The 54,628-nt window shown below is 62.0% G+C and carries 57 protein-coding genes and 1 tRNA gene (2 of these 58 running past the window's edge); 30 read left to right on the top strand and 28 right to left on the bottom strand.

Annotated elements, in window-relative coordinates:
- Window positions 1–776: the 5' portion of a murein transglycosylase A gene (locus FIV09_RS17855; protein WP_152452145.1), read on the bottom strand. The gene continues 286 nt to the left of window position 1, outside the view; 776 of the gene's 1,062 nt are visible here — the first part of the coding sequence; its start codon is at window positions 774–776; its stop codon lies beyond the left edge, outside the window.
- A complete protein-coding gene (locus FIV09_RS17850; protein ID WP_152452144.1) occupies window positions 773–1,432 on the bottom strand; it encodes a Tim44/TimA family putative adaptor protein in 660 nt (219 codons plus the stop codon). Before FIV09_RS17850 ends, FIV09_RS17855 begins: the two co-directional genes overlap by 4 nt.
- A gap of 106 nt (window positions 1,433–1,538) precedes the next feature.
- Between FIV09_RS17850 and FIV09_RS17845 the strand changes: the two genes are divergently transcribed.
- Together FIV09_RS17845 and secB are read left to right on the top strand one after the other, a co-directional pair.
- Complete coding sequence (locus tag FIV09_RS17845) at window positions 1,539–2,057, top strand: FxsA family protein (RefSeq protein ID WP_152452142.1); 519 nt, start codon at window positions 1,539–1,541, stop codon at window positions 2,055–2,057.
- 66 nt (window positions 2,058–2,123) lie between these two features.
- A complete protein-coding gene (secB, locus tag FIV09_RS17840) occupies window positions 2,124–2,639 on the top strand; it encodes a protein-export chaperone SecB (protein ID WP_152452140.1) in 516 nt (171 codons plus the stop codon).
- A 1-nt stretch (window position 2,640) separates the two neighbouring features.
- Here secB and dnaQ read toward each other — a convergent pair whose 3' ends face one another.
- Genes dnaQ through FIV09_RS17820 form a run of 4 tightly spaced genes read right to left on the bottom strand, consistent with a single transcriptional unit; the run spans window position 2,641 to window position 5,343 of the window.
- Window positions 2,641–3,330, bottom strand: coding sequence for a DNA polymerase III subunit epsilon (dnaQ, locus tag FIV09_RS17835; RefSeq protein ID WP_152452138.1), 690 nt, complete (start codon window positions 3,328–3,330; stop codon window positions 2,641–2,643).
- Window positions 3,331–3,332: 2 nt separating this feature from the next.
- Entirely contained in the window at window positions 3,333–3,917 is a 585-nt protein-coding gene (gene coaE / locus FIV09_RS17830) for a dephospho-CoA kinase (protein ID WP_152452136.1), read from the bottom strand.
- Window positions 3,914–4,747, bottom strand: a complete 834-nt coding sequence (locus FIV09_RS17825) for a shikimate dehydrogenase (protein WP_152452134.1) — start codon at window positions 4,745–4,747, stop codon at window positions 3,914–3,916. The genes coaE and FIV09_RS17825 overlap by 4 nt, the downstream gene beginning before the upstream one ends.
- Window positions 4,744–5,343 carry a nucleoside triphosphate pyrophosphatase gene (locus FIV09_RS17820; protein WP_152452132.1) on the bottom strand — a complete coding sequence of 200 codons (600 nt, stop codon included), beginning with the start codon at window positions 5,341–5,343 and terminating at the stop codon, window positions 4,744–4,746. The genes FIV09_RS17825 and FIV09_RS17820 overlap by 4 nt, the downstream gene beginning before the upstream one ends.
- 555 nt (window positions 5,344–5,898) lie before the next feature.
- On the opposite strand from FIV09_RS17820, the gene rho reads away from it, so the two are divergent.
- The 6 genes from rho to FIV09_RS17790 are packed head-to-tail and all read left to right on the top strand — an operon-like array spanning window position 5,899 to window position 12,683.
- Window positions 5,899–7,170 carry a transcription termination factor Rho gene (gene rho / locus FIV09_RS17815; protein WP_172975764.1) on the top strand — a complete coding sequence of 424 codons (1,272 nt, stop codon included), beginning with the start codon at window positions 5,899–5,901 and terminating at the stop codon, window positions 7,168–7,170.
- A 22-nt stretch (window positions 7,171–7,192) separates the two neighbouring features.
- Window positions 7,193–8,476 (top strand): tRNA uridine-5-carboxymethylaminomethyl(34) synthesis GTPase MnmE, encoded by a 1,284-nt coding sequence (mnmE, locus tag FIV09_RS17810; protein WP_152452130.1) that lies wholly within the window; start codon window positions 7,193–7,195, stop codon window positions 8,474–8,476.
- A 12-nt stretch (window positions 8,477–8,488) separates the two neighbouring features.
- Window positions 8,489–10,357, top strand: a complete 1,869-nt coding sequence (mnmG, locus tag FIV09_RS17805) for a tRNA uridine-5-carboxymethylaminomethyl(34) synthesis enzyme MnmG (RefSeq protein WP_152452128.1) — start codon at window positions 8,489–8,491, stop codon at window positions 10,355–10,357.
- A complete protein-coding gene (gene rsmG, locus FIV09_RS17800; RefSeq protein ID WP_152452126.1) occupies window positions 10,354–10,968 on the top strand; it encodes a 16S rRNA (guanine(527)-N(7))-methyltransferase RsmG in 615 nt (204 codons plus the stop codon). The genes mnmG and rsmG overlap by 4 nt, the downstream gene beginning before the upstream one ends.
- A complete protein-coding gene (locus FIV09_RS17795) occupies window positions 10,961–11,770 on the top strand; it encodes a ParA family protein (protein WP_152452124.1) in 810 nt (269 codons plus the stop codon). Before rsmG ends, FIV09_RS17795 begins: the two co-directional genes overlap by 8 nt.
- Window positions 11,771–11,783: 13 nt before the next feature.
- Window positions 11,784–12,683, top strand: a complete 900-nt coding sequence (locus tag FIV09_RS17790) for a ParB/RepB/Spo0J family partition protein (RefSeq protein ID WP_152452122.1) — start codon at window positions 11,784–11,786, stop codon at window positions 12,681–12,683.
- A gap of 3 nt (window positions 12,684–12,686) precedes the next feature.
- On the opposite strand, the gene hemW is transcribed toward FIV09_RS17790, so the two are convergent.
- Genes hemW through rph form a run of 3 tightly spaced genes read right to left on the bottom strand, consistent with a single transcriptional unit; the run spans window position 12,687 to window position 15,164 of the window.
- Window positions 12,687–13,850 carry a radical SAM family heme chaperone HemW gene (gene hemW / locus FIV09_RS17785; protein WP_152452120.1) on the bottom strand — a complete coding sequence of 388 codons (1,164 nt, stop codon included), beginning with the start codon at window positions 13,848–13,850 and terminating at the stop codon, window positions 12,687–12,689.
- Window positions 13,843–14,454 (bottom strand): RdgB/HAM1 family non-canonical purine NTP pyrophosphatase, encoded by a 612-nt coding sequence (gene rdgB / locus FIV09_RS17780; protein ID WP_152452118.1) that lies wholly within the window; start codon window positions 14,452–14,454, stop codon window positions 13,843–13,845. Before rdgB ends, hemW begins: the two co-directional genes overlap by 8 nt.
- On the bottom strand, window positions 14,451–15,164 hold the full coding sequence (gene rph / locus FIV09_RS17775; protein ID WP_152452116.1) for a ribonuclease PH: 714 nt from the start codon (window positions 15,162–15,164) through the stop codon (window positions 14,451–14,453). Before rph ends, rdgB begins: the two co-directional genes overlap by 4 nt.
- Window positions 15,165–15,277: 113 nt before the next feature.
- On the opposite strand from rph, the gene hrcA reads away from it, so the two are divergent.
- Both hrcA and FIV09_RS17765 read left to right on the top strand, forming a co-directional pair.
- The gene (hrcA, locus tag FIV09_RS17770) at window positions 15,278–16,342 is read left to right on the top strand and encodes a heat-inducible transcriptional repressor HrcA (RefSeq protein ID WP_152452114.1); all 1,065 of its coding nucleotides are present in this window, start codon (window positions 15,278–15,280) and stop codon (window positions 16,340–16,342) included.
- A gap of 9 nt (window positions 16,343–16,351) precedes the next feature.
- Window positions 16,352–16,924 (top strand): nucleotide exchange factor GrpE, encoded by a 573-nt coding sequence (locus FIV09_RS17765; RefSeq protein WP_152452112.1) that lies wholly within the window; start codon window positions 16,352–16,354, stop codon window positions 16,922–16,924.
- A gap of 3 nt (window positions 16,925–16,927) precedes the next feature.
- Here the strand turns inward: FIV09_RS17765 and mutS are convergent, their stop codons facing one another.
- Window positions 16,928–19,570: a DNA mismatch repair protein MutS gene (mutS, locus tag FIV09_RS17760; RefSeq protein WP_254702269.1), complete on the bottom strand. Its 2,643-nt coding sequence runs from the start codon at window positions 19,568–19,570 to the stop codon at window positions 16,928–16,930.
- A 162-nt stretch (window positions 19,571–19,732) separates the two neighbouring features.
- On the opposite strand from mutS, the gene FIV09_RS17755 reads away from it, so the two are divergent.
- Window positions 19,733–21,988: an NADP-dependent malic enzyme gene (locus FIV09_RS17755; RefSeq protein WP_152452110.1), complete on the top strand. Its 2,256-nt coding sequence runs from the start codon at window positions 19,733–19,735 to the stop codon at window positions 21,986–21,988.
- A gap of 55 nt (window positions 21,989–22,043) precedes the next feature.
- Window positions 22,044–22,925, top strand: coding sequence for a PfkB family carbohydrate kinase (locus FIV09_RS17750; RefSeq protein ID WP_152452108.1), 882 nt, complete (start codon window positions 22,044–22,046; stop codon window positions 22,923–22,925).
- Between the two features lie 12 nt (window positions 22,926–22,937).
- Here the strand turns inward: FIV09_RS17750 and msrA are convergent, their stop codons facing one another.
- Window positions 22,938–23,573 carry a peptide-methionine (S)-S-oxide reductase MsrA gene (gene msrA / locus FIV09_RS17745; protein WP_152452106.1) on the bottom strand — a complete coding sequence of 212 codons (636 nt, stop codon included), beginning with the start codon at window positions 23,571–23,573 and terminating at the stop codon, window positions 22,938–22,940.
- Between the two features lie 177 nt (window positions 23,574–23,750).
- On the opposite strand from msrA, the gene FIV09_RS17740 reads away from it, so the two are divergent.
- Window positions 23,751–24,755 carry an NAD-dependent epimerase/dehydratase family protein gene (locus FIV09_RS17740; RefSeq protein ID WP_152452104.1) on the top strand — a complete coding sequence of 335 codons (1,005 nt, stop codon included), beginning with the start codon at window positions 23,751–23,753 and terminating at the stop codon, window positions 24,753–24,755.
- A 23-nt stretch (window positions 24,756–24,778) separates the two neighbouring features.
- On the opposite strand, the gene FIV09_RS17735 is transcribed toward FIV09_RS17740, so the two are convergent.
- The 4 genes from FIV09_RS17735 to FIV09_RS17720 form a co-directional block, all read right to left on the bottom strand.
- Window positions 24,779–24,854, bottom strand: a tRNA-Thr gene (locus FIV09_RS17735).
- Window positions 24,855–24,906: 52 nt separating this feature from the next.
- On the bottom strand, window positions 24,907–26,427 hold the full coding sequence (locus FIV09_RS17730; RefSeq protein WP_152452102.1) for a heme biosynthesis protein HemY: 1,521 nt from the start codon (window positions 26,425–26,427) through the stop codon (window positions 24,907–24,909).
- Between the two features lie 10 nt (window positions 26,428–26,437).
- Entirely contained in the window at window positions 26,438–27,940 is a 1,503-nt protein-coding gene (locus tag FIV09_RS17725) for a hypothetical protein (RefSeq protein ID WP_152452100.1), read from the bottom strand.
- 125 nt (window positions 27,941–28,065) lie between these two features.
- A complete protein-coding gene (locus tag FIV09_RS17720) occupies window positions 28,066–28,800 on the bottom strand; it encodes a uroporphyrinogen-III synthase (RefSeq protein ID WP_152452098.1) in 735 nt (244 codons plus the stop codon).
- Window positions 28,801–28,875: 75 nt separating this feature from the next.
- Between FIV09_RS17720 and tsaD the strand changes: the two genes are divergently transcribed.
- Genes tsaD through FIV09_RS17705 form a run of 3 tightly spaced genes read left to right on the top strand, consistent with a single transcriptional unit; the run spans window position 28,876 to window position 30,669 of the window.
- The gene (tsaD, locus tag FIV09_RS17715) at window positions 28,876–29,958 is read left to right on the top strand and encodes a tRNA (adenosine(37)-N6)-threonylcarbamoyltransferase complex transferase subunit TsaD (RefSeq protein WP_152452096.1); all 1,083 of its coding nucleotides are present in this window, start codon (window positions 28,876–28,878) and stop codon (window positions 29,956–29,958) included.
- Between the two features lie 22 nt (window positions 29,959–29,980).
- Window positions 29,981–30,250, top strand: a complete 270-nt coding sequence (locus tag FIV09_RS17710) for a YciI family protein (protein WP_152452094.1) — start codon at window positions 29,981–29,983, stop codon at window positions 30,248–30,250.
- A complete protein-coding gene (locus FIV09_RS17705) occupies window positions 30,250–30,669 on the top strand; it encodes an EVE domain-containing protein (RefSeq protein WP_152452092.1) in 420 nt (139 codons plus the stop codon). The genes FIV09_RS17710 and FIV09_RS17705 overlap by 1 nt, the downstream gene beginning before the upstream one ends.
- Window positions 30,670–30,744: 75 nt before the next feature.
- Here the strand turns inward: FIV09_RS17705 and FIV09_RS17700 are convergent, their stop codons facing one another.
- The 3 genes from FIV09_RS17700 to ahcY form a co-directional block, all read right to left on the bottom strand.
- Window positions 30,745–31,086 (bottom strand): DUF2853 family protein, encoded by a 342-nt coding sequence (locus FIV09_RS17700; RefSeq protein WP_152452090.1) that lies wholly within the window; start codon window positions 31,084–31,086, stop codon window positions 30,745–30,747.
- Between the two features lie 158 nt (window positions 31,087–31,244).
- Window positions 31,245–32,024 carry a PRC-barrel domain-containing protein gene (locus FIV09_RS17695; protein WP_152452088.1) on the bottom strand — a complete coding sequence of 260 codons (780 nt, stop codon included), beginning with the start codon at window positions 32,022–32,024 and terminating at the stop codon, window positions 31,245–31,247.
- 143 nt (window positions 32,025–32,167) lie between these two features.
- Complete coding sequence (gene ahcY / locus FIV09_RS17690) at window positions 32,168–33,556, bottom strand: adenosylhomocysteinase (RefSeq protein WP_152452086.1); 1,389 nt, start codon at window positions 33,554–33,556, stop codon at window positions 32,168–32,170.
- A 175-nt stretch (window positions 33,557–33,731) separates the two neighbouring features.
- On the opposite strand from ahcY, the gene FIV09_RS17685 reads away from it, so the two are divergent.
- Both FIV09_RS17685 and FIV09_RS17680 read left to right on the top strand, forming a co-directional pair.
- Entirely contained in the window at window positions 33,732–34,328 is a 597-nt protein-coding gene (locus FIV09_RS17685; RefSeq protein ID WP_152452721.1) for an HD family hydrolase, read from the top strand.
- A complete protein-coding gene (locus FIV09_RS17680; RefSeq protein WP_152452084.1) occupies window positions 34,325–34,807 on the top strand; it encodes a GNAT family N-acetyltransferase in 483 nt (160 codons plus the stop codon). Before FIV09_RS17685 ends, FIV09_RS17680 begins: the two co-directional genes overlap by 4 nt.
- Here the strand turns inward: FIV09_RS17680 and FIV09_RS17675 are convergent.
- Window positions 34,804–36,021 carry an MFS transporter gene (locus tag FIV09_RS17675; RefSeq protein ID WP_152452082.1) on the bottom strand — a complete coding sequence of 406 codons (1,218 nt, stop codon included), beginning with the start codon at window positions 36,019–36,021 and terminating at the stop codon, window positions 34,804–34,806. The genes FIV09_RS17680 and FIV09_RS17675 overlap by 4 nt on opposite strands.
- Before the next feature lie 143 nt (window positions 36,022–36,164).
- Between FIV09_RS17675 and FIV09_RS17670 the strand changes: the two genes are divergently transcribed.
- From FIV09_RS17670 to FIV09_RS17660, 3 genes are all read left to right on the top strand, one after another.
- Window positions 36,165–36,647, top strand: coding sequence for an Lrp/AsnC family transcriptional regulator (locus FIV09_RS17670; protein ID WP_152452080.1), 483 nt, complete (start codon window positions 36,165–36,167; stop codon window positions 36,645–36,647).
- 179 nt (window positions 36,648–36,826) lie between these two features.
- The gene (locus FIV09_RS17665; protein WP_152452078.1) at window positions 36,827–38,314 is read left to right on the top strand and encodes an NAD-dependent succinate-semialdehyde dehydrogenase; all 1,488 of its coding nucleotides are present in this window, start codon (window positions 36,827–36,829) and stop codon (window positions 38,312–38,314) included.
- 51 nt (window positions 38,315–38,365) lie between these two features.
- Window positions 38,366–39,736, top strand: a complete 1,371-nt coding sequence (locus tag FIV09_RS17660) for an aspartate aminotransferase family protein (RefSeq protein WP_152452076.1) — start codon at window positions 38,366–38,368, stop codon at window positions 39,734–39,736.
- 75 nt (window positions 39,737–39,811) lie between these two features.
- Here FIV09_RS17660 and glpD read toward each other — a convergent pair whose 3' ends face one another.
- From glpD to fliF, 5 genes are all read right to left on the bottom strand, one after another.
- Complete coding sequence (glpD, locus tag FIV09_RS17655; protein WP_152452074.1) at window positions 39,812–41,416, bottom strand: glycerol-3-phosphate dehydrogenase; 1,605 nt, start codon at window positions 41,414–41,416, stop codon at window positions 39,812–39,814.
- Window positions 41,417–41,594: 178 nt separating this feature from the next.
- Window positions 41,595–42,323, bottom strand: coding sequence for a flagellar type III secretion system pore protein FliP (gene fliP, locus FIV09_RS17650; RefSeq protein ID WP_371417736.1), 729 nt, complete (start codon window positions 42,321–42,323; stop codon window positions 41,595–41,597).
- A 125-nt stretch (window positions 42,324–42,448) separates the two neighbouring features.
- The gene (locus tag FIV09_RS17645; RefSeq protein ID WP_152452072.1) at window positions 42,449–42,736 is read right to left on the bottom strand and encodes a FliM/FliN family flagellar motor switch protein; all 288 of its coding nucleotides are present in this window, start codon (window positions 42,734–42,736) and stop codon (window positions 42,449–42,451) included.
- Complete coding sequence (locus FIV09_RS17640; RefSeq protein WP_152452070.1) at window positions 42,729–43,334, bottom strand: ABC transporter ATP-binding protein; 606 nt, start codon at window positions 43,332–43,334, stop codon at window positions 42,729–42,731. Before FIV09_RS17640 ends, FIV09_RS17645 begins: the two co-directional genes overlap by 8 nt.
- Complete coding sequence (gene fliF, locus FIV09_RS17635; RefSeq protein ID WP_152452068.1) at window positions 43,334–44,986, bottom strand: flagellar basal-body MS-ring/collar protein FliF; 1,653 nt, start codon at window positions 44,984–44,986, stop codon at window positions 43,334–43,336. Before fliF ends, FIV09_RS17640 begins: the two co-directional genes overlap by 1 nt.
- A 118-nt stretch (window positions 44,987–45,104) precedes the next feature.
- Between fliF and fliL the strand changes: the two genes are divergently transcribed.
- Genes fliL through FIV09_RS17620 form a run of 3 tightly spaced genes read left to right on the top strand, consistent with a single transcriptional unit; the run spans window position 45,105 to window position 46,672 of the window.
- Complete coding sequence (fliL, locus tag FIV09_RS17630) at window positions 45,105–45,641, top strand: flagellar basal body-associated protein FliL (protein ID WP_152452066.1); 537 nt, start codon at window positions 45,105–45,107, stop codon at window positions 45,639–45,641.
- Between the two features lie 12 nt (window positions 45,642–45,653).
- Complete coding sequence (locus tag FIV09_RS17625; RefSeq protein WP_152452064.1) at window positions 45,654–46,031, top strand: hypothetical protein; 378 nt, start codon at window positions 45,654–45,656, stop codon at window positions 46,029–46,031.
- Entirely contained in the window at window positions 46,028–46,672 is a 645-nt protein-coding gene (locus FIV09_RS17620; protein ID WP_152452062.1) for a MotE family protein, read from the top strand. Before FIV09_RS17625 ends, FIV09_RS17620 begins: the two co-directional genes overlap by 4 nt.
- A 49-nt stretch (window positions 46,673–46,721) precedes the next feature.
- Here the strand turns inward: FIV09_RS17620 and FIV09_RS17615 are convergent, their stop codons facing one another.
- Window positions 46,722–47,006 (bottom strand): SCP2 sterol-binding domain-containing protein, encoded by a 285-nt coding sequence (locus tag FIV09_RS17615; protein WP_152452060.1) that lies wholly within the window; start codon window positions 47,004–47,006, stop codon window positions 46,722–46,724.
- Between the two features lie 78 nt (window positions 47,007–47,084).
- Window positions 47,085–48,311 (bottom strand): argininosuccinate synthase, encoded by a 1,227-nt coding sequence (locus FIV09_RS17610; protein ID WP_152452058.1) that lies wholly within the window; start codon window positions 48,309–48,311, stop codon window positions 47,085–47,087.
- 135 nt (window positions 48,312–48,446) lie between these two features.
- Between FIV09_RS17610 and FIV09_RS17605 the strand changes: the two genes are divergently transcribed.
- Genes FIV09_RS17605 through FIV09_RS17595 form a run of 3 tightly spaced genes read left to right on the top strand, consistent with a single transcriptional unit; the run spans window position 48,447 to window position 51,262 of the window.
- Window positions 48,447–49,187 (top strand): hypothetical protein, encoded by a 741-nt coding sequence (locus FIV09_RS17605; protein WP_152452056.1) that lies wholly within the window; start codon window positions 48,447–48,449, stop codon window positions 49,185–49,187.
- A gap of 39 nt (window positions 49,188–49,226) precedes the next feature.
- The gene (ilvA, locus tag FIV09_RS17600) at window positions 49,227–50,453 is read left to right on the top strand and encodes a threonine ammonia-lyase IlvA (RefSeq protein WP_152452054.1); all 1,227 of its coding nucleotides are present in this window, start codon (window positions 49,227–49,229) and stop codon (window positions 50,451–50,453) included.
- A complete protein-coding gene (locus FIV09_RS17595; protein ID WP_152452052.1) occupies window positions 50,453–51,262 on the top strand; it encodes an SDR family oxidoreductase in 810 nt (269 codons plus the stop codon). Before ilvA ends, FIV09_RS17595 begins: the two co-directional genes overlap by 1 nt.
- On the opposite strand, the gene FIV09_RS17590 is transcribed toward FIV09_RS17595, so the two are convergent.
- The gene (locus tag FIV09_RS17590; RefSeq protein WP_172975763.1) at window positions 51,259–51,603 is read right to left on the bottom strand and encodes an Hpt domain-containing protein; all 345 of its coding nucleotides are present in this window, start codon (window positions 51,601–51,603) and stop codon (window positions 51,259–51,261) included. The two genes, FIV09_RS17595 and FIV09_RS17590, sit on opposite strands and share 4 nt — an antisense overlap.
- Before the next feature lie 134 nt (window positions 51,604–51,737).
- On the opposite strand from FIV09_RS17590, the gene FIV09_RS17585 reads away from it, so the two are divergent.
- Window positions 51,738–53,054: a PP2C family protein-serine/threonine phosphatase gene (locus tag FIV09_RS17585; RefSeq protein WP_371417735.1), complete on the top strand. Its 1,317-nt coding sequence runs from the start codon at window positions 51,738–51,740 to the stop codon at window positions 53,052–53,054.
- A gap of 19 nt (window positions 53,055–53,073) precedes the next feature.
- Here FIV09_RS17585 and FIV09_RS17580 read toward each other — a convergent pair whose 3' ends face one another.
- Window positions 53,074–53,511 (bottom strand): NUDIX domain-containing protein, encoded by a 438-nt coding sequence (locus FIV09_RS17580; protein WP_152452717.1) that lies wholly within the window; start codon window positions 53,509–53,511, stop codon window positions 53,074–53,076.
- Between the two features lie 105 nt (window positions 53,512–53,616).
- Here FIV09_RS17580 and FIV09_RS17575 point away from each other — a divergent pair, with 105 nt between their 5' ends.
- Both FIV09_RS17575 and FIV09_RS17570 read left to right on the top strand, forming a co-directional pair.
- The gene (locus FIV09_RS17575; RefSeq protein ID WP_152452046.1) at window positions 53,617–54,606 is read left to right on the top strand and encodes an Hsp33 family molecular chaperone HslO; all 990 of its coding nucleotides are present in this window, start codon (window positions 53,617–53,619) and stop codon (window positions 54,604–54,606) included.
- Window positions 54,593–54,628: the start of a CoA pyrophosphatase gene (locus FIV09_RS17570; RefSeq protein ID WP_152452044.1), read on the top strand. Its footprint extends 570 nt past the window's final position; only the first 36 of its 606 coding nucleotides appear in the window; its start codon is at window positions 54,593–54,595; the stop codon falls past the right edge of the window. The genes FIV09_RS17575 and FIV09_RS17570 overlap by 14 nt, the downstream gene beginning before the upstream one ends.

Here is a 54,628-nt window from a genome sequence, read left to right as displayed (position 1 = left end):
GCGCCCAGCGGACCCTTATGCGCCGGGACTTCGCTGACTTCCCGGAAAAAGACATAGGACGGGTTGTGAAACAGCAGCTCTTCCCCCTGAACCGGGTTCTGCCGTACCCAGTTCTTGATGACTTCGGCGGAAACCCGATGCTCCGGCAGGATATTGCGCCGTATCATCTCCACACCGATGGAGCGGTATTCCTGACCGTTCGATCCCCCGTATCCCACACGAATAACGCCGCCATCCGGTAGACGAATACGGCCAGAGCCCTGAATTTGCAGGAAAAACAGCTCAACCGGATCATCGACCCAGGCAATCTCCAACCCGCGTCCCTCCATGACACCGGATGTCAGGATATCGCGCCGCGTCAGCCATTGGCCCGCCGCACGCGCTTCGGGAGGCATCTTGTAGACCGGCCAACGATACTTGCCGCCGGGACGCAGCGCACCATCCAGCTCGGGCTCAAAATATCCGGTGAAAAGCGCCTTGTCGGTGCCTTCGCCCGCGCCATGCGTGATACGGACGGGGCGGAAGAAAAGCTCGAAGAACGCGCGAGGGTCGGGATCGTCACGCGCCGCACGACACAGGGCGCGCCAGTCTGGATCCTTAAGATCGCGGCACGTCTCGAGAAACGCCGTCAAGGCCGCGCCGTGATCATCCTCGGCCCAGCCGTCAAGCACATCGAAATCGAGGATCTCGTAGACCGGGCCGTCGTCCGCTGCGCTTGACGGGTCGGGAGCCATCAGCGTCACCCCCAGAATTATCGCCAGAAGGCGCTGGATCATTCGCTCGTTGCGACGAGTTGCCAGTTCGGATCGTCGCTGCCGATGCGGCGTGCATAGGTCCAGACGTCCTTTTGGCGCTTGATCTTGGTCGGGCTGCCTTCGACGAGCGTGCCCTCCTGATCGTAGACCGCGAAGGTCAACTCGCCAAGATAACGCACCGTCAGCTCCGCCTCGTTCGTATTAGGATCGAGCGTCGCCTCTTCCAGAACGGTTTCACGGACACCGACGAATTCCGCCTCGACCGTCAGACCCTGTTCTTCGCGCTGGGCGATGCCCGCCTCGAAGCTTTCATAGACGTCATCCGAAAGAAACGGCTTCAGATCCTCGATCTCACCCTTCTCGTAGCCCATGAGGATCATCTCGTAGGCGCCACGCGCACCGCCAAGAAACTCGCCCACGGAGAAGGACGGCTCGATCTTCTTGATCTCCGCCAACGCGTTCGCCGCCGCGGAGCCCTCGGGCACATGATCGACGATGTCGGGATCAGGACCACCCTCGATCACCTCGAAGCCGCGACGATCCGGCACAGGGTCCGCCTGCGGTTGAGAGGGCGGTTTTTCGAACCCATCACGCGTTCCGAGCACGTTTTTCAGCCGCAGGATCAAGAAAACCGCAATTCCTGCGAGTACAAGTAACTGTAGAATGGGCGAATTCATGGGACCTCTCGGGTGAGCCTGTAGAACCTGTCTCTTTGCGTTCCTATGTAGGCATGGCAGGACCCCAAGTCCACTGATGCGGGGAAACCCGGGAAAGGAATTGGCCATGTGGCTTCTACTGGCGTTTATCGGCGTACCGCTGATCGAGATCGCGCTATTCATTCAGGTCGGCGGTTTCATCGGTCTCTGGCCGACGCTTCTGATCGTTGTGCTGACCGCGATGCTGGGGACGTGTCTCGTCCGCTCGCAGGGAGCTCTGGCCCTGTCGGAGCTGCGATCGTCGTTCAATGACCTGCGCGATCCGACCGAACCGCTGGCGCACGGCGCCATGATCCTGTTTGCCGGTGCGCTGTTGCTGACACCGGGCTTTTTCACCGATGCCGTTGGCTTCGCATTGCTGACGCCGCCCTTCCGCCGCGCGGCCATCGCTTATGCGCGAAAGCATGTGAAGGTCTCTCGCTTCGAGATGGGGGGCGATCCCCGTCGGGATCCCAGGCAGCATGCGGGCGTCAATCCCGGACGGCGTCCGCCGCGCGACGGCGATGTGATCGACGGCGATTACGTCGAGGTTGATCCCGCCAAACGCCCGACCCATCCCGGCAACTCCGGATGGACCAAGCATTGAGGTCATCAAGCGCAGTTGGTAAGCGTCCTGCAACATTTGTGACCCACCCCTGAAAGGACCGCGCCCATGAGCGATGCTTCCAACAATGCCGGGGCCGAGAACGGCGCAGCCCAGGCGCCCGTTCAGCCCAAGATGAACATTCTCGCGCAATTCATCCGCGACATGTCTTTCGAAAACGTGCTCGCGCAGAAAGGTGCGAAGGGCGAAACCAAGCCTGACATCCAGGTTCAGGTGAACCTCGATGCGCGCAAGCGCCAGACCGAGGGTCAGTACGAAGTGGTGATGAAGCTGAACATCACCAACAAGTCCAAGGAAAGCGGCGACACGCTGTTTCTGCTGGAACTGGATTACGCCGGTATCTTTCAGGTCGAGAACATTCCCGATGAGCAGTTGCATCCCTTCCTGCTGATCGAATGCCCGCGGATGCTGTTCCCCTTCGCGCGCCGGATCGTGGCCGACGTCACCCGCGACGGTGGCTTCCCGCCGCTCAACCTCGAGACCATCGATTTCATCGCGCTTTATCGCGCGGAATTGCAGCGTCGGCAGCAAGCGCAGGCAGCCGCCCCTCAGGGCACCGCGTAACTCAGAGTTTGCGCCAGAGCGCATCCTCTCCAAGCTTCTCGACAAAGGCGGCGTGAGCCGCCTTTTCGCTGTCCGTGATCCGCGGGGGCAGGGGTGTTGATCGCCGCGTCGGGCGCCAGTCCGTCTCTGTTCCCGCAGAACTCCCGGATGTCTGCGCGGTGCTCAGCGCAAAGTCGGGCTGCTTGCCCCCGATCAGTTCGAGATACACCTCCGCCAGAATTTCACTGTCGAGAAGCGCGCCGTGCAAGGTGCGTGACGAGTTGTCGATATTGAAGCGACGGCAGAGCGCATCGAGCGAGGCAGGCGAGCCCGGAAATTTGCGCCGCGCGATATCCAGCGTGTCGACGGCCTGTTCCCAAGGCAGGGCAGGGCGCTTGACCCATTTCAACTCGGCATTGAGGAATTTCATGTCGAACGCGGCGTTATGGATCACCATCTTCGCATCCCCGACAAAGGCGAGGAAATCGTCCACGATATGCGAGAAGACAGGCTTGTCGCGCAGGAAGTCATCGCCCAGCCCGTGCACCTCGAAGGCCTCTTTCGGCATGCTGCGTTCGGGATTGATGTACTGATGATAGGTGCGCCCCGTGGCGACGTGGTTCCAAAGCTCGACCGCACCGATCTCGACTATGCGATCTCCGCTTTCCGGATCGAACCCGGTGGTTTCGGTGTCGAGGACGATTTCGCGCATGGTTAGAGCCGCTTTCTGATCTCTTCGAGGACAGTCTGCACGTCCGCGCGGGCCGTCTCAAGATCCGGCGTCCGTATCGTGAAGTCCGATCGATCCAGCTTGTCCTGGATTGGCATCTGCTTGTCGAGGATACGCTCGAAATCCGCCTCGGACATTGTGCCGCGCTCCAGAACCCGGCGGCGCTGCTCGCCGTAAGGCACGTAGACGCAGGCCGTCGCGTCCATCTCCGATTGTGCGCCTGTCTCGAAGAGCAGGGGAATGTCGTAAACGGTGATATCAGTCTCTGTTTTTGCGGCAAAGACGTCCCGGTCCGCCCGAACGAGCGGATGCACGATGCCTTCGATGGTCTTCAATGCGCTCTCATCCTTGGCGATGATGTCCCGCAAAGCGCGGCGAGATACCGCGCCATCTTCGATGGCGTCGGGAAAGACCTCGCCGATGGGCGCGACGGCAGCGCCGCCTGCTTGATAGAACCTGTGTACAGCCGCATCGGCATCCCAGACAGCCGCACCTTCTTCGGCGAAAAGGGCGGCCGTGGTCGATTTGCCCATGCCGATGGATCCGGTAAGGCCGAGCTTGATCGTCATCTGAGCACCGCAGCCCGCGTTGCCTCATCGACCTCGGGGCGTTTTCCGAACCACCGCTCAAATCCCGGCACCGCCTGATGAAGAAGCATGCCGAGCCCGTCCACCGTCACGCAGCCCTGTGCAGCGGCGGCGCGCAAGAGATCGGTTTCGAGCGGTGCGTAGACGATATCCGTCACGAGGGTGCCGGGCCGCAGCCCGTCGAGCGGCACGCGCAGCTTCGGCTTGCCGGCCATGCCGAGGGAAGTCGTGTTCACCAGCGTTGCCGCGTCTTCAAGGACGTTGCCTGCCTGCACCCAATCGACGACATCGACGCGCGTGCCGAGTTCTCGGGCCAGAAGCTCGGCACGATGGCGGGTGCGGTTCGTCAGGATGATCCGCGGCACACCCACTTCCAGAAGCGTGGCAAGGATCGCGCGCGCAGCCCCGCCTGCGCCCAGAACGACGGCGGGGCCCGCCTTCGGATCCCAATCCGGTGCGTTTTGCCGCAGGTTTTCGAGGAAGCCGTAGCCGTCTGTATTGTCCGCATGGATCTTGCCGTCACTGCGGAAGATCAGCGTATTTGCCGCCCCGATCAAGGTCGCGCGGTCTGTGACCAGATCCGCGATCTTCAGGACCTCTTCCTTGTAAGGGATCGTCACGTTCAGCCCGACAAATCCCAGCTCGGGCAACAGCCGCAGTGTTTCTTCCAACCTCTCGCTCGGCACGTCCATCGGGATGTAATGCCCCGGAAGGCCGTATTTTCGCAGCCAATGACCATGCAGATGTGGGGATTTGGAATGGGCGATCGGGGAGCCGATCACGCCCGCCAGAGGAATTCGGTCCATGGTCATGACGGCAGATCCCCTCTGATCACCAGGTGGTTCAGGAATTCGAGCAACGGCAGACCCAGGATCGCGAAATGGTCGCCGTGAATCTGGGCGAAGAGGCGGACGCCTTCTTCCTCGATCTTGTAGGCCCCGACCGAGTGGCGCGCGCTTTCCCAGTTCCGCTCCAGATAATCGTCGATATATTCGTCGGACAAGGCCCGCATAGTCATGCGGACTTGACCAACGTGACGCCAGACGGGACGGGCATCCTCATAGAGTACGGCGGCGGAATGGAGATGATGCGTCTGTCCCCGAAGACGGCGCAGTTGCGCGCGCGCCGCGTCGATATTCTCGGGCTTTCCCAGAACGTCCCGCCCCTGCGACAGGACCTGATCGCATCCCAGAACCAAGGCGTCTGGCAATTTGCCCGCGACCTTGCTGGCCTTCATCTCCGCCAGCGTGTCAGCGACGTCGCGGGGGTGTGCCTCTTCCGCGGCGAGGCTTTGCCGGATCGCTTCCTCATCGATCCGGGCAACCTCGATTCGAAAGGGTACGGCCGCCTGGCGCAGAAGGTCGGCACGAATTTGCGATCCCGAGGCGAGGATGAGCGGTTTTTTCATGTGGACAATCCAGCGGATATATTCGGTAGGCGGCGCCGGACCGTTCTGTGAAATATCCCGGCAGGTTGCAAGCTGGGGACGAAGCGCGCGCTTCCTACACATTCCCGGAGCTGTTGTTCGGGTTGTGCATGGGAAAACTGACGAATGGGGCCAATCGCGGCTGAAGCCCTCTCGTCCTGCGAGCAATCCACATGGGACTGGATATCAATTAAATCTTCAAAGCATTGATATCATTAGACTAAATACAGAATTTTCCGCGCGGGTGAGGTATTCCTCCGCAAAACCGTCCACAGGCGTGGGGCAAGTGGAAAACCCGGGGAGAAATACATAATCCACAGGAAACCGGATGCCCTTAATCAATCATCAACCTTTCTTAAAAGAGTCTTTTTATTAAGGAGAACCAGGTCCGAGGGCCCGAGTGCGCGGTCTCTTCGAGAAGATTGACTTCGGAGAGGGAAGCGCTTAGCCCTTCCTTGGCTCCCGTCCGGGAGTTCGACTTTCCCATCGCTATGCAGAGAGAAATGCGCGCAGCCCCTGCGTGCGGGTGTTACATTCATGAACCTTGAAAAGCTGAACCTGTCCGACCTGAAGGCGCAATCGCCGAAAGATCTTCTGTCCCTCGCCGAAGAGCTCGAGATCGAAAACGCGTCGACGATGCGCAAGGGCGAGATGATGTTCCAGATCCTTCGCGAGCGCGCGGATGAAGGTTGGGACATCTATGGCGACGGCGTTCTGGAGGTTCTCCAGGATGGGTTCGGGTTCCTGCGGTCGCCGGAAGCGAATTATCTTCCGGGTCCGGATGACATCTACGTCTCTCCTGACATGATCCGCAAATTTTCCTTGCGGACGGGCGATACGATTGAGGGCCCGATCAAGGCGCCGGAAGACAATGAGCGCTATTTCGCGCTGATGGATGTGAGCCAGATCAACTTCGAGGATCCGGAAAAGGCGCGCCACAAGATCGCGTTCGACAACCTTACGCCGCTTTTTCCTGACGAGCGTTTGCAGATGGAAGTCGAAGATCCGACGATCAAGGATCGGTCCGCCCGGATCATCGACCTTGTTGCTCCGATCGGCAAAGGCCAGCGATCTCTGATCGTCGCGCCGCCGCGGACCGGTAAAACAGTTCTGCTGCAGAACATTGCGAGTTCGATCGAGAAGAACCACCCGGAATGCTATCTGATCGTCCTGCTGATCGACGAGCGTCCGGAAGAAGTGACGGATATGCAGCGGTCGGTGAAGGGCGAGGTGATCTCCTCGACCTTCGACGAACCCGCGACACGACACGTTGCCGTCAGCGAGATGGTGATCGAGAAGGCGAAGCGGTTGGTGGAGCACAAGCGGGACGTGGTGATCCTGCTCGACTCGATCACGCGTCTTGGCCGCGCCTTCAACACCGTTGTGCCCTCGTCGGGCAAGGTTCTGACCGGTGGTGTGGATGCAAACGCGCTGCAGCGGCCGAAGCGGTTCTTCGGTGCTGCCCGGAACATCGAAGAGGGCGGGTCGCTCACCATCATTTCGACCGCGCTGATCGATACGGGCAGCCGCATGGACGAAGTCATCTTCGAGGAATTCAAGGGCACGGGTAACTCGGAAATCGTTCTGGACCGGAAGGTTGCGGACAAGCGGGTCTTCCCGGCGATGGACATTCTCAAGTCCGGCACGCGGAAGGAAGAGCTCCTGGTCGAGAAGGTCGATCTGCAGAAGACATTCGTTCTGCGTCGGATCCTCAATCCGATGGGCACGACGGATGCGATCGAGTTCCTGATCTCGAAGCTCAAGCAGACCAAGACAAATTCGGAATTTTTCGACTCCATGAACACCTGATCCGGGGTCCGGGAGAAGGGCAATGGATACGATCTTTGCGCTTGCGACGGCCGAGGGAAAGGCTGGCGTGTCCGTGGTGCGTATCTCGGGACGCGAGGCCATTGCCGCCGGGACGCAACTTGCGGGCCGCTTGCCGAAGCCGCGCGTCGCCGGGTTGCGGCGTTTGACCGATGCGGATGGCGATCACCTGGATGAGGCCCTGGTTCTCGTATTTCCCGAAGGTCAGAGCTTTACGGGTGAGGCGGTAGTGGAGTTACAGCTTCACGGGTCGATCTCAATCGTGCGCGCGGTGCTTGACGCTTTGGGGCAGATCCCGGGTTTGCGACTGGCGGAACCCGGTGAATTCACGCGCCGGGCTTTGGAAAACGGACGTCTGGACCTCGCGCAGGTGGAAGCGCTCTCCGATCTCATCGATGCGGAAACCGAAGGCCAACGGCAGCAGGCGTTGCGGGTCTTTTCCGGAGCGCTCGGAGAGAAGGTCGCAAAGTGGCGCACAGCTTTGATCAAGGCGGCCTCCTTGCTGGAGGCCGTGATCGATTTTGCGGATGAAGAGGTTCCGGAGGATGTCTCTGCAGATGTCTCCGCGCTTCTGTCGGAGGTTTCGTCCGGGATCGAGCAGGAAATCGCGGGCATTTCAGCAGCGGAACGTGTCAGGCTGGGTTTCGAGGTGGCCATTGTCGGCGCGCCGAATGTCGGGAAATCAACCTTGTTGAACGCCCTGGCGGGCCGGGATGCCGCGATCACCTCTGAAGTGGCCGGGACGACGCGCGACGTCATCGAGGTAAGGATGGACCTATCCGGTCTCGCGGTGACCTTGATCGACACGGCCGGTCTAAGGGAGACCGACGATCTGGTTGAATCCTTGGGGATTTCGCGGGCGCGAGAACGGGCCGCTCAGGCGGATCTGCGCGTATTCTTGCGACAGGATGAAGTCGCCCTGGAGATGGAGCCGCGAGAGGGTGATCTTCTTTATTGGACGAAGGCGGATGTGACGGGGCGCGTCGATGCGATCTCGGCCAAGACAGGGGCGGGACTGGATCGCGTCGTTTCGGATATCACGGTTGCTTTGAAAGACCGTGCCGGATCGGCGGGCTTGGCTACACGCGAACGCCATCGCGCGGCTATGCGCCAATCGCTTGAGCATCTTCTGGTGGCCGCAGAAATTGCGGGGCAGGGGGCTGAGACCTATGACCTCGCGGCGGAAGAGGTCAGAATTGCGATCCGACGTCTTGAAGCTTTGGTCGGTCATATTGATGTTGAGAATGTGTTGGACGAGGTCTTCGCGAATTTTTGCCTCGGCAAATGAGGAGTGTTTCACGTGAAACATCTTAAGACGGATGTCTTGGTGATTGGCGGTGGGCATGCAGGTGTAGAAGCCGCGCATGCCAGCGCGCGCATGGACGCGGACACGTTCCTTGTGACCATGCGGGAAGATGATATCGGTGTGATGTCATGTAATCCGGCCATCGGCGGACTTGGCAAAGGCCATTTGGTTCGAGAAATCGACGCCCTTGATGGTGTGATGGGCCGCATTGCGGACCTGGCGGGTATCCAATTCCGGCTTCTCAATCGACGCAAGGGACCTGCCGTTCAAGGCCCGCGCGCTCAGGCGGATCGAAAGATCTATCGTCGGGAAATGCTGCGGGAGACCAAAGCGCGTCCGGGCCTTCAGATCATTGAGGGCGAAGTTGTCGATCTGATGATGGACGACAACTCCGTCGTTGGTGCCGTTCTTGCCGATGGGCGTGCGATCAAAGCGTCGCGAGTGATCCTGACATCTGGCACTTTTCTTCGCGGGCAAATCCACGTTGGCGATGTGTCCTATTCCGGCGGTCGCATGGGCGACAAGTCCAGCACGAGACTTCCGGAGCGGATCGACAGCTTCGGCTTGCCGCTTGGTCGCCTGAAAACGGGAACACCCCCGCGGTTGGATGCCAACAGCATCGATTTCACTCAGCTGGAAGATCAGCCGGGCGATCCCGACCCCACGCTGTTCTCCTTCCTGTCGAAGGCCCCTTCGGCCCGGCAAGTAAGCTGTGCCATCACGCATACCAATACGCGCACGCATGACATCATCCGCAAAAATCTGGAGCGGTCGGCGATGTATGGCGGGATGATTTCGGGGGTTGGACCGAGATATTGCCCGTCCATCGAAGACAAGGTCGTGCGCTTCGCGGAAAAAACCTCGCACCAAATATTCTTGGAACCCGAGGGTTTGGAAGACGACGTCATTTATCCGAACGGAATTTCGACCTCTTTGCCCGAAGAGGTGCAGCTCGATTACGTGCGCTCCATCGCCGGTTTGGAGGGGGCAATCATCCTGCAGCCAGGATACGCAATCGAGTACGATTACGTTGATCCGCGCGCATTGGATTTGTCATTGGCGGTGCGCAACATCCCGGGCCTCTACCTGGCGGGTCAGATCAACGGCACCACGGGATATGAGGAAGCCGCGGCGCAGGGCCTTGTCGCCGGTCTGAACGCGGCGGCGGCCGTGAAGGGGAAGGAGCCGATCCGGTTCCGTCGTTCGGATTCCTATATCGGCGTGATGATCGACGATCTGACAACACGCGGTGTATCCGAGCCGTATCGCATGTTCACCTCGCGCGCTGAATTTCGGCTGTCGCTGCGGGCAGATAACGCCGATCAACGACTGACCCCGATGGGGATCGGGATCGGTTGCGTTTCTTATAGTCGCAAGGACATTTTCGAAGACAAAATGTCCAGGCTTGCCGCTGGCGAAAAGCGCTTGAAAGCGCGCCTGTTCACGCCATCGGAATTGCAGAGCGTCGGTCAGGCGGTTCGGTCCGATGGTCACAAGCGCAGCGGATACGACCTCCTATCCTACCCGGATATGACGTTTGAAAAGGTAGCGGCGCTTGATCCCGATCTGGCGGATATCGATGCAGAAGTGAGCACGCAGTTGGAGAAAGACGCGCTCTACGCCAATTACATCACGCGTCAGAAGCAGGATGTGGACGCGCTTCGCAAGGACGAAACCGCAGCGATCCCTGCGGATTTCGACTATAAGTCCTTGGGTTCTCTTTCCAACGAGTTGAGGTCGAAGCTGGAATCCGCGCGTCCGGAAAACCTGGGGCAGGCGTCCCGGATCGATGGTATGACCCCCGCGGCGCTGACGCTGATCCTGGCGAAGCTCAAGCAGCAAAAGCGGGCAAAAACCGCGTGACACCTCCGATTGCGAACACAGATGTTTCACGTGAAACACTCGACAAGCTGCGTCAGTACGAGGATCTTGTGCGTCATTGGACGCAGCGGATCAACCTGATCTCGAAAGCGTCGGTCGATGACCTTTGGGAGCGCCACATCCTGGACGCGCTCCAATTGGCACGCTTCATACCGCCAGAAGGCGGACATTGGATGGACCTTGGATCCGGTGGCGGATTTCCGGGGATTGTCATCGCGATCGCAGCTCAGGAGCTCAATCCACACATGCGCATGACGCTGGTTGAAAGTGATGCGCGAAAGTCGGTCTTCCTGCGGACGGCTGTGCGGCAGTTCAATCTGAACGCCGAGGTCAAAACCACGCGCATCGAGAAGCTGCCCCGGATACGAGCAGATGTCATCAGCGCACGCGCCTTGTCGGCGTTGACGACGCTTCTGTCCTACGCCCATCCACATATGAAGGCCGGTACCCATTGTGTCTTTCCAAAAGGCACAACGTGGAAAAAAGAGGTCGAGGACGCCCGCAAGGAATGGTCATTTTCCTGCGAAATTACTACAAGTGAAACCGATCCCAACGCCGTTATTCTCAGCATCGGAAGCCTCGCGCATGTCTGATCCCACCCGCCCTCGTGCTCCCCGGATTATCGCGGTTGCGAACCAGAAGGGGGGCGTTGGCAAGACCACGACCACGATCAATCTCGGCGCTGCATTGGCCGAGCAGGGGCTGAATGTCCTGGTTGTTGACCTTGATCCGCAGGGGAACGCCTCCACCGGCCTCGGGATCGAGCCCACGGATCGCGAATACACCACCTACGAGCTATTGCTGGACGATATCCCGCTCGAAGAGGTCATCCAGACGACCGAAATCGGCAATCTGTCTTTGATCCCGGCTACGGTGGATCTAAGCTCCGCCGATATCGAGCTTATTGCCAATGAAAAACGCAGCTTCCTCCTGCACGACGCCCTTCGTCAGCAGGCCATCGATGCCTACGGCTTCGACATCATCCTGATCGATTGCCCGCCATCGCTGAACCTGTTGACCGTCAACGCCATGGTGGCTGCGCATTCCGTGCTTGTACCGCTGCAGAGCGAGTTCTTCGCGCTCGAAGGCTTGTCTCAGCTCATGATGACGATCCGGGAAGTGCGTCAAAGCGCCAATCCGGATCTTCGGATCGAAGGTATCGTTCTCACCATGTACGACGCCCGGAATAATCTGTCCCAGCAGGTAGAAGACGATGCGCGGTCCAATTTGGGGGAGTTGGTGTACCGGACCGTCATCCCGCGCAACGTGCGTGTCAGCGAAGCGCCGTCCTATGCGCTGCCTGTCCTACAATACGATACCGGATCAAAAGGGGCTGCGGCCTACCGCGCGTTGGCGCAGGAATTGCTGTCCACCCATACAAGAACAGCGGCATAAGAGAGGCGAGGCAATGGTTGAAAAGCGAGAACGTCGTGGGCTCGGGCGTGGTTTGTCCGCCCTCATGGCAGATGTGGAGCCGCAACCCCAAGCTGACGCCGAGACCTCCGTGGCAGCCCGCGCTGACCGCGTGGTGCCGATTGATCAGATCGTGCCAAACCCCGATCAGCCACGGCGGCGGTTTTCGGAAGAGCAGCTGGATGAGCTGACCGAGTCCATCAGGGCGAAGGGGATCATTCAGCCGATCATCGTTCGGGAAAAGCCCGATGCGCCCAACCAATTTGAGATCGTGGCTGGCGAACGGCGTTGGCGCGCGGCACAACGCGCGCAACTTCATGAAATCCCTGTGCTTGTCCGGGAATTCTCCGACACGGAAGTGCTCGAAGTCGCAATCATCGAGAACATCCAGCGCGCCGATCTGAACGCGATCGAAGAAGCGGCAGGCTTTCGGCAATTGATGTTCAAGTTCGGACATACGCAAGAAAAGCTGGCCGAAGCTCTTGGAAAAAGCCGCTCGCATATCGCCAACCTGATGCGGCTTCTGAACCTGCCAGAGGATGTGCAGACCTATGTGTCCGAGGGGCGTTTGAGCGCTGGTCATGCCAGGGCCCTGATCACCGCGAGCGATCCATCTGCCTTGGCAAAAACCGTTATCGCCAGAAATCTGTCGGTTCGTGAGACGGAGAAGCTCGCGAAAGGCGAGGCGAACCGCGTCGAAAACAGAAAGCCGCGCAGCGATGGGAAGGCGATCGAGAAGGATGCCGACACACGGGCGCTCGAAAACGATCTGTCGGCGGCTTTGGGCATGAAAATCAGCATCGACCACAAACCCGGCGCAGAAGGGGGGCGTCTGACGATTTCCTACGACACCCTCGATCAGCTTGATGCGCTGTGCGGCATCCTCAGCACCTAGCGGTCACGCGTCATCCGGCATGAGCGCGGCAATCAGCGAATTGAGCAATAATCGACCCTGTTCCGTCGCGCCCATCCGATGATCCTGTTCCCAAAGGAGCCCATCAGCGGTCAGCGCGGTTCTCTTGCCTGGATCCGCAATAGCGGGATCCATCGCGTGAAGCCTTGGAAGATCGAGGCCTTCGCGTAACCGCAGACCCATCATCAGATATTCGGTGGCCTGTTCTGCCAGCGGCAATTGCGACGTCACGCGGGTCCCATCCCCCTTGCAAGCCGCATCAAGCCAGGCGCCGGGATTTCGCCACGCCTCCGTTCCAATTCGCGAGCCATCAATGGTCAGGCGCCCATGCGCGCCGGGACCGATCCCTGCATAATCGCCATGCCGCCAATAAATCAAATTGTGACGCGATTCAGAGCCGGGTTTGGCATGGTTCGAGACTTCATAGGCCGCCAATCCCGCAGCCTCGCATTGGGTCTGGGTCATCTCGTAAAGATCTGCCGCGAGGTCTTCATCGGGCAGGCCGGGCAGGGCCCCTTTGCGGTCCCGCTCCCAAAACGCCGTGCCGCGTTCAATCGTCAGTTGGTAAAGGGAAAGATGATCCGCCGCCATGGCAAGCGCCTCGGACAATTCGGCCGCCCAATCCTCGCGCCCTTGATCCTGTCGGGCGTATATCAAATCGAAGCTGATCCGATCAAACAGTGACCGCGCGGTATCATAGGCGGCTTTTGCTTCCGCGACAGAATGCAGGCGACCAAGTTTTCGCAGATCCCGATCATTCAGAGCCTGCAGCCCCATCGAGATACGATTCACGCCCGAATCGCGAAACCCTTGGAAGCGCCCGGCCTCGACGGACCGAGGATTGGCTTCAAGCGTAATTTCCAGATCATTCGCGGGAACCCAGGCGGTTTGCGCCGCGTCTATGACCTCACCAACAAGATCGGGCGGCATGAGGCTCGGCGTTCCTCCACCAAAGAAGATGGAGGACAGAACTCGAGGACCCGTCTGCGCGGAGACGCGAGAAATCTCACTGAGGAAGGCCTGACGCCACCTGTCATGATCGACCGAACGCGTCACATGGGAATTGAAGTCGCAATACGGGCATTTGGCCTCACAGAATGGCCAGTGCACGTACAGTCCGAACCCGGCGACTTGCCAATTCTCAGCCAAAGCAACCTTTCACGAGCAGCTCCGTCGCCCGTGCGCGATGGCTGATCTTGTTTTTTTCCCAGCGATCCATTTCCCCGAATGTCACGGAGTAGCCATCGGGCTGGAAAATCGGATCGTATCCATGACCCTGATCGCCGCGCATGGGCCAGATGACCTGACCTTCCATCGTGCCCGGGAAGACCTCATCATGTCCGTCGGGCCAAGCCAGAACCAAGGTGCAGCAAAACCGCGCGGTCCAGGGCTGCGGCGCACCAGAGGCCACGAGGCGATCATGGGCCTTGGTCATGGCCATGACGAAGTCGCGCCCCTGGTCGGTCTCCGCCCAATCCGCGGTATACACACCCGGCGCGCCGTCCAGCGCATCGATCTCGATCCCGGAATCGTCGGACAAGGCCGGCAATCCGGTAGCACGTGCAGCCGCATGGGCCTTGATCCGAGCATTCTCGACGAAGGTTGTGCCCGTCTCCTCCGGCTCGGGCAAATCCATGGACGCGGCGCCGACGCACTCCACGCCAAACGGCTCTAACAATGCCGAAATCTCTTCCAGCTTTCCCTGGTTATGCGTAGCGACGAGAAGCCGTGGTGCGTCGAACGCGCGGCTCACGATACCGCTGCCATCTGAGCTGCGACCAGTTCCGACACGCCCTTTTCGGCAAGATCCATCAGCTGGCCCATCTGGTCCCGCGAGAAGACGGATCCTTCCGCGGACATCTGAACTTCGATCAGCTGACCGTCGCCACGCAGGATGAAATTGCCATCGACCCCGGCCTCGCTGTCCTCGGGATAATCGAGGTCCAGCACGGGCTGGCCTGCATAGATCCCGCAGCTTACAGCCGCCACCGGCGAGATTAGCGGATCCGAGGTCAGATCGCCCGCCTTGATCAGCTTGTTCACGGCAAGCTTCAATGCAACCCATCCGCCGGTGATCGACGCACAGCGCGTGCCGCCATCTGCCTGGATCACATCGCAATCGACCGTGATCTGCCGTTCACCCATCGCAACGCGGTCGACACCGGCGCGCAAAGACCGACCAATCAACCGCTGGATCTCGACCGTGCGACCGCCTTGCTTGCCGCTTGTCGCTTCCCGCCGCATCCGCGAGGAGGTCGAGCGCGGCAGCATCCCGTATTCCGCTGTGACCCAACCGAGGCCGGAGCCCTTTATGAAGGGCGGCACGCGTTCTTCGATGCTCGCCGTACAGAGCACGTGCGTATCACCCATGCGGATCATGCAGGAGCCTTCGGCATGTTTCGTTACATCGGTCTCGATTGAAACCGCGCGCATTTCGCTTAAATCACGACCAGACGGACGCATATTGGTTCTCCTTCTTTGCGGCAGGGCATACAGACAGGGTGGCGGCTCGGGCAACCCCGATTGACCTCGCCCGGCAGCCCTTTTTAATGGACCTTTCAAGGATCAGGGCACAGATGCAGAACGGCTCCAAACTGTTCGATCAGATGAACGCGCGTTCACGAGAGGTGTTCCAGCGCGTCGTCGAAGGGTATCTCGAAAGCGGGGAGCCCGTCGGCTCACGCACCCTTACGCGCACCCTGTCGGAGAAGGTGTCCGCCGCGACCGTCCGAAACGTGATGCAGGATCTCGAATATCTCGGTCTGCTCAATTCACCGCATGTCTCCGCGGGCCGCATTCCGACGGAAACCGGTCTGCGGCTCTTCGTCGACGGCCTGCTGGAGGTGCGCGATCTCGACTCCTCGGATCGCAATCAAATCGACGCTACCTTGGGCAGCAATAGTGACGATACCGCCAACCTTCTGGACCGTGTCGGCTCAGCGCTCTCCGGCGTGACGCACGGGGCGTCCCTCGTCTTGACGCCCAAGCACGAAGCGCCGATCCGGCACATCGAATTTGTCTCGCTCGCGCAAAATCGCGCGCTCGTGGTGCTGGTCTTCGCGGACGGCCATGTGGAGAACCGGGTTTTCACGCCCCCGCCGGGGCTCACCCCCTCGGCGTTGCGCGAAGCGGCGAACTTTCTCAACGCACTGGTGGAAGGCCGGACGCTGTCGGAAATGCGCCGCGACATGAGCCGCGACATCGAGGCGCGCCGCCGCGAGATCGACACGCTCGCCCATGATCTCGTTCAGTCTGGGATTGCTGTCTGGGATGAAGATGGGGATCGCGCCGAACGTCTCATTGTCCGCGGCCGCGCGAATCTCCTGGGAGAGGAAGCCGACCCGGCGGATATCGACCGGATCAGAACGCTCTTTGACGACCTCGAACGCAAGCGCGACATCGCCGAGTTCCTCGAACTGACGGAATCCGGGGAAGGTGTGCGCATTTTTATCGGCTCGGAAAACAAACTTTTCTCGCTTTCGGGTTCCTCTCTGGTCGTGTCTCCATATATGAACGCTGACCGAAAGATCGTTGGCGCGGTCGGTGTCATTGGGCCGACGCGTCTGAATTACGGTCGGATTGTTCCGATCGTGGACTACACCGCACAGCTGGTCGGGAAATTGCTGTCCGACCGGAAATAGAGGGAAGATATGGCAAACCCGAACAACGACGATTTCCTCGACGATCCAGATGCCCTCGCGGCCGAGGAAGACGCCCGCGAAGAAGCGGAAGAGCTGGCAGAACCCAGCGACGCGGACCGGATCGCCGAACTCGAGGCCGAGCGCGACCAGTACAAGGATCGCTTCATGCGCGCGCTTGCGGATGCGGAAAATGCGCGCAAGCGGGCTGACCGGGATCGCAAGGAAGCCGAGAATTACGGCTCGACCCGCCTCGCGCGGGATCTTCTGCCGGTTTACGACAACCTGCAACGCGCACTGGCCGCCGCCAACGAAGAGCAGAAGCAAATCTCCGTCGCCCTTCTTGAAGGGGTGGAACTGACCCTGCGTGAGCTTCAGTCGGTTTTCAAGAAGCACGGGATCGAAGTCATCAAGCCCGAAGTGGGCGACAAGTTCGACCCGCAGGTGCATGAGGCCATGTTCGAGGCACCGGTTCCGAACACCAAGGCAGGTGACATCATCCAGGTCTCCGCAGAAGGCTTCATGCTGTATGATCGCCTGCTGCGTCCGGCCCAGGTCGGCGTCAGCTCCACGCCGGGGAAATAGACCCTAATCCCGCACGAGTCCGCGCAGTTGGTATAATGCCTCCAGCGCCTCTCGCGGGCTCATATCGTCCGGCGACAGATCTCGAAGCCGCGCCTCCACCTCGGACGGCGCGGCTTCTGCTTTGGGGGTGGGCGCTTGGGCTGCGACCGAGAACAGGGGCAGGTCATCGATCAGGGCCTTGGGCGACGCCTTGTCCCGTTCGCCTTTTTCCAGCGCATCAAGCACGGATTTCGCGCGGGCCACGACGGCAGGCGGAAGGCCCGCAAGCTGCGCCACCTGAACCCCGTAAGAGCGATCCGCTGCACCGGGGCGAACCTCGTGCAGGAAGATCACCTCGCCGTCCCATTCCTTGACCGCGACCGTCGCGTTCGACACGCCGGGCAGCTTCCCTGCCAGTGCAGTCATCTCGTGATAATGCGTGGCGAACAGACCGCGGACCCGGTTGACCTCCGCCAGATGCTCCAGTGTCGCCCACGCGATGGACAGGCCGTCATAGGTCGCCGTTCCACGCCCGATCTCGTCCAGGATGACCAAGGCCCGCGTATCGGCCTGGTTCAGAATGGCCGCGGTTTCTACCATCTCCACCATGAATGTGGAACGACCCCGCGCCAGATCGTCCGAAGCCCCGACGCGGCTGAAAATCTGGCTGACGCAGCCGATATGCGCATGCGCCGCGGGCACATACCCCCCCATTTGCGCCAGGATCGCGATCAGCGCGTTCTGCCGCAAATAGGTCGATTTACCGGCCATGTTCGGGCCTGTCAGAAGCTCAAGCGCCGGTCCGTCATGTTCGGGCGACAGGGTGCAATCATTGGCGATGAAGGGTGCGCCGCCCTGTGCGCGTAGCGCGCGTTCGACCACCGGATGCCGGCCCCCTTCGATGACGAAAGCGCGGCTGTCATCGACCTTCGGACGGACCCAGTCTTCTTCCCGCGCAAGCGTGCCCATCGACAGGGCGACATCGAATTCCGCAAGACCCAAGGCGAGGGACGACAGGGCAGGGGCATTCTCAAGAATGGCCGCTTTCAGGGTGTCATAGATCCGCTTTTCGATCTCCAGCGCCCGTCCGCCCGCATTCAGGATCCGCGTTTCCAGCTCGGACAATTCCACGGTGGTGAACCGCACCTGGTTGGCCGTTGTCTGGCGGTGGATGAACACCTCCGAATGAGGCGGGGCCATCATCTTCGTCGCATGGGTCGCCGTCGTTTCGATGAAATACCCAAGGACGTTGTTGTGCTTGATCTTCAGCGATCCGATGCCGGTTTGCTCGATGAAATCGGATTGCATACGCGCGATGACACCGCGCCCCTCGTCGCGCAGCGTCCGCGCCTCGTCGAGATCGGCATCGAAGCCTTCCGCGATGAAGCCACCGTCCCGTGCCAAAAGCGGCGGCTCCGCGATCAGCGCCTCGTCGAGGAGCGCCAGAAGCGTATCGTGACCGGTCAGCGCCTGCTGCGCCTCGGCAAGAAGGTCCGGAAGTTCGGCATTTTCCAGCGAGGCGGCCAGGCTTTCGGCCTGCGTCAACGCAGCGCGCACCGCGCTCAGGTCTCGCGGTCCGCCCCGATCAAGCGCTAGACGGGACAGGGCGCGGTCGAGATCCGGCACCTTGCGCAGGCTTTCGCGCAGGGACAGAGCCGCATTTGCGTTCTCAAGGCTCCACGCCACCGCATCGTGGCGGGCGGTTATGTCGTCCAAGTTCTGGCTGGGCGACGACAGCCGCCGTTCAAGCAGGCGTGCCCCGGCGGCTGTGGTTGTCTTGTCGATCACGGACAAAAGCGATCCCGCGCGAGAGCCGTCCGCGCCGCGTGTAAGTTCAAGGTTGGTCCGCGTCGCCGCATCGATCTGCAACAGACGCGACACCTGGTCCTGCCTTGGCGGCCTGAGAAGCGGCAGTTTTCCCTTCTGCGTAATCTCGAGATAATCGACGAGCGCCCCCATGGCGGACAATTCGGCCCGATTGAAATCGCCGAATGGCTCCAATGTCGCGACCCCGAAAAGCGCGGTGAGCCGTGCATCACCTGCGCTGGAATCGAATGAGCCGCGCGACAGGATCGTGGGCTCCAATCCGAGATCGGACAGGACCGGCCGTTGGGTATCTTCGCTCGCTTCCGAAAGCAGCAATTCAGCGGGTGCGAGCCGCGCAAGCTCTGCTCCGATCCGGGCCGCGGGGATGGGCATCACGTGAAACGCACCGGTGGAGATGTCTGCCCAAGCCAATGCAAAAGCGTCTCTAACCTGGCCCAAAGCGGCCAGATAATTGTGCCGCCTTGCCTCGAGCAGGCTTTCCTCCGTCAGGGTGCCGGGCGTCACGAGGCGCACGACTTCCCGCTTCACGACAGATTTCGATCCGCGCTTCTTGGCCTCAGCGGGGCTTTCCATCTGTTCACAGACCGCGACGCGAAACCCTTTCCGGATCAACGTCAGCAGATAACCCTCGGCGGAATGAACGGGCACGCCGCACATGGGGATATCGTTGCCGTCATGCTTGCCGCGTTTCGTGAGCGCAATATCCAGCGCCTCGGCGGCGGCGGCTGCATCGTCGAAGAACAGCTCGTAGAAATCGCCCATGCGATAGAACAAGAGCGCATCGGGATGTCCGGCTTTGATCTCGAGATATTGCGCCATCATCGGCGTCACGGCGTTCATGCGACCCCCATCGCCTGCTTTCCGCGCGACCCTACAAATGCCCGAGGCGCTCCGAAAGCGGGAAATCCGGAACGTCCCGGCAGAGTGCACCTGATAGCGCTATCGCGGTTGAGGCCTGTCCGGCCCTCGGCTAAGCCGGTTCGGCATATCTGGGAGGATCGCATGGCAAGGCAGAAATATACCCGCGAAGAGGCACTGGCCTTCCACCTGGAGCCCGAGCCCGGCAAGTGGGAAGTGCAGGCCACCGTGCCGATGACGACGCAGCGGGATCTGTCGCTGGCCTATTCCCCCGGCGTGGCCGTGCCCTGTGAGGAAATCGCGGAAAACCCGGAGCTTGCTTACGATTACACGAACAAGGGCAACCTCGTTGCGGTGATCTCGAACGGGACGGCGGTTCTGGGGCTCGGCAATCTCGGCGCGCTCGGCTCGAAGCCCGTGATGGAAGGCAAATCGGTCCTGTTCAAACGGTTCGCCGACGTGAACTCCATCGATATCGAGCTTGATACCGAAGATCCGGACGCCTTCTGCCAGGCGGTCAAGCTGATGGGGCCGACCTTCGGGGGCATCAACCTCGAAGACATCAAGGCGCCCGAATGCTTCATCATCGAGCAGCGCCTCAAGGAAGAGATGGATATCCCCGTCTTCCATGACGATCAGCACGGCACCGCCGTGATCTGTGCCGCCGGTCTCATCAACGCGCTGCACATCTCGGGCAAGAAGATCGAGGATGTGAAGATCGTTCTAAATGGCGCGGGCGCTGCGGGCATCGCCTGTATCGAGCTTCTGAAGAGCATGGGTGCGCGGCATAACAATTGCGTCGTCTGCGATACGAAGGGCGTGATTTACCAGGGCCGCACCGAAGGCATGAACCAGTGGAAATCCGCCCATGCGATCCAGACCGAGGCGCGGTCGCTGGAAGAGGCGATGGTCGATGCCGACGTTTTCCTCGGTGTCTCCGTAAAAGGGGCCGTGACGCAGGAGATGGTCCAGTCGATGGCCGACAATCCGGTCATTTTCGCCATGGCCAATCCCGATCCGGAGATCACGCCCGAAGAGGCGCATGAGGTCCGCATGGATGCCATCGTCGCCACGGGCCGGTCGGATTATCCCAATCAGGTCAATAACGTGCTGGGCTTTCCTTATCTCTTCCGGGGTGCGCTCGACATCAATGCTCGCGCGATCAATGACGAGATGAAGATCGCCTGCGCCGAGGCTCTGGCGGCACTTGCCCGCGAGGACGTGCCCGATGAGGTAGCGGTGGCTTATGGCAAGACGCTCAGCTTCGGGCGCGACTACATCATCCCGACGCCCTTCGATCCGCGGCTGATCTACCGCATCCCGCCCGCCGTGGCGAAAGCGGGCATGGATACCGGTGCCGCGCGGCGGCCGATCGTGGACATGGACGCCTACGAGGTGTCGCTCAAGACCCGGCTCGATCCGACCGCGTCGATCCTGCAGGGCATCAATGCCCGCGCTAGGGCGGCACAGGCACGGATGATCTTCGCGGAGGGCGACGATCCGCGCGTGTTGCGGGCGGCGGTGAGCTATCAACGCTCGGGATTCGGCAAGGCACTGGTCGTCGGCCGGGACGCCGACGTCAAAGCCAAGCTGGAGGCCGCTGGCATGGGCGATGCCGTGCGCGAGATCGAAGTGATCAACGCCGCCAACACCCATCATCTCGAAACCTACAAGCAGTTCCTCTATGCGCGGAACCAACGAAACGGGATGGATCAACAGGACGCGCACCGGATGGCCGCGCGGGATCGGCACGTCTTCGCATCGTTGATGCTCGCCCATGGTCATGGCGACGGGCTCGTGACCGGTGCAACCCGAAAGTCGGCCCACGTGATGGAGCGGATCAATCTGGTCTTCGACGCGCAGGCGAAACAGGGTGCTGCGGGCATCACGGCGCTTCTGCACAAGGGGCGTATCGTGCTGATGGGCGATACGCTGGTGCATGAATGGCCGGACGAGCATGACCTGGCCGATATCGCCGAACGGGCGGCGGACGTGGCCCGGCATCTGGGCCTCGAGCCGCGGGTCGCGTTCGTGTCCTTCTCGACCTTTGGGTATCCCGTCTCTGAACGGGCCGAGAAGATGCATCTTGCGCCGGATGTGCTCGACGCGCGCGGCGTGAATTTCGAATATGAAGGTGAAATGACCGTCGATGTCGCGCTCAACAGGCGTGCGCAGGAAAGCTATCCGTTCCAGCGCCTGACGGGCCCGGCCAATATCCTGATCGTGCCCGCGCGACACTCGGCCTCAATCTCCACGAAATTGATGCAGGAAATGGCAGGCGCCACCGTGATCGGCCCGATTCTGACCGGCGTGGACAAGTCGATCCAGATCTGCTCGTCCTCATCGACGGCGAATGACATCATGAACATGGCCGTGCTTGCCGCGTGCAAGGTCGGCTAGGGCCGACCCGCGCTGCGTGCGGCCTTGGCATGAGACTAGACAGGAGCGCGCAGCGATGACGATCTGGAATCTCGGCTCTATCAATGCCGATTTCGTCTATCGGGTGCCGCATCTACCGGCCCCGGGCGAGACGCTGGCATCGTCCTCCTACACGCGGGGATTGGGCGGTAAGGGCGCGAACATGTCCGTGGCCGCCGCGCGGGCCGGGGCGCGCGTGGCGCATCTGGGGGCCATCGGATCCGATGGCGGATGGATGCTCGAGCGGTTGATGGAATACGGCGTCGACACGCGTGCGATTGACCGCGTGAGTGACGCATCGGGCCACGCGATCATCGCGGTAGATGACGCGGGAGAGAACCAGATCATTCTCTATCCCGGCGCAAATCACGCGATTTCGGAAACCCGCCTCGCTGATCGTCTGCGTGAAGGTGCCGCATCGGATCTGTTCCTGTTCCAGAACGAGACGAATGCCCAGGCCAAAGCCGCGGCGCTCGCATCGGGGCAGGGCATGCGCGTCGTCTATGCGGCGGCACCTTTCGACGCGGCGGCGGTGTCCGATGTTCTCCCGCTTCTCGACCTGCTGATCCTGAACGCCGTCGAAGCCCGGCAATTGGAGGATGCGACGGGCCTTGCGCCCGCGAAACTCCCCGTGCGCGACGTCGTCGTCACACGGGGCAGCGAAGGGGCCACGTGGTTCGAGACGGATGGCGGGACGGCCACGGACATACCGGCGATTCCGGCTGATGCGAAGGATACCACGGGCGCGGGGGATACGTTCACCGGATATCTCTGCGCGGGCCTCGACCGAGGGTTTTCGATGCGGCAATCGCTGGATCTGGCGACGAAAGCGGCGGCGATCATGGTCGGCCGTGTGGGCACCGCGGATGTGATCCCGGACCTCAAGGATATCGAGGACCGGTTCGGCCCGGACGCCTGATTGCACCGCTGCCTAGCCGCCGATGAAGGGCGCGTCGTCACCCCAGACCTGACGCACGCGCTGGTCCCGGCGGCATCCTTCGCGGTAGCGGTCATAGGCATCCGCACGGTCGATATAGCCGAAGCGGGTCAGGGTCTTCTCGGTGCTTTTGTAGTAACCCTGATGATAGTCCTCGGCCTCGTAGAAGGTCTTCGCATCGAGGATCGGCACAGCCACATCGCGCCCCAGCTCCTGCTCTGCCGGGGTCTTCGCGGCCTCCGCATCTGCTCGTTCGGCGGCATCTTCCACGAAAATCGCCGGGCGGTAGGAGGCGCCACGATCACAGAATTGTCCGCCGTCGTCGAAGGGATCGATGGACCGGAAGAACAGATCAAAAAGCCTCTCGCGCGAGACTGTATCTGCGTCATAGGTGATCCGCACAGCTTCATAATGACCGGTATTGCCACCCGTGACCTGTTTGTAGGTCGGGTTGCTCGTGGTGCCCCCGGTGTAGCCGGACACCGCTTCTGACACGCCCGAGACCTTCTCGAAATCAGCTTCGACACACCAGAAACAGCCGCCCGCGACCGTGATGTCGGCGCTATGGGCGAATGAAGCGGGCAAAGCGAGGCCGAGGGCCAGGATTGCGGTCTGGATCGGTTGTTTCATGTGAAATCTCCGGTTTTTCACGAGGACTATCCCGGTTTGCGCAAAGAGGTGCAAAATGGAATGCAGGATGTCACGGGAAACTGAACGCCCGAGATGGCGCGATGATCCATTGGCTTTCGCGCTTTTCATGCGAAGGTAGAGACTTTACGCAGACTTAGACCGACAGAGAGATTTATTATGACGCGTGTTCTTGTGACCGGCTCCGCCGGGTTTATCGGTTTCCACCTGGCCCGGCTTTTGCTGGATGAGGGCCATGTCGTGCACGGCTATGACGGCATGAACGATTATTACGACGTTCGCCTGAAGCAGCGCCGTCACGGGATCCTGCTGCAGAAGCCGGGATTTACCGCCACCGAAGCGCAGCTTGAGGATCAGGACGATTTCGACGCGGCTGCGGATGCGTTCGAGCCCGAGATCATCGTGCATCTCGCGGCGCAGGCGGGTGTGCGGTACTCGCTGGAAAACCCAAAGGCCTACCTGACCTCCAACGTGATGGGCACCTTCTCCGTGATGGAGGTGGCGCGGCGGCACGAGGTGCAGCACCTGCTCATGGCGTCCACTTCCTCGGTCTACGGCGCGAATACCGAGATGCCGTTCAAGGAAACGGACAAGGCCGACACGCAGCTGACCATGTATTCCGCCTCAAAGAAGGCGAATGAAAGCATGGGGCATAGCTGGGCGCATATTCACGGCGTGCCAATCACGATGTTCCGGTTCTTCACGGTCTATGGGCCCTGGGGTCGTCCGGATCTTGCGCTCTACAAGTTTGTGGACCGCATGCTCGATGGGCGCGAGATCGACGTCTACAATCACGGCGATATGTACCGCGACTTCACCTATATCGATGACCTCGTGCGCGGTATCCGCCTTCTGATGGATGCGGTTCCGGGCGGCGAGGAGACCCGTGTCGAGGGCGACAACCTGAGCCCGGTCGCTCCGTTCCGCGTGGTGAATATCGGCAATTCGGACAAGGTGCGGCTTCTGGATTTCGTCGCCGGGATCGAAGACGCGCTGGGCATGAAGGCCAAGATCAACTTCATGGATATCCAGCCCGGCGATGTGCCTGCCACCTGGGCCGATGCGTCGCTTTTGCAGGCCTTGACTGGCTATCGCCCGCAGACGGATTTCCGGAAAGGTATCCGGGAATTCGTGACCTGGTACCGGGAATATTCGGGGAAGTGATTGCGCCGAAGGTGGCGCGGAAGTGGTGCCGCTGAAGGGACTCGAACCCCCGACCCCATCATTACGAATGACGTGCTCTACCAGCTGAGCTACAGCGGCCCAATTTCCGTGCGCGGGCACATAGCACCGCGCACGGGGGATGGGAAGAGGGTCAGGTGGCCTTTTGTGCCTCTGCCCCGTCTGCGTCCTTGTCGGCGTTGGCCTGATCAGCGATTTCCGCATCGGGAATCTCGCTTTGCTCGGGCACGACTTCGTCCAGCGGGTCGGGCTGGGGGCGTTCCTCTTCGGGCATGGTCGACGGTCCGACCAGAAGCGGCAGCATCTCGGCACCGCCCGGCAGGCTCACATCCGTGCGCGGCGGGGTCTTCCAGCTCAGCGTATCGAAGGCGTCGCAATTGTTGCAGACGGGCGACCACTCGGTCTGGATGTTGTTGCAGTTCTCGCAGACCCATTGCGGACCGCGCGGCGCGGTCAGCGCCTTTGCGAGCCATCCGCGCACGATCGCGTCCTCCGTGCCTTCGCCCCGCTCGATCGCGGCCATGATCGTCAGAACACGGGCATCGGGATCGGTTTCCCACAGATCGCCAATGGCGCGCCGCGCGCCGGGGAAATCCTCCGCGGCGAGGTTCAGTTCGGCAAGCAGAAGCTTCGATTCGCGATGATCCGCATGGATCGATGTCAGGGTGCGGAACCGCTTCAGGCGCTCGGCCGGGCTTTCCGCGGGCTCGATCTCGGCAAAGGCGGCGGCGAGGTCGGGATGCGGCTGCGCCTGCCACGCCTTTTTCAGAAGTCGCGCGGCGTTCTTCTTGCGCCCATCGGCGATGTATCCGCGTGCGGCCATCGTTGCGGCGGGCACCAGATCCGGCGAGGTCTTGTTGGCGCTGATCGCCGCTTCCCGCGCTTCGACATCCTTGCCCTCGTCGAGGATGTCCTTCGCCTCCGACAGGGCCAGCACGGCATCGCGCCGCTTGTGCAGGTCGCGCGGCATGTTGCCGTATTTCAGCTTGGCTTGCAGCGTCTTGCGCGCCCCGGCCCAGTCGGCCTTCTTGGCCTGAAGCTGCAGGAGGGTATCCTGCATCTCTTCATGCTTGGGCTTCAGCGCGAAGGCGCGCTTGGCCAGTTGCAGCGCGGTATCGGTGTCGCCCCGGGCGATTCGCTGCTTCATGATGCCGCGTACGCCGACGAAACGTGTGGCGTCGTTCTTGAGAAGCCGCTTGTAGATATCCTCGGCCCTGCGGCTGTCTCCGACCTGTTCGGCGGCCTGTGCAGCCAGGATGTCGGTGACTTCCGGTTTGTTGAGATAGCGTTCCGCTTTCTGCGCCTTGGCCAGGGCAACGCGCCCCTCGCCTGAGGCCAGCGCCGTCAACCCGTCGCCAAGCGCCTGGTAGCCTTTCCGCTCGCGATTGCGGTCGAAATACCGGGTGATCGCCGTCTCGTCGCCATTGATGAATTTCAGAACCGCGATCAGCAGCGACACGATCTTCAGCAAAAGCCAGACAGCGACGAACAGGACCACCGCGGCGATCACGGATTGCAGCGGTCCGAAGGTGAATTCCATCCCCGCGACGGTGATCTGGATGCCGCCTTCGGCTTCCAGAAGGTAGCTGGCACCGAGGGTCAGCGCCGCGACGATGGCGACGAAAAGAACGATCTTTATGAGTGACCAGAGCATGAACCGACCCTTATTCCGTATCCAATTCGTCCGAGAGCGTCTCGGTCGCGGCAAGTGCCGCGGCCCGCGTCTCGGCGCGTGTTACCCAATCCGCAACTGCTGCCTGGGCAGGTTCGGACAGGGTGGAGATTTCGTTGAGCGCTGTCTCCAGATCACCGCCTTTTACCGCAGCTTCCGCACGGGACAGAACCGCATCCGCGCTGTCGCCATCGCGCGGTGTGACGGAGCGTGCGCCCAGCTGTTCAGCGAGGAAGCCCGCAAGCGGGTTGCCGCCTTCCGCGTCCTCCGTGTCCCGCGCGGCTGCCAGGGCCGCCCGTGCTGAGTCCGGATAATCCGCGATAAGCTCCGCCTGCGTTGCGATCCCGTCAGCGGCATTGGCCGACAGAACCTCCGGCACGGTCACCATGTCCGACGCGGCCAGAGGCTCCAACGCCGTTGCAAAGGGGCGCCCGGCATCGAGGTCGGCGGTCAGGGTTGCAAGCGCGGTGCGCAGTTCGGCCCGCATTGCCCGATCTTCGGCCGCGCGCTCGGCGGCGACGGCGGTTTCCGCCATGGCGGAGATTTCCTGCCGCTGAGTTTCGACATCTGACAGAGTGGCAGTAACTTCGCCGCGCAGGCGGGCGATTTCCTGTTCGTAGGCCTCGATCGCGGCAGGCGAGACAGCCGCTTCCATGGGGGCTTTTTCAAGCTCGCCCACGCGGTCGCCAAGTGAGTTCGCGCTATCCTGCAGCGCTGTCAGCTGACCCGAGAGATCGCCGATCTGGACACCCAGCTCTTCGCTGCGCGCGCTCAGGGTCGCAATCGCGCTTTCCACCGATGTGAGGTCAATCTCGGGGATCGAGGATTCGAGCCCGTCGATCCGTCCGTTCAGCGCATCAAGGCTATCGGTCTGTGCGGTCAAGGCTGCGCGTGTCTCGTTGGCAAACTCGTCATTCGCACCGAAAAGATCGCCGCCAAGATATTGCGACAGCGTGAACCCGAGGCCCGCCGCGACGACGCCACCCAAGAGCATCGGAAAGAAGCCGCCTTTCCGCTCGATCACTTTCTCATGCACGACCGGGACCGGTGCGGTGGATGGTTCGTAATCTGCAGGCCCGGTGCCTTCGGGATCGGCGCCCGCGGGCGGGATCGCCGTTGCGGCATCGGACGTCGCGTCGTCATCCGTGGTCTCGGATGTCGTGCTTGCGTCATTGTCGGTGAGCGCGGGTTCCGGATCTGCGGCGCTTAACGCTTCGGCCTCGTTGATATCCGAGATCGTCTCTTCCGGTTCACCGGTCTTGGCCTCGTCCGCGTCAGCCTCGATGCCTTGCGTGTCGCCAGATGCAGCGTCGATCGTGTCGGTGCCCGTGTCCGCATCAGACGCGATGGTGTCCGTCTGATCCGAGGCGGTCACCGTGTCGTCCGCGCTGGCAATGCTGTCCGCGCCAGTGTCTTCGGTGGCAGTTGCGTCTGTCTCAGGCTTCGGCGTGGATGTGTCCGGCGACACGTCTTCCTTGTTCTCAGCCGCCGCCATTGCGTCGTCCTGACCGCTGGTCTGGACGTTTGCGTTCTTGGCCCCCCTGGGCTTTTTCGATCTCGCCAACGGTCCTTCCCTTTCGAATCTGTTCCAGCGACCGATGCGCTGGCATTTTTATGACCTTACTGGCCTGCATCCCCGCCCTCAAGCGATTGCGCCTTTTGCCACAAACCCTTGACGGTCCGTCGCAAGGAAGTGCCGTTCGGTTGGGCGGCAGTCTCGAGGGCCATGGCGCCCAATGGTTGAAGCGGTGCTGCAACCGCTTCGCTCATTGCCGCAAGATAAAGCGGCGCGGTGAAAGGGCCATGATCCGCGAAGGCCCGCGCCGTACGCGGCGAAAAGAACGGTGCCACCACCGGCAGCTTTCCATTCAGCGCATCGCGCGCCGCCTTGCTGAGCGGTACGAGTTCTTGCGCGTAGAGAACGGCTGAATTCGTCTCTATTCCGGCAGAATTCAGCGTTTCCGCCACCGCGCCGCGGCTGTGTTCACCCCGTAGATGCAGGAGCGGCCCAGCGGGTGCTTCGCGCAATATGAGCGCTGTCAGATCGGAGGCGGACCCTTGCGCCGAGACAGGATGCAGACCCGCCTCCCGCGCTGCCCTCGCGGTGGCATCGCCAACGGTGAAGCAAATGTCGCGGTAGGGCCCGCCTGCGTCGCGATACGCGTGCACACCGTTCGCGGAGGTGAAGATCAAACCGAGATATGGTGCCATATCAGGCAGCTGCCGTGTGAAGGAGATCTCGATCAACGGGCTGATCAGGATGCTCTCGGGCCGAATCCCCTCGACTTCCAGCTCGCCAGCGAAGGCGTTCGCGGCGGCGTCAGGTCTGGTCAGAAGAAGGATCGGAGAGGGCATGCATACCGCCGATATTGTGGCTCGGCCTTGATTGGTGCTACCCCGTGGGCTGCTTCGGCGCAACGGATATGCTCTATGAACGCCCCTTTGATCGTCCTCGGACTGGAAAGTAGCTGCGATGACACGTCGGCCGCGGTGCTGCGCGGGCGCGAGATCCTGTCCAATGTGGTCATGGGTCAGGCCGAGTTGCACGCGGCCTTCGGCGGGGTCGTTCCCGAAATTGCTGCGCGCGCCCATGCCGAAAAGCTGGATATTGCGGTTGAACAGGCTCTGTTGGAAGCCGGGATTGGTTTGCGTGACGTCGATGCAATTGCCGTGACGGCGGGTCCGGGCCTGATCGGGGGCGTGCTGTCAGGAGTGATGTGCGCCAAGGGCCTTGCTGCGGGCGCGGGCAAGCCGCTGATCGGGGTCAATCACCTCGCGGGGCATGCGCTGACCCCTCGGCTGACGGACGATCTGGCGTATCCCTACCTGATGCTGCTGATTTCGGGCGGGCATTGCCAGTTTCTGATCGCGCATGGCCCAGACAGTTTCGAACGGCTGGGCGGGACGATCGACGACGCGCCCGGCGAGGCCTTCGACAAGACCGCGCGGCTTCTGGGTTTGCCGCAACCGGGCGGCCCGTCGGTTGAGGCTGCGGCGCGCGATGGCGACGCGGCGCGCTTTCGATTTCCGCGGCCGCTTCTGGACCGGCCCGGCTGCGACATGAGCTTTTCCGGGCTCAAGACCGCGCTTCTGCGCGAGCGGGACCGGATCGTTGCGGAAAAGGGCGGCCTGACCACGACGGACCGTGCCGATCTCTGCGCAGGGTTCCAGTCTGCGATCCGCGATGTTCTGACCGAAAAGACGCGACGGGCCCTTGCGATCTATCTGGAGCGGAAGCCATCCGAACCGGCCTTTGCCATTGCAGGCGGTGTTGCCGCTAATACGGCAATCCGGGCAGAGTTAGAGACGCTTTGCAGGGATGCAGGCGTTGCGTTCATGGCGCCACCTCTGGCGCTTTGTACGGATAATGCCGCAATGATCGCCTATGCCGGATCCGAGCTTTTCGCGGCAGGTCACAGATCCGATATGGCCCTGAAAGCCCGGCCGCGCTGGCCGCTCGATCCCGGTGCGGCCCCCCTGGTCGGGTCGGGCAAAAAAGGGGCCAAGGCCTGAACTTTGATGGAAGGATGAGACGATGCTCGTTGTTTTGATTGCGCGGGACAAACCCGGCGCGCTGGAGATCCGCAAAAGCAACCGGGAGGCGCATCTCGCCTATCTGAAAGACACCGGATGCGTGCAACAGGCCGGGCCCATCATGGAAGATGGCGCGATGGCCGGGTCGATCCTCGTCCTCGATCTGCCGGATATGGCCGCAGCCGAGGCCTGGGCCGCCGACGATCCTTATGCCAAGGCCGGGCTTTTCGCCTCAGTCGAGATGCTGGAATGGAACCGGGTGATCGGCTGATGCGCTACTGGCTCTTCAAATCCGAGCCCTCCACCTGGTCTTGGGACGATCAGGTCGCGAAGGGCGATGCGGGCGAGGAATGGGATGGCGTGCGCAACTACCAGGCGCGCAACTTCATGCGAGAGATGCGGATGGGCGACCGTGGCTTCTTCTACCACTCGCAAAAGGAAAAGGCGGTTGTCGGCATCGTCGAGGTGATCGCCGAGGCGCATCCCGACAGCACGACCGACGATGCGCGCTGGGACTGCGTGGATATCAAGGCGGTGAGCGCTTTCAAATCGCCGGTCACGCTCGATCAGATCAAGGGGGATGAGCGGCTGTCGGAAATGGCGCTCGTGAAACAGGCGCGGCTTTCGGTGCAGCCGGTGACCGAAGAGGAATGGCGCTTTGTCTGCGCGCTGGGCGGCATCGAGGCCTGATACAGGCTCTGTTCCCGCGAAAAACGCCCCGGCCGGGTGGCGCGGGGCGTTCTCATGACACTGAATGTCGCGCGATCAGCTATAGACCGCGTCTTTGTTGAAGTGCTTCGTCAGCATGTAATATACGACGGCGCGGTACTTGCTGCGCTCTGACCGGCCATAGGTTTCGATCACGGAATCGATGCCTGCCATCAGGTCGGGGCTGTCGGGCAGTCCGAGCTTCTTCATCAGGAAATTCTTCTTGATCGTCTCGAGCTCGGCCTTGTCCGATCCGGCAACGGTGGAGGCATCGTCATTGTAGATCGCCGGGCCGCAGCCGATCGTGACCTTGGTCAGTAGGTCCATATCCGGCTGCATGCCGCACTTGTTGCGAAGATCGTCTGCGTATTTCTCGATCAATTCGTCGCGTTTTCCCATCACACCTGTCCTGTACATTTCCTCGGAAGTCCCACTCTGGCCTCCCGCCGCGAAGGTTAAGCGGTGTGATTCGACATTCTCAAGGAAAAATGCCCCGCGCGGTGGCGCAGGGCATCTTACGTGTCGTGCGTGTCGGGCAGTTACTTGCCCGAAACGACTTAGTCTTCGTCTTCCGTTTCGGCGCCTTCAGATTCCGTTTCCGCCTCGGGCGCTGCCATGGCGTCGTTGTCTTCCTCGTCCGACATGGAGGATTGGCCGTCCGTGACGGAGCCATCTTCCTCGGTCATGGTGCCAGATGTGGCAGACGTATCGCCGGTCGTGTCCCTGTCTTCCGTGTCGGACATCGCTTCATCGCCGGTTGCACCCATGCTGGATGCGTCGACTTCACCGCTGCCCATCATCGAGCCTATGAGCATATCGTCCGGCAGGCTTTCGACACCGCTTTCGTCGAATTCTTGCCGGTCGGTCAGTTCGTCCTTGGTCGCGGCAAGGGTCAGGACCTGCTCATCGGGATTGAAGTCGAACGTGTCGAGCGGCAGGGCAACGGTGTATTCACCAAGGCCCAGGAAGCCGCCGATGCCGATGACGGCCTCGAGCCCGCTATCGCCTTCGATAAGGTAGTCGATCTCGCCGATGCTGTCGCCGTCCGTGCTCTGAACCGGGAGGCCGATGACTTCGCCGACCGTCATGGCTTCGAGGCTCATAGGCTCGTCTTCGGCCATGTCAGTGTCGGTTTCCATCCCGTCTTCGGCCTCTTCCGCGACCGGCGCGTCGGTCGCCATGCCGTTTTCTGCCTCGGACGTGCCCATGGTCGAATCGGTGTCTTCCATCGGCGCTTCGGTTTCGGTTTCCGGCTCGGTCGTGTCCTGCGCATGCACTGCGCCACCGGCCAACAATGCGGCGGTTGCCGCGCTCATCATGAGGGTCTTCAGGGTCATTGCTTTCGTGCCTCCTTGGTCACGGTTGCTATGACCCCACAACAACGAGGCCCCGCCCGAGGTTTCGGACGGGGCCTATGCTGCAGATGCATAATTCTGCGGGTTTCAGCCGACGCCTCGGCAGGTTCCCGCAGGACGCAACGTCAGTAGCGATAATGCTCGGGCTTGAAGGGGCCTTCGGGCGAGACGCCGATATAGGCGGCCTGCTCGGGGGCGAGCGGGGTCAGCTTCACGCCGATCCGGTCGAGATGCAGACGCGCGACCTTTTCATCCAGATGCTTGGGCAGGATGTAGACCTTGTTCTCGTACTCGCCGCCATTCTTCCACAGCTCGATCTGCGCCAGAACCTGGTTGGTGAAGGACGCCGACATCACGAAGGACGGATGCCCCGTGGCGTTGCCGAGGTTCAGAAGACGACCCTCGGAGAGCAGGATGATGCGGTTGCCCGAGGGCATCTCGATCATGTCCACCTGGTCCTTGATGTTGGTCCATTTGTGGTTCTTCAGGTTCGCCACCTGAATTTCATTGTCGAAATGGCCGATATTGCCGACGATCGCCATGTCCTTCATCTCGCGCATATGCTCGATGCGGATGACGTCCTTGTTGCCGGTCGTGGTGATGAAGATGTCCGCGCTGTCGATCACGTCTTCCAGCAGCACGACCTCGAAGCCGTCCATGGCCGCCTGAAGCGCACAGATCGGATCGACCTCGGTCACCTTCACGCGCGCGCCCGCACCGCGCAAGCTTGCCGCCGAGCCCTTGCCCACGTCGCCGTAGCCCAGAACGACCGCGACCTTGCCGGCCATCATCGTGTCTGTGGCGCGGCGGATGCCGTCGACGAGGCTTTCCTTGCAGCCATACTTGTTGTCGAATTTCGACTTGGTGACGCTGTCGTTGACGTTGATCGCGGGGAAGGGCAGCTGGCCTTCCTTGACCAGTTGATAGAGGCGGTTGACGCCGGTCGTCGTCTCTTCGGAGACGCCCTTGATCTGGTCGCGCACCTTGGTGAACCAGCCGGGGCTCTGCTCCATGCGCTTCTTGATCTGCGCCTTGACGACCTCTTCCTCCTCGGAGGCGGGGACGGGGATGATGTCCTCGCCCGCTTCCGCGCGCGCGCCGAGCAGCACGTAGAGCGTCGCGTCGCCGCCATCGTCGAGGATCATGTTGGGGCCGTCGTCAAACTGGAACGACTTGTCGAGGTAATCCCAATGCTCTTCCAGCGTCTGACCCTTGATCGCGAAGACCGGCACGCCGGCCTCGGCGATGGCAGCGGCGGCGTGGTCCTGGGTGGAGAAGATGTTGCACGACGCCCAGCGGACATCGGCGCCAAGGGCGGTCAGCGTCTCGATCAGAACGGCGGTCTGGATGGTCATGTGGAGCGAGCCCACGATGCGCGCGCCTTTCAAGGGTTGCTCCGCTCCGAACTCCTCGCGGCAGGCCATCAGGCCCGGCATTTCCGTCTCGGCGATATCCAACTCCTTGCGGCCGTATCCGGCAAGCGAGATGTCCTTTACGATGTAGTCTTTGGCCATGTGCTATGTCCTGAAAAATCCTGTTAGAGCGGCCATAGCATCAAGACCCTTTCAGGACAATTGACAGCGACCTGCCACCTTGCCACACCTGCCGCCTTCGATCCGGCGCAAAGAAATGGGGCATGGCCTCGATGCGCTCGGGGTGACGGCAACCCAAGGCAAGAAGGACATCGCCATGGCTCCAAAACCGCCCCGCGCCTGGCAACGGATGCTGTCGGGCCGCAGGCTTGATCTGCTCGACCCCACGCCCGTCGATATCGAGATCGAGGATATCGCCCATGGACTTGCCTTCGTGGCGCGCTGGAACGGGCAGACGCGCGGCGATTTTCCCTATTCCGTGGCGGAGCATTCGCTTCTGGTCGAGACGCTGTTTTCGCGCATGTGCCCCAAGGCCGGTGCCGCGGCCCGGCTGACGGCGCTTCTGCATGATGCACCCGAATACGTGATCGGCGATATGATCTCGCCGGTGAAGGCTGCGGTGGGGCCCGAATACGAGCGGCTCGACGATCGGTTGTCGGCGGCGATTCACATCCGGTTCGGTCTTCCGGCGGTCACCGCGAAGACCCTCAAGCGGCAGATCAAGCGCGCGGACAAGGTGTCGGCCTGGATGGAGGCGACCGAGATCGCGGGCTTTGCCGAGGCGGAGGCGGACAGGTTCTTCGGCCATCCCCCGGCGGATATCATCGGTGATCTGAAGATCACGCTGCGCCCCCCGGTGGAGGTGCGTGCCGATTTCACCCGGCGCCATGCGGAGCTTTTGGCGGCGCTATGACGATCCGCGTCCGCCGGGCCGGGCGGCTCGATCTGCGTCAGATGGCCGAGCTTCTGAACGAGATCCTGCGTGCGGATGGTGCCACGGCGATACCGCATCCGGTCACGGCGGCGGACCTAGGCGATTGGATGGACAGGCATGGCGCCGCCGCCGCCTGGCATGTGGCAGAAGACGATGCGGGCGCGATACCCGGTTTTCAGTACGTTGAGCCGCATGTCGATCTGCCGCCCGAGGCGTGTAGCATCGCGACCTTCACAAAGCCCGGGCGCGCCGGTCTCGGGATCGGGTCCGCCCTCTTCGAGGAAACGCGGAAGGCGGCGCGCGCGCTGGGCTACCTGTGGATCAGCGCGCGCATCCGGGCCGACAATGAAGGCGGTCTGATCTATTACCAGAGCCGAGGGTTTGAGGTGTATGACGGGATCACCGGACAACGCCGTGCCCATGGCCCGGATCAGGTGCTGATGCGCTACGACCTTTAAGCAGGCAGCGGCGCGCGGCGCGGGCGGGAGCGCATCAGGATCGCGACCACGATTGCGATGTTCAGCCCGTTCCAGAGGATCCCGTTCCAGAAAGCCAGCGCGTAAGAGCCCGTCGCGTCATAGATCGCGCCCGACAGCCAACCGCCGAAGGCCATGCCGAGGATCGTCATCATGATGACGAAGCCCACACGCGCTCCGGCCTCGCGGGCGGGAAGGTATTCGCGGACGATGACCGCATAGGAGGGGATGATGCCGCCCTGGCTCAGCCCGAAGATCAGGCTCACGATATAAAGCGAGGTCAGCCCGCCCGATGGCAGATAGAGGATGAGCGCGATGCATTGCAGGACCGATCCGATCAGGAGCGTCGGAATACCGCCCAACCGGTCCGCGAGCACGCCCGAGACAAGACGCGAGGCGACGCCACCCAGAAGCATCAGCGACAGCATCTCCTTGCCCACGGCCGGGCCGAAGCCCAGATCGACGCACAGCGCCACGATGTGAACCTGCGGCATGGACATCGCGACGCAGCAGCCGATCCCGGCAATACCGAGGGCCCATTGCAACTGGCGCGGGCTGAGCCCTGTCGATCCGGCGCGGGCGCTTGCCTGCGCTTCGGAGACGGCCAATGCACCCGCATCCACCCGCGTGCGGAACAGAACGCTCATGGGCACGAGGATCACCAGCGAGGCCACAGCCAGCGCGCCGTAATCCCACCGCCAGCCCGCATCTCCGCCAAGCCAGCCAAGTGCGATGGGCCAGAACGCGCCTGACAGGTAATTGCCGGACGCGGCCACGCCGACCGCGATACCGCGCCGCTTCATGAACCATTGCGAGACATCGGCGATGAGCGGCCCGAACGAGCCTGCCGTCAGGAAGCCGATGACGAATTGCACAAGGGCCAGCACGAGGATGGAGCCTGCAAGCGCCGCCGCGCTGTAGGCACAGGCGAGGCCCAAACCGATGAAGGCCAGGGTCAGGGCCATGCCATAGCGATCGACGATCCGCCCGATCACCAGATTTCCAAGCGCGAAGCCCAGCATCGTGGCCGAATAGGGCAGGGAGGCCGCGCTGCGCGAGACATCGAACTCCGCCGCAACCTCGGGCAGGACCGAAATCACCGCCCACATGCCGATATTGCCCGTGGTCGCCACGATCAGCGTCAGGCCCAATCGCGCCCAGGATCGGCGCTTATCAAGATCGGCATGGGTGTTCATGGCGGGACGATAGACCGGCGAAACAGGGCACGACAGGTTGAAAGCTTGGAGGGCGTCTTTTCATTTTTGCGCGGTCGGGCCATGTATCGCTTATGCGCCGCAAGATGTTCCCTTCTCTGTTCTGTGCCGGGTGGGTCTGACCCATGGTTCGGCTCGATGCGCGCGACATCGAAATTCTGCGTGTGCTCTCGGCGGAAGGCCGGATCACGAAATCCGAGCTTGCCGAGCGGGTGGGCCTGTCTCCGACACCGGCCTGGGAGCGGCTGAAGAAGCTCGAAAAGGCCGGTGTGATCGAAGGCTACGGCGCGCGGATCGCCTACAAGGCGTTCGGCCCGCATGTGACCGTCTTCGTGGCCTGCGAGCTTGACGGCCATCGCGCCCGCGATTTCCAGGCATTCGAGGATGCCATCCGCGCCTACGATGAGGTCACATGGGCCTGGGCGCTGGGCGGTGGCTTCGACTACCTCATTCAGGTCGTCACGCGGGATATCGACGCCTATCAGAGACTGATCGACCGCCTGCTCGACGCCGAGATCGGTCTGGCGCGCTACTACACCTACATCGTCACCAAGCCCGTGAAAGCGAGCTATGGTCTCCCGCTCGGGCTTCTGGACGCGGAGGAGTAGCGCCGGGCGCGATGATCGGCAGCGACAAGCGCCGAATGCCCGATGACAGAGGATTCCTCTGGCGCGGGCGGCGTCGGCGGTTGTTTCTTCTGCCCGCGCGGCGATCTTTGGTCCCCTCTTCTGAGCGGAGCGCCGTAGATTTGGCTCATTCCTGATGCCAACTCGAAGGGCCCATTCCGATGACCATCCATCGCACCTTTCCCAAATCACCGCTTGGCGCGCTCAACGATGCGCGGCTTGTCCGGCCCTTCTCCTATATCGACGGCAAGTGGCGGGGCGCCGAAGGCGGTGCCGCGATTGCCGTGACCAATCCCGCCGATGGCGAATGGCTGGGCGAGGTCGCGTCGCTGACCGCCGCCGATGCGACCGAGGCCGTGGACGCCGCCGATCGCGCCTTCGTCTCCTGGTCCGACACCCTGCCGCAGGAGCGCGCGCGCCTTCTGCGCCGCTGGCATGCGCTGATGCTGGAGCATCTTGAGGATCTGGCGCTTCTGATGACGCTCGAGCAGGGCAAGCCCCTGTCCGAGGCGCGGGGCGAGATCGTCTATGCCGCCGACTTCGTCGAGTTCTACGCCGAGGAAACGCGCCGCCCGAATATCGAAGGCGTGACCTCGCATCTGCCCGATGCGGAGGTGGAGCTCTGGCGCGAGCCGATGGGCGTGGCCGCGCTGATCACGCCGTGGAATTTCCCCTCGGCGATGCTGACGCGGAAGGCGGCGGCGGCGCTGGCGGCGGGCTGCACCATCGTGGCGCATCCCTCGGCCGAGACGCCGTTCTCGGCGCTAGCCCTGGCGGAGCTGGCCGAGCGCGCGGGCTTCCCGCCGGGCGTGTTCAACGTGGTCACCGGCGAAGCACCGATCATTGTCGAGCCTTGGACGCAGGATCCACGCGTCCGCGTTCTGTCCTTCACCGGCTCGACCGAAGTGGGTCGGCTTCTTTACCGGCAATGCGCGGGCACCGTGAAATCCCTGATCATGGAGCTTGGCGGCCACGCGCCGGTCATCGTCTTCAAGGGCGCGGACCTCGATCAGGCCGTAACAGAGACGATCAAGGCCAAATTCGCGACGACCGGGCAGGATTGCCTCGGCGCGAACCGAATCTTCGTGGAGCGCCCGCTTTACGCGGAATTCGTCGAGAAATTCACCGCCGCGACCGAAGCGCTGACCATGGCGAAGGGTCTCGCCGATGCCGATCTCGGACCGCTGATGAACGAAAAGGCGGTCGCCAAGCAGGAGGCGCATGTGGCCGACGCGCTGGCCAAGGGGGCGGTACTCAAATGCGGCGGCGCGCGGCGCGATGATCTGGGACCGCTCTTCTATGCGCCGACGGTGCTGGCCGATGTGCCTGACGATGCCGACATCCTGCGCGAAGAAACCTTCGGCCCGGTGGCGGCAATTCTGCCCTTCGATACCGAGGAAGAGGTCGTCGCCAAGGCCAACGCCACCGAATACGGGCTTGTCGCCTATGTGCACAGCCAGGATCCGCGCCGCATCTACCGGGTCAGCCGCAAGCTGCAATTCGGCATGGTCGCGGTGAACCGCACCAAGGTCACCGGCGCGCCGATCCCATTTGGCGGCATGAAGCAATCCGGTCTCGGACGCGAGGGCGCAAGACAGGGCTTGGAGGCCTTCACCGAAATCAAGTACGTCTGCCGCGACTGGGCATGAGGATTTTCGACGGGGCATCGCTCCGTCGAGCGTTAACGAAAGGATGCATCAATGCTGAAGAATGACATGCTGGAGAAGTGGGACCGCGAAAACTTCTTCCACCCCTCGACCCATCTGGCCGAGTTCGCGCGGGGGAACGTGCCCCACCGGGTCATCACCGGCGGTCAGGGCAGCCATATCGAAGACCGCGACGGCAACCGGATGCTGGATGCCTTCGCGGGTCTCTATTGCGTCAATGTGGGCTACGGCCGTCAGGACATTGCCGACGCCATCGCAGCCCAGGCGAAAGAGCTGGCCTATTACCACGCCTATGTCGGTCACGGCACCGAGGCCTCGATCACGCTGTCGAAGATGATCCTCGACCGCGCGCCCGACCACATGTCGAAGGTCTATTTCGGCCTGTCGGGATCGGATGCGAACGAGACCAACATCAAGCTCGTCTGGTATTACAACAACATCCTGGGCCGTCCCGAGAAGAAGAAGATCATCTCGCGCTGGCGTGGCTACCACGGGTCGGGTCTGATGACCGGCTCGCTCACGGGCCTGGAGCTCTTCCACAAGAAGTTCGATCTGCCCTTCGGCCAGGTGATCCACACCGAGGCGCCCTATTACTATCGCCGTCCGGATCTCGCCATGACCGAGGCGGATTTCACCGCGCATTGCGCAGCCGAGCTGGAAGCGCTCATCGAACAGGAAGGTGCAGACACGATCGCGGCCTTCATCGGGGAGCCGATCCTCGGCACTGGCGGCATCGTGCCCCCGCCCGCGGGCTATTGGGAGGCGATCCAAGCCGTGCTTGAGAAGCACGATATCCTGCTGATCGCCGATGAGGTCGTCACAGGCTTCGGCCGTCTCGGCACCATGTTCGGCTCCACGCATTACGGGCTGAAACCCGATCTGATGACCATCGCGAAGGGCCTGACGTCGGCCTATGCGCCGCTCTCGGGTTCGATCGTGTCGGACAAGATGTGGAAGGTGCTTGAGCAGGGCACCGACGAGAATGGACCCATCGGCCACGGCTGGACCTATTCGGCGCATCCCATCGGGGCCGCGGCAGGTGTCGCGAACCTCAAGCTGATCGACGAGCTGGACCTTGTCACCAATGCGGGCCGGGTCGGCGCGTATCTCAACAAGGTCATGGCCGAGGCCGTCGGCGAGCACGCCAATGTCGGCGAAGTGCGGGGCGACGGCATGCTCTGCGCGGTGGAGCTGGTCGAGAACCGTGACACGCGCACCTTCTTCGACGCGTCGAAAAAGGTCGCGCCGAGCGTTGCCGCCGCTTTGTTGGAGCAGGGCGTCATCGCGCGCGCCATGCCGCAGGGGGATATCCTGGGCTATGCGCCGCCCTTCTGCCTGACCGAGGCCGAGGCCGATGAGGTTGCGGACAAGACCGCGAAAGCCATCAAGTCCGTGCTGGGCTGACGCCCGAAACACGAGGACCCGGCGCTGGGCCGGGTCCTTTGACGCTTGAGGCAGCGCATTTGCGAGGCGGCGGTGTTATTCCGCCGCCTCGTTGTTTTTCACGAGTATCGCGTCCTTCATGAACGTCTCGAGCGCGTCGACCTCGGGTTCATCCAACCGCAGACCGAGCTTCGTCCGCCGCCAGATCACGTCCTCCGCGGTTTCCGCATATTCCTTCTCGATCAGCCACATGACCTCGGCCTCGGTGAGCGTGTCGCCGAAATGCTCGCCCAGATCCTCGACCGACTTGGCATCGCCCAGGATCTCCCACGCTTCGGTGCCGTAATGGCGGATCATCCGCTCGGCCCATTTCTCGCCCAGGAACGGATATTCCTCGACCAGCATCTTGATCCGGCCCCGCGTCTCGGCCACCTTGAAATCGCCACCGGGCAAGGTCACGCCCGCAGTCCAGGCGCCCTTGGTGCCCGGAAAGAACGGCACAATCTTCTCAAGCGCGTGCTCCGCAAGCCGGCGATAGGTCGTGATCTTGCCGCCGAAGATGTTGAGAACCGGCGCGCCGCCCGTATCGTCGACCTTGAGCGTATAGTCGCGCGTTGCGGCAGTCGCGCTCTTGTTGCCGTCATCGTAAAGCGGGCGCACACCCGAATAGGTCCAGACGACATCTTCCCGCGCGACCGGCTTCTCGAAGTACTGGGACGCGAAGTTCAGGAGGTAATCCATCTCCTCGTCGGTGCATTCCGGCCGCTTGTCCGGGTTTTCCTGCTCGCTGTCGGTGGTGCCGATCAGGGTGAAATCCTGCTCATAGGGGATGGCGAAGATGATCCGACCGTCCGTGCCCTGGAAGAAGTAGCATTTGTCGTGATCGTAGAGCTTCCTCGTCACGATGTGGCTGCCGCGAACGAGCCGCACGCCTTCCTTGGCGTTGGAGCGGACCTTGGTGCGAATGATGTCACCGACCCAGGGCCCGCCGGCATTGACCAGCATCTTCGCGGTCACGCGCCGCTGCTGCCCGTCGCGCCGGTTCTCGATCAGGATCTCCCAATGGTCGTCCACTCGATCGGCGGAGACGACCTTGGTGCGGGTCATGATATCGGCGCCGCGGGCTTCGGCGTCGCGCGCATTCAGCACGACGAGACGCGAATCCTGCACCCAGGCGTCGGAATATTCGTAAGCGTGTTTGAACTTGTCCTGGAGCGGGCCGCCCTCCATCGTTTTCGACAGATCCAGCGTCTTGGTGCCCGGCAGGATTTCACGCCCACCAAGGTTGTCGTACATGAAGAGACCAAGCCGGATCAGCCATCCGGGCCGCCGCCCCTTCATCCAGGGCATCACGGTGTTCAGAAGTCGCGACGTTGGTGTCGAATTGTCGAAACGCATGTCCTTGTGGAAGGGCAGGACGAAGCGCATAGGCCAGGAAATATGCGGCATGGCGCGCAGAAGCGTTTCGCGCTCGATCAGGCTTTCGCGCACGAGTCGCACCTCGAAATATTCGAGGTAGCGCAGGCCCCCGTGGAAAAGCTTGGTCGAGGCCGACGAGGTCGCGGATGCCAGGTCGTTCATCTCTGCCAGGGCGGTCTTCAGCCCGCGGCCGCTTGCATCTCTGGCAATGCCGCAACCGTTTATGCCGCCGCCGATGACAAACAGGTCGTAGTCTGTGGTCGGTTCCGTCCGGTCTTGCATGGTACCCCCGGTCTGATCCGTAAAACGAAGTTACTACGACGATAGGGCGCGAGTCTAAAGATCAAAGCCCGAATGCGCGGCATATCGCCATCGAATTACGCGCGGCGCGCCGGTTTTTTCGTCGTTTCCTTGCCGTTGACCGCATTCATGCGCAACGGCGCCTCGGGCCATGATTGCCTTAGAAATAGGAGCGGACAAGCGATCCCGCCAGTAACGACCAGCCGTCGGCCACCACGAAAAACGCCAGTTTGAACGGCAGTGACACGATGGAGGGCGGGACCATCATCATCCCCATGGACATGAGGATTGCGGCAACCACGAGGTCGATGATCAGAAACGGCAGAAAGATCAGAAAGCCGATCTGGAAGGCGCGCGCGATCTCCGACAGCAGAAAGCTCGGGATCAGGACGGAAAGGGGCGCGTCCGGGCTGCGTTCCGTGCCAACCGCGTCCGGTCTCAGATCGGCCATGGCGCGAAAGGTATCTGGGTCGACCCGGGCAGCCATGAATTCGCGAAACGGCTCAGGCGCGGCGGTGAACGCGGTTGCGAGGTCGATCTCTTCCGCGAGCAGGGGTTCGATCCCGACAGCGTAGGCTTCCGTGAAGACGGGCTCCATGACGAAATAGGTCAGGAACAAAGCGAGGCTGACGATCAGCATGTTCGGGGGCGATTGCTGCAGGCCGATCGCTTGGCGCAGGATCGCGAAGACGGTGACCATGAAGGGGAAACACGTGATCATGATCGCGATGCCGGGTGCGAGGCTCAGAAGCGTGATCAATGCGATGAGCTGCAAGCTTGTTGCCGTGAGACCGCCGCCTTCGCCGCCAAGGTCGATGCTGATCCCTTGTGCCGCAGCGGGCGCCGCTGTCAGAATGACAAGGAGCGACAGAACGGTGCGCCATGTCACCTGAATGATCGCGCGCGGACCGGGCTGGCACAGGCGACCATGGTCGCGCGATGCCGCATCGGATCGGATGGGCTTTGGGCTGGATATCGGCAATTGAGCCGAGAGACGTGTCGGAAAAATCTGCCTCAAGACCGCCCACTCATGTCGGCCACCTCGGTCAGGCGGACCGCCAGGCGCGCAGCCTCTCCTTCTTCCACGACTTCAAGAACGCCGATCCCGATAAGCCGGTCGCCCACGAACAATTCGACCGGATCATCGAGAGATTTGTCCAAGGTCAGCACGGAGCCTTCGTCGAGCTTGAGCAGGTCGCGCACCAATGGTCGCGCCCGCCCAACCGAGACGGTGATCTCGATCGGTACCTGGGTGAGCGGTGTGTCAGTCTTCGGTCGAGGTGCGGCGGTTGTGTCATCCATGTGCGCTTCTCCGTGTTTCGATGCTGAAACCCGTGATCGCGTCGCGAATCTCGGATGCCATTTCGGTCAAATCGAGCCGTTCTTCTTGATGCGCGCCGAAGCGGATATCGGCTTGTCCGGGCACGAGCGTTCCATCCGCCACGACCTTGATCGGAAAGCCCAGATCGCTGTCGACCATCGGCTCGACGAGGGCGAGTTCGGCAGGTGAAACCGCAATTTCGACGGGTGCTTCGCCGAGCGCGCGCGCATGCGCCGTCAATCGATCCGTCAGATGATGTGCGAGGCTGTCCTGGAACGCGGCGGGCAGGATCGTGTTCGCGATTTGCGTCAGCAACGGCTCCATGCCCGCAAGTATCTGCCCGTACGCTTCGTGATAGGTGAAAGACAGGTCCTGAAGGTTCTGAGCGAAGTCGCTGTGCAGACGCTTGCCCTCCTTCTCGACGGCGGCCATCGCATCGTCCCAGCCGTCGCGATACCCTTTGTCGAACGTCTCGAGATCCCTTTTCTCAAGCGCCTCCTCACTCTGCTGGGATCGGATCGAGGCCTGTCCAATCTCGCTCGTCGCGTTGAAATCCGTCAGAAATTCGATCAGCTGCATCAGCGCGACTCCTCCGGGCGATCCTCAAGCCAGCTCCGCAGAATCTCCACCGTTTCTTCTTTGCGCTCACCGATCAGGTTGCGCAGTCTGTCGACGGGATCTTCAGAGGACAGATCCTCCAGCGGAGCGAAGCCGGGGGCGTCGAATGCGCCGGGTTCGTTCAAGGGCTGGAAGCCGTCCCCCATATCGATTTCACCGACCAATGGGGTTTCTGCCTCGGGCGGTGGTGCCGCTTGCGACGCAAGGGCTGGGCCGGATGCGCCGGGTTCGGGAAGCGATGCGCCGGCCGGTGGCGGCAAGGCTGCCACGTCGGATGCCGCGCGTGCCAAGATCGGGCGGATGACGAACATGCCGAGGATCAAGGCGACAAGCGCAAGAACACCGAGTTGGATCAGGCGCATCGGGCTGAGCGCGGCGGTCGCGAAGAAGCCGGGTGCGATTGCCTCTGTCCCCAGCCCTTCGGGCGCATTGAAGGGCATCGACCGGATCGTGATCTCATCGCCGCGTTCCGCGTTAAATCCCACGGCCGAGGCGACAAGATCGCGCAGGGCGGTCTGCTCTTCCTCCGGGAGGGGCGTGAAAACGCTGCCATCGGGGCCGTCGACGACTTCGCCATTCACAAGGACGGCCACGGTCAGCCGGGAGATCGCACCCGGCGCGCGGGTGACCTCGCGGGTGGTTTCGGACACCTCGTAATTCACCCGTTCCCGGGTTTCGCTTTCCTGCGCGCTGGAAGAATCGCCGCCGCCTGCCTCGCCATCGGGAAGGTTGGACGCCACGGTGACATCGCCGCCGCCCTGGTTGTTCGATTGCTCGGATCGCTCTTCGGTGTCGGACGAGATCGCAACACGGCTATCCGGATCGAGCCTGCGTTCGCGGATCTGTTCGCTTTCGGTGACCGTGTCGACACTGACGGCAACCACCGCATTTCCGGCGCCCACCCGCGCCTCGACGATCCGCTGCACACGGTTTTGCAGCGCGTCCGCCCGATCCTCCGCGGAGGCCATGCCCTGGGCGTCCTCCGCACCAAGGAGCCCGCCGCGGCTATCGATGACGGAGACATCCTCGGGCATCAAACCCGGCACGGCGGATGCCACGAGATAGCGGATCGCGCGGGCCTGATCCGCGCCCAGAACGCCATTCGCGCCCGTCACCGAAACCGATGCAGAGGGCGTGATTTCGCGCTGGAAAGGATTGGCCGCGGAAATGGCGATATGGACGCGCGCTGAGGCAACCTGCGGTGTGGCGAGAATGGTGCGAGCCAGCTCTCCCTCCTTGGCGCGCCAATAGGCCGCGTCGAACATCTGCGAGGTCGTGCCGAAACCCGTCAGCGAATCAAGGAGTTCATATCCCTGCGCCGTATTCGCCGGAAGGCCGTCGCCCGCGAGCGTGAGCCGCAAGGCATCCCGCTCTGCGCCTGGTACGAGAATCGCCCCGCCCTGCACCTCGAACGGAATGCCACGCCCCTCGATCGCAGCGATGACATCCGCGGCGGCCTGCGGTTCAAGGCCGGAATAAAGAAGCGCCATGTCAGGCTGCGACGCCATGCGTGCAAGGCCGATCACCGCGGCGAACATGGTTGCAGTCGACAATGCGACCACGACTTTCCGGCCGAGCGACAATCCGTTCCAGAGCGCCAAAAGCTGGGGCAAGTCCGACCTCCTGATTCCCGGCCAATTTCTTTGGCCTCGTCCAGAAATCGCCGATCCCCGTTAACAGGCGGTTAGCTCATTGGCGTTTATCTGGTCCTGCGACTCGAAAGGAAGACGGATGACGGATGCGAGCATTGAGGGCGGAGAAGCCGGGGAAGGCGTGGATGTTGCCAAAAAGAAATCCGGTAAGCTTCCGCTGATTGCCGGTGTGGTTCTTGCGATCCTCGGGGGCGCGGGCGGATATTATGCAGTCAGTTCCGGGCTTCTCTTCGGATCGGATGAGGCGCCCGTTTCCGAGACCACGGAAAAAGACGCCAGCGAAATACCGGCCATGTATGAAGGCCAGACGGCGGAGGACATTCGATTTGTGCAATTGTCTCCGCTGGTTGTGTCGCTCGGTCCGGATGCGGGTGCGCGGCACCTTCGTTTCAAGGCCGCGATCGAGACGATCCCGGGTGCGGAAGATGATGTCATGGCTTTGGAGCCGCGGATTCTCGACGTGATGAACGGCTATCTGCGGGCGCTCACACCTGCGGATATCGAGGCGCAGGACGCCCTTTTCGTGATCCGGGCACAACTGACCCGACGCCTGCAGCTCGTTCTTGGCGAAGATCGGATGCTCGACCTTCTGGTCATGGAATTTGTACTGAACTGACGGGAACTTGGCATGCAACTCATTGCGGATATCCTACTGGCAGCCGGGGCGCTGGGCGCGGCATTTTATTGCTTCGTTCTCTCCCGGCGGCTTCGTGCCTTCCATGACCTCGAAGGCGGTATGGGAAGCGCGGTTGCGGTTCTCTCCGCGCAGGTGGACGACATGCGCAAGACGCTGTCCGTCGCACAAACAAGCGCAGGCGCTTCCAGTGCGTCGCTCACCCAGGTGACAGAAAGGGCGGAGGATGCGGCACGCAGGCTCGAACTTCTCGTCGCGTCCTTGCACGACCTTCAGGACCAAGCGCCAAGGCCGCCCGATCCGGCGCCGGGCCCCGCGCCGCAATCGATGCCGGTCTTCGCGCGCCATCCCCGGCGGGAGGCGGCGGAATGACCGCGCGCGGAACAACGCGCCGCTGGCCGCGCGCAGGCGTGCTCGCAATTCTGGCAGGGCTGATGATTGCCTCGGCGACGCTCAGGCTTTTGTCGGGGGCGGATGCCTTCATCGCCCAGGCCGCGGGCGAGACCGAGCCGCTGAAAGCGCCGGAAGAGGTGTCCGATGCGGAACTGGCGGAGATGCTCGATGATGAGCCGATGACCCTTCTCGACGCGCTCAATCAGAAAGAGGCGCGGCTGAAACTCCGCGAACGGAAAATCATCAAGCGGGAAAAAGCGCTCGAACTTTCCGAGCGGGCCGTCAAACAACAATTGATCGCGCTTGAGGACGCGGAAGAGCGTTTGCGCCGGACGATTTCACTCGCCCAAGGTGCTGCCGAAGCAGATGTGGCAGGCCTGACCGAGGTTTATTCCCGGATGAAACCGAAAAACGCAGCGGCCCTTTTCACCGAGATGGCGCCCGATTTCGCCGCGGGTTTCCTCGCGCGCATGCGGCCCGAGGTTGCGGCCGCCATCATGGCCGGTCTGCCCCCGGATCAGGCTTATGCGATCTCGGCTATCCTTGCCGCACGCAACTCCGATGTGCCGACTTCGCGCGGTCCGGCGGCGAATGAGGAAACAGCCAACGCGTCTCGATAAGAAAGCGCAAAATTGCGCAAAGCTGGTCCGGTGCGGGGACCGATCCGGCTTAGCCCAAGAGTTTGCTCAGCTTCATGGCGACGCTCATATCGCCCGAAACCTTGATCTTCCCGGTCGCGAAGGCGGTCATCGGGTTGAGCTTGCCCTTGAGCAGCTTCTCAAGGTTCGGCTCGCTGATGCGGATCGTGCAATCTGCCTCTTCGTCAGCGAGACGCGCCTCTCTGCCTTCAAGTGTGATCGCCCCGGCCTCACCGCAATCGAACTTTAACGAATCGGACAATGGGTGACGGGCCAGACCGGGCCGCAGCATGTCGGCAAGTTCGCTTAATGTCATGTCAGGCCTCCCGGTTTTGGTCCTGCCGGGAGGTACGTTGCAAGAACCCGCGCCGCAACCAGTGACGCTGGGGCGCAATCAGCCGCCGAGGCGCTTTTTGCGCGCCGCAAGCAACTTCAGGCGCAATGCATTGAGCTGGATGAAGCCTGCCGCATCCTTTTGATCATAGGCGCCGGCGTCGTCCTCGAAGGTCACATGCGCCTCCGAATAGAGCGAATGCTCGGACCAGCGGCCAACGGTCCGGGCAAGGCCCTTGTAGAGCTTCAACCGAACCGTTCCGGTCACGTGTTCCTGGCTCCGGTCGATTGCGGCCTGCAGCATTTCGCGCTCGGGCGAGAACCAGAAGCCGTTGTAAATCAACTCGGCGTAACGCGGCATGAGCTCATCCTTGAGATGGGCCGCACCCCGATCCAGCGTGATCTGCTCGATGCCCCGATGCGCTTCGAGCAGGATGGTGCCGCCGGGCGTCTCGTAGATGCCGCGCGACTTCATGCCGACGAACCGCCCCTCGACGAGATCCAGCCGCCCGATCCCGTGAACGCGGCCGTATTCGTTCAACTGCGTCAGGATGGTTGCGGGCGACATCGCTTCGCCATTGATCGCGACCGCGTCGCCCTTCTCGAAGGTGATCTCGATGAATTCGGGCTGATCGGGCGCATCCTCGGGGTTGACCGTGCGCTGGTAGACATAATCCGGCGCGTCCTCTGCGGGATCTTCCAGCACTTTGCCTTCGGAGGAGGTGTGCAACAGGTTCGCATCCACCGAAAACGGCGCTTCGCCCCGCTTGTCCTTTGCAATCGGGATCTGGTTCTTCTCCGCGAAGTCCAAAAGCTTCGTGCGCGAGGTCAGATCCCAAAGGCGCCAAGGCGCGATGACCTTGATGTCGGGGTTGAGCGCGTAAGCCGCCAATTCGAAGCGGACCTGATCGTTGCCCTTGCCGGTCGCGCCGTGAGCGACAGCATCGGCACCGGTTTCCGCCGCGATTTCGATCAAGCGCTTCGAGATCAACGGCCGCGCGATCGATGTGCCAAGCAGATAGAGGCCCTCATAGACGGCATTGGCGCGGAACATCGGGAAGACAAAGTCGCGGACAAATTCCTCGCGCACATCCTCGATGAAGATGTTCTCGGGCTTGATACCCAGCATCTCGGCCTTCTCGCGCGCGGGGTCCAACTCTTCGCCCTGGCCCAAGTCCGCGGTGAAGGTCACGACCTCACAGCCATACTCGGTCTGAAGCCATTTCAGGATGATCGACGTATCGAGGCCCCCGGAATAGGCCAGAACGACTTTTTTCGGCTGAGACATGGTCGAAATCCCCGATCGCGTTGCGTTTCCGCGGCGCTTACCGGGTTTCCCGCGCACGGGCAAGCGGTGGTCACTAGGCGGCGACGGGGCGCCATGCTAGCCAAGACCGGATTTCGACCGAAGGATGCGCGTATCATGAAAGCTTGGGACATCTTCTCGCATTCCGTCCGGCTTGTCTGGCGGAACCGATGGGACGCTTTGCGTATCTCCGGCGCGCTTTATGCGGCATATGCGGTCGTGCAGGTGATTTTCCTGGGGTCGGGCACGTCGCCCAACGGCGTCGAAGGCGACGTCACGCAAATGGCGCCGGAGGAACTGAGCACCTTGTTCTTCGCCGTCCTGCTTCAAAGCGTGGTGACGCTCTGGATCGCGGTCGCCTGGCATCGCTTTGTCCTCCTCGAGGAATATCCCGCGGGCTGGCTGCCGCAATTCCACGGGGGCGCGATCTTCAACTATTTCTGGCGATCCGTCGCGATTGTCCTCGCGATCACGTTGGCCATCATGGTGCCCGTCACCCTGCTGGTCGCGATCGCCCCGATCCTGTCCGTCTTCGCGGGTTTCGCGGCATTGTTCCTCGCCATCGTGATGGGCTTTCGATTGGCGCCCGCTTTGCCTGCGGCCGCGATGGGCCAACCGGTCGGTTTCCGTGATGTCTGGTCGGCCACGGAAGGCCAGACCGGCACCGCGATTGCGCTCGCGTTCATCGGTGTGTTCGCGGCATTCGTGATTCAACTGCCGGTCTTCGTCGTCTCGGCGATCTCGCCCGATCTCGGAAACGTCCTGTTCATCGTGTTGAACTGGTTTGTCACCCTGGTTTCCGCCTCGATCCTGACGACGCTTTTCGGCCATTACGTGCAAGGTCGCCCCATCGAGTGACCGCTTGCCTTGCCGCGACCCATCGGACACCAATGGCACATGGATGATTTCAGACAACTGGTTCGGAAAGCGGCCGAGGAAATGCGCGCCGTCTTCCCGGCGACGCCGCTGCTGCGCAACGCGCATCTGTCGGACATCTACGGCGCGGATATCTGGCTCAAGCGTGAGGATCTGAGCCCCGTTCGCTCCTACAAGTTGCGCGGCGCCTTCAATGCCATGCGCAAACGCCCCGAGCAGGATCTGTTCGTCGCGGCCTCGGCGGGCAATCACGCACAGGGCGTCGCCTTCATGTGCCGTCATTTCGGCAAGAAGGGCGTGATCTTCATGCCCGTGACCACGCCGCAGCAGAAAATTCAGAAAACGCGGATGTTCGGCGGTGATGCGGTCGAGCTGCGCATGGTCGGCGATTATTTCGACGATTGTTTGCGCGCCGCGCAGACCTATTGCACCGAAGCGGGGGGGCATTTCCTGTCCCCTTTCGACGATGACGACGTGATCGAAGGGCAGGGCACGGTCGCTCACGAGATCGAGGAGGAAATGGGCAGCCCGCCGGACCACATCATCCTGCCGGTGGGTGGCGGCGGATTGTCTGCGGGCATGCTCAGTTACTTCGGAAATGGGCCCAACTGGACCTTCGTGGAGCCTGCGGGGGGCGCGTCATTGCATGCCGCGCTGCGCGCGGGCGAGCCGGTAACGCTCAACAAGGTCAATACCTTCGCCGATGGCGCTGCCGTCGCCCGGATCGGGGAGCGGACCTTTGCACGGCTCAAGGGCGTGGGGCTTGCGAACACGCTGACCATCCCGGAGGATCGCCTCTGCACCACGATCCTCGAGATGTTGAATGTCGAAGGCATCGTGTTGGAGCCCGCGGGCGCGCTTTCGGTCGATGCGCTCAAGGATCTCGGCCAATCCATTCGCGGCAAGCGCGTGGTCTGCGTGTCGACCGGCGGCAATTTCGATTTCGAGCGGCTTCCGGAGGTCAAGGAACGCGCCCAGCGCTATTCCGGCGTGAAAAAGTACTTCATCCTGCGTCTGCCGCAGCGCCCGGGCGCCTTGCGCGACTTTCTTGAAACGCTCGGCCCCGAGGATGACATCGCGCGGTTCGAGTATCTCAAGAAATCCGCGCGGAATTTCGGCTCCGTCCTGATCGGGATCGAGACCACACATGCGCGCAATTTCGACCGCCTCTTCGCCGATCTCGATGAGAAGGGCTTTACCTATCAGGACATCACCGAGGACGAAATTCTCGCCGAGTTCCTGATCTGATGGAAATCGACGGCCGCATCGTCGTCATCACGGGTGCCGCGCAAGGCATTGGACGTGCTTTGGCCCATGCTCTGGCTGCGGGCGGTGCACGGGTCATTGCAGTGGACGTGGACAAGGACGGCGCCGAGGCGGTTGCTGCGCAATGTGGTGGTCTCGGCATCGGGTGCGACGTGACCGATCCCGCTGCGCTGAAGCGGATGGTCGAGACAGCGATCGCCTGGCAAGGGCGTATCGACGCACTGATCTCGAATGCAGGCATCGCGCATGGAGAACCCGACGGGCCCACATCTGCGCCCGATGCGATCTGGCAGAAGGTGTTCGATCTGCATGTCATGGCGCATTTGCGCGCGGCGCGCCTTGTCCTGCCGGAAATGATCGCGCGGGGGGACGGCCTGCTGGTCAGTGTGGCATCCGCAGCAGGTCTTCTGTCCCAGGTGGGCGATGCGGCCTATTCGGCCACCAAGCATGCCGCGGTCAGCCTTGCGCAATCGCTTGCGATCGAGCACGGGCATCAGGGGATCCGCGTATCGGTTGTCTGTCCGCAATATGTGGCAACGCCGCTTCTTGGTTACGAAGGTGAGGACAGGCCTGCACATCCGGGTGTTCTGTCCGCAGATGTCGTGGCCCAGCGCATCGTTCAGGGCATCAAGGATGATCTTTTCCTGATCTTGCCTCATCCTGAAACCGCCGCTTATTTCCGAATGCGGGCCGAGGCCCCCGAGGCATGGATTTCCGGCATGCAGCGCCTGCGCGCGCGTGTGATGCAGGATGGGCCGCTGGATCTGAAGACGCTTCACCGTCGCGTCTAGTATCCTGCGGCATTCATTGCGCCGATCCCACCGGTCTCCAGCAGCGCTTTCGATTGATCGAGGGCGCTTTGCACCGCGGCAAGTTCGACGGGATGGCCATCGCCCGCCCGGGCACGGTTTTCTCCCTCCGCACACAGGGCGGCAAGACGCGCGAACCCAATATTCAAGGCAGACCCCTTCATGCTGTGCAATCTGTCTCTCATCTGCGCCGCATCTCCTTGTGCCGAGGGTAGGGCCCGCATTTCCGCATCCATTTCGCCGAGAAACAGCGCGGCAACCTCTGCGAAATCTGACGCGCCGATCTCCTCTTTCAGTTCCCGGATGCGCGTCCAGTCGATCATGAATCCTCCGATCCGTGCCGTACTCTGCAACATCGTTTCATAAGAAATGATGAACGCGGGCGATCATGTGCCTCGGCGATGTTTCAGGAAATCTTAAGGATGCGCGCGTAAGGATTGGACGGAGATTTGCCCGTGTGAGTGCCGTGATCGCAGACTTGACCTTCCAGGTGGCGCCCAGCGCGCCAGCCGTCGCCGACCGTTACCGCCTGACGTCCGGTGGACACTGGGGGGTGCGCCGGGTGCTCATCGTTGACGACAGTGCCGCGCAACTGGCGGTGCTTGCCCGGCTGATCGAGCGTTGGGGCTACGATGTCATCAAGGCCGGGTCCGGTGACGAAGCGCTCGAGAAGGCGAAGCACTGGGCGCCGGACCTCGTCCTGTCGGATTGGATCATGCCGGGCATGGACGGCATCGCGCTGTGTCGCAAGTTTCGGGAAATATTCAGTGCCCATTTTTCCTATTTCATCCTTCTGAGCTCGCGTAGCGAGAAATCGGAAATCGCGCGTGGACTCGATGCCGGGGCGGATGATTACCTGTCCAAACCGGTTCACGCGCAGGAATTGCGGGCGCGCATCCATGCCGCAGATCGCATCGTCCGGATGCAGCGCGAACTCAGCACCAAGAACGAGGTCATTTCCCACACGCTAGATGATCTGCAATGCGCCTATTCCGCGATCGATCGGGATCTGCAGCATGCGCGCCGTATCCAGGCCTCTCTGGTGCCGGAGCGATGCTGCGATTTCGGGGCGGTCCGGGTCAGCCTGCTCTTGCAGCCATGCGGCCATGTCGGCGGGGATCTCGTTGGCGCGTTCCCGGTCGGGCAGGGTCGGATCGCGCTCTATGGCATCGATGTCTCCGGGCACGGGATCGCATCGTCGATGGTGGCCGCCCGGATCGCGGGATATCTGGGCGACAACCGTCCCGCCCGTGGCGGAGCGGGCGACAGCGCGGAGGCGGAATGCATGATCCGGTCACCCAAATCCGTCGCGCAGGAACTGAACGACAGATTAACCGCGGATCCGGGCGTGGAGGAGTATTTCACGATGCTTTACGCCGTGCTCGACCCGGATACGGGGCGGGTGCAGATGGTGCAGGCAGGCCACCCCAACCCGCTTCTCATACGCCGCGACGGATCGGTGCATTTCGTAGGGGGGGGCGGTCTGCCGATCGGGCTGATCGACCACGTCTCCCACGACATGATCGAGTTGCAGCTCGAACAGGGCGACCGGCTGCTGATCTATTCCGATGGCTTTGTCGAAGCCGAAACGAAGACCAAATCCGCCCTCGGCAAAGACGGCCTCGTCGATCTGATCCGCGCCATGCCGAATGCGCGGGGCGGACCCGAATATCTGGATGATCTGTATGATGGATTGATGCGGGCGATGCCGGACGGCGCCTGCCTGTCCGACGATGTCTCTGCGGTCCTTCTGGAATATCAGGGCCAGCCGTGACATACGCGGCCAAGCCGCATCAAAACAGATGGCGCCGCAGGAACATCCGGTCGCCGGGATTGCCCAGCGCATCCGCGGCATCACGCGCTGTCATCCAGACCGCACTGTGCTCCGGCTCCGGCGGTGTGTCGAGGCACAGAATGGGGCGCGCTGCATACACGACGCAGAGCTTCTCGGCCCAGAGGTTATATTCCGGCATGTAGGTGAACCGTCGGAACGCCCCCAGGCGGCGTGGGCGCCCGATGCGCCAGCCGGTCTCTTCGAACACTTCGCGATGCAGGGCCTGTAACGGGGATTCGCCGGGATCGATCCCGCCGCCGGGCAGTTGGAATTCGGGATGTGGCGCGGCCTGATGCGTCAGCAGCACGTCGCCGTCCCGATGCAGCACCGCATAGGCGCCGCGCCGAAGCCGGTAGCTGCGATCACCGCGCGGCGGCGCATCGACGCGTCTGATCATCTGCATATCCCCTCTGTGCACACTGCATTCCGCACACCCTTGGACGCGGCGCAACGCCTCATATATAGAGCGTCCAACTCTTATCCCGTCCAGTTAGGAAGTACGATGACTCTCGGACCCAAGATCGCATGGGACGACACCGTCCTACCGTTTCAACTCGACAGCTCGGATATCCGCGGCCGAGTCGCGCGTCTCGATGGTGTGTTGGACGGTATCCTGAAGCAGCACGACTACCCGCCCGCCGTCGAGGCGCTGGTGGCCGAGATGGCGCTGCTGACGGCATTGATCGGGCAGACCATCAAGCTGCGTTGGAAGCTGTCACTGCAAGTGCAATCGAAAGGGCCCGTGCGCATGATCGCCACGGATTTCTACGCGCCCGAGAAAGAGGGCGAGCCGGGCCGTATCCGCGCCTATGCCAGCTATGATGCCGACCGCATCACCGACGGCGCGCCAATGGATCAACTGGGCGAGGGCTATTTCGCCATCCTGATGGATCAGGGCGAAGGCATGCAGCCCTATCAGGGGATCACACCGCTCTCGCGCACCTCGCTCTCCGATGCGGCCGAGGCCTATTTCGCGCAATCCGAACAATTGCCGACCCGGTTCCAGCTCTCCTTCGGTCGCTCGACCGAAAAGGGCGGCACGGAGCATTGGCGCGCGGGGGGTGTGATGCTGCAGCACATGCCGAAGGCGTCGCCCTTTGCCACGGGCGAAGGCGGATCGGGTGACGGCGGGCTTCTGCATGCCGTGGACCTCTTGTCGGACGATGAGGGCGAGAATTGGCGCCGCGCCAATTTCCACCTCGACACGGTCGAGGAAATGGAGCTGATCGGCCCCAGCCTGCCGCCCACGGACCTGCTCGTGCGGCTCTTCCACGAGGAAACACCGCGCGTCTTCGACAGCCAGCCGGTGCGCTTCGGATGTACCTGTTCGGAAGATCGCGTGCGCCAGTCGCTTTCGATCTATTCGGCCAAGGACATCGAGAAGATGACCACGGAGGACGGCATCGTGACCGCCGATTGCCAGTTCTGCAGCGCGCATTACGAACTGGATCCCGCGACTGTCGGTTTCGAGGCCGAGGATGCGGGCAAGTGATCAGCTGACAGCGCTTCGCCGC

The organism is Roseivivax sp. THAF197b (genome assembly GCF_009363255.1).
In the GTDB taxonomy this organism is placed as follows: Bacteria; Pseudomonadota; Alphaproteobacteria; order Rhodobacterales; family Rhodobacteraceae; genus Roseivivax.
The sequence above is the reverse complement of the archived record's forward strand: the minus strand, read 5'-3'. Positions and strand labels throughout refer to the sequence as shown.

Bases quoted from the DNA above. Each gene is read 5' to 3' on its own strand.
- secB (WP_152452140.1), top strand. From the start codon at position 2,124: ATGAGCGATGCTTCCAACAATGCCGGGGCCGAGAACGGCGCAGCCCAG.
- FIV09_RS17685 (WP_152452721.1), top strand. From the start codon at position 33,732: ATGGCTCCAAAACCGCCCCGCGCCTGGCAACGGATGCTGTCGGGCCGC.
- FIV09_RS17580 (WP_152452717.1), bottom strand. From the start codon at position 53,511: ATGATCAGACGCGTCGATGCGCCGCCGCGCGGTGATCGCAGCTACCGG.
- coaE (WP_152452136.1), bottom strand. From the start codon at position 3,917: ATGACGATCAAGCTCGGCCTTACCGGATCCATCGGCATGGGCAAATCG.
- FIV09_RS17605 (WP_152452056.1), top strand. From the start codon at position 48,447: ATGAAAGCTTGGGACATCTTCTCGCATTCCGTCCGGCTTGTCTGGCGG.
- FIV09_RS17645 (WP_152452072.1), bottom strand. From the start codon at position 42,736: ATGGATGACACAACCGCCGCACCTCGACCGAAGACTGACACACCGCTC.
- FIV09_RS17675 (WP_152452082.1), bottom strand. From the start codon at position 36,021: ATGAACACCCATGCCGATCTTGATAAGCGCCGATCCTGGGCGCGATTG.
- tsaD (WP_152452096.1), top strand. From the start codon at position 28,876: ATGAACGCCCCTTTGATCGTCCTCGGACTGGAAAGTAGCTGCGATGAC.
- hrcA (WP_152452114.1), top strand. From the start codon at position 15,278: ATGCAGAACGGCTCCAAACTGTTCGATCAGATGAACGCGCGTTCACGA.
- FIV09_RS17680 (WP_152452084.1), top strand. From the start codon at position 34,325: ATGACGATCCGCGTCCGCCGGGCCGGGCGGCTCGATCTGCGTCAGATG.
- FIV09_RS17820 (WP_152452132.1), bottom strand. From the start codon at position 5,343: ATGAAAAAACCGCTCATCCTCGCCTCGGGATCGCAAATTCGTGCCGAC.
- FIV09_RS17755 (WP_152452110.1), top strand. From the start codon at position 19,733: ATGGCAAGGCAGAAATATACCCGCGAAGAGGCACTGGCCTTCCACCTG.
- FIV09_RS17575 (WP_152452046.1), top strand. From the start codon at position 53,617: ATGACTCTCGGACCCAAGATCGCATGGGACGACACCGTCCTACCGTTT.
- FIV09_RS17850 (WP_152452144.1), bottom strand. From the start codon at position 1,432: ATGAATTCGCCCATTCTACAGTTACTTGTACTCGCAGGAATTGCGGTT.
- ilvA (WP_152452054.1), top strand. From the start codon at position 49,227: ATGGATGATTTCAGACAACTGGTTCGGAAAGCGGCCGAGGAAATGCGC.
- FIV09_RS17700 (WP_152452090.1), bottom strand. From the start codon at position 31,086: ATGGGAAAACGCGACGAATTGATCGAGAAATACGCAGACGATCTTCGC.
- FIV09_RS17710 (WP_152452094.1), top strand. From the start codon at position 29,981: ATGCTCGTTGTTTTGATTGCGCGGGACAAACCCGGCGCGCTGGAGATC.
- FIV09_RS17740 (WP_152452104.1), top strand. From the start codon at position 23,751: ATGACGCGTGTTCTTGTGACCGGCTCCGCCGGGTTTATCGGTTTCCAC.
- FIV09_RS17705 (WP_152452092.1), top strand. From the start codon at position 30,250: ATGCGCTACTGGCTCTTCAAATCCGAGCCCTCCACCTGGTCTTGGGAC.
- FIV09_RS17765 (WP_152452112.1), top strand. From the start codon at position 16,352: ATGGCAAACCCGAACAACGACGATTTCCTCGACGATCCAGATGCCCTC.
- rho (WP_172975764.1), top strand. From the start codon at position 5,899: ATGAACCTTGAAAAGCTGAACCTGTCCGACCTGAAGGCGCAATCGCCG.
- fliL (WP_152452066.1), top strand. From the start codon at position 45,105: ATGACGGATGCGAGCATTGAGGGCGGAGAAGCCGGGGAAGGCGTGGAT.
- FIV09_RS17610 (WP_152452058.1), bottom strand. From the start codon at position 48,311: ATGTCTCAGCCGAAAAAAGTCGTTCTGGCCTATTCCGGGGGCCTCGAT.
- FIV09_RS17790 (WP_152452122.1), top strand. From the start codon at position 11,784: ATGGTTGAAAAGCGAGAACGTCGTGGGCTCGGGCGTGGTTTGTCCGCC.
- FIV09_RS17730 (WP_152452102.1), bottom strand. From the start codon at position 26,427: ATGCTCTGGTCACTCATAAAGATCGTTCTTTTCGTCGCCATCGTCGCG.
- FIV09_RS17725 (WP_152452100.1), bottom strand. From the start codon at position 27,940: ATGGCGGCGGCTGAGAACAAGGAAGACGTGTCGCCGGACACATCCACG.
- FIV09_RS17825 (WP_152452134.1), bottom strand. From the start codon at position 4,747: ATGACCATGGACCGAATTCCTCTGGCGGGCGTGATCGGCTCCCCGATC.
- FIV09_RS17620 (WP_152452062.1), top strand. From the start codon at position 46,028: ATGACCGCGCGCGGAACAACGCGCCGCTGGCCGCGCGCAGGCGTGCTC.
- dnaQ (WP_152452138.1), bottom strand. From the start codon at position 3,330: ATGCGCGAAATCGTCCTCGACACCGAAACCACCGGGTTCGATCCGGAA.
- mutS (WP_254702269.1), bottom strand. From the start codon at position 19,570: ATGAACGCCGTGACGCCGATGATGGCGCAATATCTCGAGATCAAAGCC.
- rph (WP_152452116.1), bottom strand. From the start codon at position 15,164: ATGCGTCCGTCTGGTCGTGATTTAAGCGAAATGCGCGCGGTTTCAATC.
- FIV09_RS17665 (WP_152452078.1), top strand. From the start codon at position 36,827: ATGACCATCCATCGCACCTTTCCCAAATCACCGCTTGGCGCGCTCAAC.
- FIV09_RS17695 (WP_152452088.1), bottom strand. From the start codon at position 32,024: ATGACCCTGAAGACCCTCATGATGAGCGCGGCAACCGCCGCATTGTTG.
- FIV09_RS17795 (WP_152452124.1), top strand. From the start codon at position 10,961: ATGTCTGATCCCACCCGCCCTCGTGCTCCCCGGATTATCGCGGTTGCG.
- FIV09_RS17720 (WP_152452098.1), bottom strand. From the start codon at position 28,800: ATGCCCTCTCCGATCCTTCTTCTGACCAGACCTGACGCCGCCGCGAAC.
- FIV09_RS17670 (WP_152452080.1), top strand. From the start codon at position 36,165: ATGGTTCGGCTCGATGCGCGCGACATCGAAATTCTGCGTGTGCTCTCG.
- glpD (WP_152452074.1), bottom strand. From the start codon at position 41,416: ATGCAAGACCGGACGGAACCGACCACAGACTACGACCTGTTTGTCATC.
- FIV09_RS17750 (WP_152452108.1), top strand. From the start codon at position 22,044: ATGACGATCTGGAATCTCGGCTCTATCAATGCCGATTTCGTCTATCGG.
- FIV09_RS17625 (WP_152452064.1), top strand. From the start codon at position 45,654: ATGCAACTCATTGCGGATATCCTACTGGCAGCCGGGGCGCTGGGCGCG.
- FIV09_RS17845 (WP_152452142.1), top strand. From the start codon at position 1,539: ATGTGGCTTCTACTGGCGTTTATCGGCGTACCGCTGATCGAGATCGCG.
- FIV09_RS17615 (WP_152452060.1), bottom strand. From the start codon at position 47,006: ATGACATTAAGCGAACTTGCCGACATGCTGCGGCCCGGTCTGGCCCGT.
- FIV09_RS17660 (WP_152452076.1), top strand. From the start codon at position 38,366: ATGCTGAAGAATGACATGCTGGAGAAGTGGGACCGCGAAAACTTCTTC.
- FIV09_RS17640 (WP_152452070.1), bottom strand. From the start codon at position 43,334: ATGCAGCTGATCGAATTTCTGACGGATTTCAACGCGACGAGCGAGATT.
- FIV09_RS17590 (WP_172975763.1), bottom strand. From the start codon at position 51,603: ATGATCGACTGGACGCGCATCCGGGAACTGAAAGAGGAGATCGGCGCG.
- FIV09_RS17595 (WP_152452052.1), top strand. From the start codon at position 50,453: ATGGAAATCGACGGCCGCATCGTCGTCATCACGGGTGCCGCGCAAGGC.
- mnmE (WP_152452130.1), top strand. From the start codon at position 7,193: ATGGATACGATCTTTGCGCTTGCGACGGCCGAGGGAAAGGCTGGCGTG.
- msrA (WP_152452106.1), bottom strand. From the start codon at position 23,573: ATGAAACAACCGATCCAGACCGCAATCCTGGCCCTCGGCCTCGCTTTG.
- ahcY (WP_152452086.1), bottom strand. From the start codon at position 33,556: ATGGCCAAAGACTACATCGTAAAGGACATCTCGCTTGCCGGATACGGC.